This is a genomic window from Amycolatopsis sacchari (genome assembly GCF_900114035.1).
GTDB lineage: Bacteria > Actinomycetota > Actinomycetes > Mycobacteriales > Pseudonocardiaceae > Amycolatopsis_E > Amycolatopsis_E sacchari.
Map to the genome: position 1 here is coordinate 285,228 of NZ_FORP01000007.1, position 55,481 is coordinate 340,708.

59 protein-coding genes (2 of these 59 cut by a window edge) are annotated in these 55,481 nt (G+C 72.4%); 25 read left to right on the forward strand and 34 right to left on the reverse strand.

Annotation, left to right across the window (positions count from 1 at the left end; genetic code table 11):
• A protein-coding gene (locus tag BMZ92_RS15130) for a hypothetical protein (protein WP_091507616.1) crosses the window boundary here: on the reverse strand, positions 1–276 show its 5' portion. 111 nt of this gene lie to the left of the window's left edge; the window shows 276 of its 387 coding nt (coding positions 1–276); the start codon lies at positions 274–276; its stop codon lies beyond the left edge, outside the window.
• 115 nt (positions 277–391) lie between these two features.
• On the opposite strand from BMZ92_RS15130, the gene BMZ92_RS15135 reads away from it, so the two are divergent.
• A complete protein-coding gene (locus tag BMZ92_RS15135; protein WP_091507619.1) occupies positions 392–835 on the forward strand; it encodes a QcrA and Rieske domain-containing protein in 444 nt (147 codons plus the stop codon).
• On the opposite strand, the gene BMZ92_RS15140 is transcribed toward BMZ92_RS15135, so the two are convergent.
• Positions 832–1,284, reverse strand: a complete 453-nt coding sequence (locus BMZ92_RS15140; RefSeq protein ID WP_091507621.1) for a PTS sugar transporter subunit IIA — start codon at positions 1,282–1,284, stop codon at positions 832–834. The genes BMZ92_RS15135 and BMZ92_RS15140 overlap by 4 nt on opposite strands.
• Positions 1,281–1,517, reverse strand: coding sequence for a PTS sugar transporter subunit IIB (locus tag BMZ92_RS15145; RefSeq protein ID WP_091507623.1), 237 nt, complete (start codon positions 1,515–1,517; stop codon positions 1,281–1,283). Before BMZ92_RS15145 ends, BMZ92_RS15140 begins: the two co-directional genes overlap by 4 nt.
• 172 nt (positions 1,518–1,689) lie before the next feature.
• Between BMZ92_RS15145 and BMZ92_RS15150 the strand changes: the two genes are divergently transcribed.
• The 4 genes from BMZ92_RS15150 to BMZ92_RS15165 all read left to right on the forward strand — a co-directional run bounded on the left by BMZ92_RS15150 (position 1,690) and on the right by BMZ92_RS15165 (position 5,484).
• A complete protein-coding gene (locus tag BMZ92_RS15150) occupies positions 1,690–2,457 on the forward strand; it encodes a GntR family transcriptional regulator (protein ID WP_091507827.1) in 768 nt (255 codons plus the stop codon).
• Positions 2,454–3,680, forward strand: a complete 1,227-nt coding sequence (locus BMZ92_RS15155) for a PTS transporter subunit EIIC (protein ID WP_091507625.1) — start codon at positions 2,454–2,456, stop codon at positions 3,678–3,680. The genes BMZ92_RS15150 and BMZ92_RS15155 overlap by 4 nt, the downstream gene beginning before the upstream one ends.
• A 63-nt stretch (positions 3,681–3,743) precedes the next feature.
• Positions 3,744–4,559, forward strand: a complete 816-nt coding sequence (locus tag BMZ92_RS15160; RefSeq protein ID WP_091507627.1) for a serine hydrolase domain-containing protein — start codon at positions 3,744–3,746, stop codon at positions 4,557–4,559.
• Positions 4,560–4,689: 130 nt separating this feature from the next.
• The gene (locus tag BMZ92_RS15165; protein WP_091507629.1) at positions 4,690–5,484 is read left to right on the forward strand and encodes a S1 family peptidase; all 795 of its coding nucleotides are present in this window, start codon (positions 4,690–4,692) and stop codon (positions 5,482–5,484) included.
• Here BMZ92_RS15165 and BMZ92_RS15170 read toward each other — a convergent pair.
• The 17 genes from BMZ92_RS15170 to BMZ92_RS15250 all read right to left on the reverse strand — a co-directional run bounded on the left by BMZ92_RS15170 (position 5,477) and on the right by BMZ92_RS15250 (position 23,852).
• On the reverse strand, positions 5,477–6,424 hold the full coding sequence (locus tag BMZ92_RS15170) for a D-2-hydroxyacid dehydrogenase family protein (protein WP_091507631.1): 948 nt from the start codon (positions 6,422–6,424) through the stop codon (positions 5,477–5,479). The two genes, BMZ92_RS15165 and BMZ92_RS15170, sit on opposite strands and share 8 nt — an antisense overlap.
• On the reverse strand, positions 6,421–7,131 hold the full coding sequence (locus BMZ92_RS15175; RefSeq protein WP_091507829.1) for a class I SAM-dependent methyltransferase: 711 nt from the start codon (positions 7,129–7,131) through the stop codon (positions 6,421–6,423). The genes BMZ92_RS15170 and BMZ92_RS15175 overlap by 4 nt, the downstream gene beginning before the upstream one ends.
• On the reverse strand, positions 7,131–7,592 hold the full coding sequence (locus tag BMZ92_RS15180) for a GrpB family protein (protein WP_091507633.1): 462 nt from the start codon (positions 7,590–7,592) through the stop codon (positions 7,131–7,133). The genes BMZ92_RS15175 and BMZ92_RS15180 overlap by 1 nt, the downstream gene beginning before the upstream one ends.
• 36 nt (positions 7,593–7,628) lie before the next feature.
• Positions 7,629–8,477, reverse strand: a complete 849-nt coding sequence (locus BMZ92_RS15185) for a shikimate dehydrogenase (protein WP_091507635.1) — start codon at positions 8,475–8,477, stop codon at positions 7,629–7,631.
• Positions 8,467–10,011: an endolytic transglycosylase MltG gene (mltG, locus tag BMZ92_RS15190; RefSeq protein ID WP_245783069.1), complete on the reverse strand. Its 1,545-nt coding sequence runs from the start codon at positions 10,009–10,011 to the stop codon at positions 8,467–8,469. The genes BMZ92_RS15185 and mltG overlap by 11 nt, the downstream gene beginning before the upstream one ends.
• Positions 10,008–10,499 (reverse strand): Holliday junction resolvase RuvX, encoded by a 492-nt coding sequence (ruvX, locus tag BMZ92_RS15195; RefSeq protein ID WP_091507637.1) that lies wholly within the window; start codon positions 10,497–10,499, stop codon positions 10,008–10,010. The genes mltG and ruvX overlap by 4 nt, the downstream gene beginning before the upstream one ends.
• A complete protein-coding gene (gene alaS, locus BMZ92_RS15200; RefSeq protein WP_091507639.1) occupies positions 10,496–13,156 on the reverse strand; it encodes an alanine--tRNA ligase in 2,661 nt (886 codons plus the stop codon). Before alaS ends, ruvX begins: the two co-directional genes overlap by 4 nt.
• 93 nt (positions 13,157–13,249) lie before the next feature.
• Entirely contained in the window at positions 13,250–13,546 is a 297-nt protein-coding gene (locus BMZ92_RS15205; RefSeq protein WP_091507641.1) for a hypothetical protein, read from the reverse strand.
• Positions 13,543–13,953 (reverse strand): DUF948 domain-containing protein, encoded by a 411-nt coding sequence (locus BMZ92_RS15210; RefSeq protein ID WP_091507643.1) that lies wholly within the window; start codon positions 13,951–13,953, stop codon positions 13,543–13,545. The genes BMZ92_RS15205 and BMZ92_RS15210 overlap by 4 nt, the downstream gene beginning before the upstream one ends.
• 70 nt (positions 13,954–14,023) lie before the next feature.
• Positions 14,024–14,872 (reverse strand): NAD(P)-dependent oxidoreductase, encoded by an 849-nt coding sequence (locus tag BMZ92_RS15215; protein ID WP_091507646.1) that lies wholly within the window; start codon positions 14,870–14,872, stop codon positions 14,024–14,026.
• Positions 14,873–14,916: 44 nt separating this feature from the next.
• Positions 14,917–16,278: a replication-associated recombination protein A gene (locus BMZ92_RS15220; protein WP_091507648.1), complete on the reverse strand. Its 1,362-nt coding sequence runs from the start codon at positions 16,276–16,278 to the stop codon at positions 14,917–14,919.
• On the reverse strand, positions 16,254–17,066 hold the full coding sequence (locus BMZ92_RS15225; RefSeq protein ID WP_091507834.1) for an SGNH/GDSL hydrolase family protein: 813 nt from the start codon (positions 17,064–17,066) through the stop codon (positions 16,254–16,256). Before BMZ92_RS15225 ends, BMZ92_RS15220 begins: the two co-directional genes overlap by 25 nt.
• Before the next feature lie 131 nt (positions 17,067–17,197).
• Positions 17,198–18,361: a phosphotransferase gene (locus BMZ92_RS15230; RefSeq protein ID WP_091507650.1), complete on the reverse strand. Its 1,164-nt coding sequence runs from the start codon at positions 18,359–18,361 to the stop codon at positions 17,198–17,200.
• A 46-nt stretch (positions 18,362–18,407) separates the two neighbouring features.
• Entirely contained in the window at positions 18,408–19,355 is a 948-nt protein-coding gene (locus BMZ92_RS15235; RefSeq protein ID WP_091507653.1) for a DUF389 domain-containing protein, read from the reverse strand.
• Positions 19,356–19,359: 4 nt separating this feature from the next.
• Entirely contained in the window at positions 19,360–21,141 is a 1,782-nt protein-coding gene (gene aspS / locus BMZ92_RS15240) for an aspartate--tRNA ligase (protein WP_091507656.1), read from the reverse strand.
• 597 nt (positions 21,142–21,738) lie between these two features.
• Positions 21,739–22,755 (reverse strand): Rv2578c family radical SAM protein, encoded by a 1,017-nt coding sequence (locus tag BMZ92_RS15245; RefSeq protein WP_091507659.1) that lies wholly within the window; start codon positions 22,753–22,755, stop codon positions 21,739–21,741.
• A 38-nt stretch (positions 22,756–22,793) separates the two neighbouring features.
• Complete coding sequence (locus tag BMZ92_RS15250) at positions 22,794–23,852, reverse strand: threonine aldolase family protein (RefSeq protein WP_091507662.1); 1,059 nt, start codon at positions 23,850–23,852, stop codon at positions 22,794–22,796.
• 126 nt (positions 23,853–23,978) lie between these two features.
• Here BMZ92_RS15250 and BMZ92_RS15255 point away from each other — a divergent pair, with 126 nt between their 5' ends.
• Positions 23,979–25,439, forward strand: coding sequence for a benzaldehyde dehydrogenase (locus BMZ92_RS15255; protein ID WP_091507664.1), 1,461 nt, complete (start codon positions 23,979–23,981; stop codon positions 25,437–25,439).
• 18 nt (positions 25,440–25,457) lie between these two features.
• On the opposite strand, the gene BMZ92_RS15260 is transcribed toward BMZ92_RS15255, so the two are convergent.
• Positions 25,458–27,311: a Na+/H+ antiporter gene (locus BMZ92_RS15260; RefSeq protein ID WP_091507667.1), complete on the reverse strand. Its 1,854-nt coding sequence runs from the start codon at positions 27,309–27,311 to the stop codon at positions 25,458–25,460.
• A gap of 159 nt (positions 27,312–27,470) precedes the next feature.
• Between BMZ92_RS15260 and BMZ92_RS15265 the strand changes: the two genes are divergently transcribed.
• Complete coding sequence (locus BMZ92_RS15265; protein WP_091507836.1) at positions 27,471–28,595, forward strand: M20/M25/M40 family metallo-hydrolase; 1,125 nt, start codon at positions 27,471–27,473, stop codon at positions 28,593–28,595.
• Positions 28,592–29,131 (forward strand): MarR family winged helix-turn-helix transcriptional regulator, encoded by a 540-nt coding sequence (locus tag BMZ92_RS15270; protein ID WP_091507668.1) that lies wholly within the window; start codon positions 28,592–28,594, stop codon positions 29,129–29,131. Before BMZ92_RS15265 ends, BMZ92_RS15270 begins: the two co-directional genes overlap by 4 nt.
• A 5-nt stretch (positions 29,132–29,136) precedes the next feature.
• On the opposite strand, the gene BMZ92_RS15275 is transcribed toward BMZ92_RS15270, so the two are convergent.
• Positions 29,137–29,622 carry a glutathione peroxidase gene (locus BMZ92_RS15275; protein ID WP_091507671.1) on the reverse strand — a complete coding sequence of 162 codons (486 nt, stop codon included), beginning with the start codon at positions 29,620–29,622 and terminating at the stop codon, positions 29,137–29,139.
• A 4-nt stretch (positions 29,623–29,626) separates the two neighbouring features.
• Entirely contained in the window at positions 29,627–29,833 is a 207-nt protein-coding gene (locus tag BMZ92_RS15280; protein WP_091507673.1) for a hypothetical protein, read from the reverse strand.
• 80 nt (positions 29,834–29,913) lie between these two features.
• Here BMZ92_RS15280 and BMZ92_RS15285 point away from each other — a divergent pair, with 80 nt between their 5' ends.
• On the forward strand, positions 29,914–30,468 hold the full coding sequence (locus BMZ92_RS15285) for a hypothetical protein (RefSeq protein WP_091507676.1): 555 nt from the start codon (positions 29,914–29,916) through the stop codon (positions 30,466–30,468).
• Positions 30,469–30,489: 21 nt separating this feature from the next.
• Entirely contained in the window at positions 30,490–30,678 is a 189-nt protein-coding gene (locus tag BMZ92_RS15290; protein ID WP_091507679.1) for a hypothetical protein, read from the forward strand.
• A 21-nt stretch (positions 30,679–30,699) separates the two neighbouring features.
• On the opposite strand, the gene BMZ92_RS15295 is transcribed toward BMZ92_RS15290, so the two are convergent.
• Entirely contained in the window at positions 30,700–32,637 is a 1,938-nt protein-coding gene (locus BMZ92_RS15295) for a primary-amine oxidase (RefSeq protein WP_218153463.1), read from the reverse strand.
• A gap of 48 nt (positions 32,638–32,685) precedes the next feature.
• On the opposite strand from BMZ92_RS15295, the gene BMZ92_RS15300 reads away from it, so the two are divergent.
• Positions 32,686–33,939, forward strand: a complete 1,254-nt coding sequence (locus BMZ92_RS15300; RefSeq protein ID WP_091507683.1) for an amidohydrolase — start codon at positions 32,686–32,688, stop codon at positions 33,937–33,939.
• Here the strand turns inward: BMZ92_RS15300 and BMZ92_RS15305 are convergent.
• The gene (locus tag BMZ92_RS15305) at positions 33,908–34,825 is read right to left on the reverse strand and encodes a sugar kinase (RefSeq protein ID WP_218153464.1); all 918 of its coding nucleotides are present in this window, start codon (positions 34,823–34,825) and stop codon (positions 33,908–33,910) included. The two genes, BMZ92_RS15300 and BMZ92_RS15305, sit on opposite strands and share 32 nt — an antisense overlap.
• A 93-nt stretch (positions 34,826–34,918) precedes the next feature.
• On the opposite strand from BMZ92_RS15305, the gene BMZ92_RS15310 reads away from it, so the two are divergent.
• Entirely contained in the window at positions 34,919–35,659 is a 741-nt protein-coding gene (locus BMZ92_RS15310) for an IclR family transcriptional regulator (RefSeq protein ID WP_091507686.1), read from the forward strand.
• A 1-nt stretch (position 35,660) separates the two neighbouring features.
• On the opposite strand, the gene BMZ92_RS15315 is transcribed toward BMZ92_RS15310, so the two are convergent.
• A complete protein-coding gene (locus BMZ92_RS15315) occupies positions 35,661–36,122 on the reverse strand; it encodes a VOC family protein (RefSeq protein WP_091507688.1) in 462 nt (153 codons plus the stop codon).
• A gap of 50 nt (positions 36,123–36,172) precedes the next feature.
• Positions 36,173–36,439: an HPr family phosphocarrier protein gene (locus BMZ92_RS15320; protein ID WP_091507690.1), complete on the reverse strand. Its 267-nt coding sequence runs from the start codon at positions 36,437–36,439 to the stop codon at positions 36,173–36,175.
• A 105-nt stretch (positions 36,440–36,544) separates the two neighbouring features.
• On the opposite strand from BMZ92_RS15320, the gene BMZ92_RS15325 reads away from it, so the two are divergent.
• Entirely contained in the window at positions 36,545–37,315 is a 771-nt protein-coding gene (locus BMZ92_RS15325) for a DUF1932 domain-containing protein (protein WP_091507693.1), read from the forward strand.
• Between the two features lie 35 nt (positions 37,316–37,350).
• Here BMZ92_RS15325 and BMZ92_RS15330 read toward each other — a convergent pair whose 3' ends face one another.
• On the reverse strand, positions 37,351–38,694 hold the full coding sequence (locus tag BMZ92_RS15330) for an isocitrate lyase/PEP mutase family protein (protein WP_177228707.1): 1,344 nt from the start codon (positions 38,692–38,694) through the stop codon (positions 37,351–37,353).
• A 53-nt stretch (positions 38,695–38,747) separates the two neighbouring features.
• Between BMZ92_RS15330 and BMZ92_RS15335 the strand changes: the two genes are divergently transcribed.
• Positions 38,748–39,371 (forward strand): alpha/beta hydrolase, encoded by a 624-nt coding sequence (locus BMZ92_RS15335; protein ID WP_091507697.1) that lies wholly within the window; start codon positions 38,748–38,750, stop codon positions 39,369–39,371.
• Here the strand turns inward: BMZ92_RS15335 and BMZ92_RS15340 are convergent.
• From BMZ92_RS15340 to BMZ92_RS15360, 5 genes are read right to left on the reverse strand one after another with little or no spacing between them, the layout of a single operon-like run.
• Entirely contained in the window at positions 39,368–40,342 is a 975-nt protein-coding gene (locus BMZ92_RS15340; protein WP_091507699.1) for a PDR/VanB family oxidoreductase, read from the reverse strand. The genes BMZ92_RS15335 and BMZ92_RS15340 overlap by 4 nt on opposite strands.
• Before the next feature lie 59 nt (positions 40,343–40,401).
• A complete protein-coding gene (locus BMZ92_RS15345; protein WP_091507702.1) occupies positions 40,402–41,925 on the reverse strand; it encodes an AMP-binding protein in 1,524 nt (507 codons plus the stop codon).
• A 5-nt stretch (positions 41,926–41,930) separates the two neighbouring features.
• Entirely contained in the window at positions 41,931–42,380 is a 450-nt protein-coding gene (locus BMZ92_RS15350) for a MaoC family dehydratase (RefSeq protein WP_091507703.1), read from the reverse strand.
• Positions 42,377–43,249 carry an amidohydrolase family protein gene (locus tag BMZ92_RS15355; protein ID WP_091507706.1) on the reverse strand — a complete coding sequence of 291 codons (873 nt, stop codon included), beginning with the start codon at positions 43,247–43,249 and terminating at the stop codon, positions 42,377–42,379. The genes BMZ92_RS15350 and BMZ92_RS15355 overlap by 4 nt, the downstream gene beginning before the upstream one ends.
• Before the next feature lie 10 nt (positions 43,250–43,259).
• Positions 43,260–44,159: an SDR family NAD(P)-dependent oxidoreductase gene (locus BMZ92_RS15360; RefSeq protein ID WP_091507709.1), complete on the reverse strand. Its 900-nt coding sequence runs from the start codon at positions 44,157–44,159 to the stop codon at positions 43,260–43,262.
• Between the two features lie 228 nt (positions 44,160–44,387).
• Here BMZ92_RS15360 and BMZ92_RS15365 point away from each other — a divergent pair, with 228 nt between their 5' ends.
• The 8 genes from BMZ92_RS15365 to BMZ92_RS15400 all read left to right on the forward strand — a co-directional run bounded on the left by BMZ92_RS15365 (position 44,388) and on the right by BMZ92_RS15400 (position 52,355).
• Entirely contained in the window at positions 44,388–44,708 is a 321-nt protein-coding gene (locus BMZ92_RS15365) for a MarR family winged helix-turn-helix transcriptional regulator (RefSeq protein ID WP_281245174.1), read from the forward strand.
• 186 nt (positions 44,709–44,894) lie between these two features.
• The gene (locus BMZ92_RS15370; protein WP_177228708.1) at positions 44,895–47,510 is read left to right on the forward strand and encodes an MFS transporter; all 2,616 of its coding nucleotides are present in this window, start codon (positions 44,895–44,897) and stop codon (positions 47,508–47,510) included.
• Positions 47,511–47,521: 11 nt separating this feature from the next.
• The gene (locus BMZ92_RS15375) at positions 47,522–48,265 is read left to right on the forward strand and encodes an MSCRAMM family protein (protein WP_091507714.1); all 744 of its coding nucleotides are present in this window, start codon (positions 47,522–47,524) and stop codon (positions 48,263–48,265) included.
• Between the two features lie 168 nt (positions 48,266–48,433).
• Positions 48,434–49,699 (forward strand): sensor histidine kinase, encoded by a 1,266-nt coding sequence (locus BMZ92_RS15380; protein WP_091507716.1) that lies wholly within the window; start codon positions 48,434–48,436, stop codon positions 49,697–49,699.
• The gene (locus BMZ92_RS15385; RefSeq protein ID WP_091507718.1) at positions 49,696–50,139 is read left to right on the forward strand and encodes a roadblock/LC7 domain-containing protein; all 444 of its coding nucleotides are present in this window, start codon (positions 49,696–49,698) and stop codon (positions 50,137–50,139) included. The genes BMZ92_RS15380 and BMZ92_RS15385 overlap by 4 nt, the downstream gene beginning before the upstream one ends.
• A gap of 21 nt (positions 50,140–50,160) precedes the next feature.
• Positions 50,161–50,541 (forward strand): DUF742 domain-containing protein, encoded by a 381-nt coding sequence (locus tag BMZ92_RS15390; protein WP_091507720.1) that lies wholly within the window; start codon positions 50,161–50,163, stop codon positions 50,539–50,541.
• Positions 50,516–51,130: a GTP-binding protein gene (locus BMZ92_RS15395; RefSeq protein WP_091507722.1), complete on the forward strand. Its 615-nt coding sequence runs from the start codon at positions 50,516–50,518 to the stop codon at positions 51,128–51,130. The genes BMZ92_RS15390 and BMZ92_RS15395 overlap by 26 nt, the downstream gene beginning before the upstream one ends.
• Complete coding sequence (locus tag BMZ92_RS15400) at positions 51,123–52,355, forward strand: styrene monooxygenase/indole monooxygenase family protein (protein ID WP_091507724.1); 1,233 nt, start codon at positions 51,123–51,125, stop codon at positions 52,353–52,355. The genes BMZ92_RS15395 and BMZ92_RS15400 overlap by 8 nt, the downstream gene beginning before the upstream one ends.
• 4 nt (positions 52,356–52,359) lie before the next feature.
• Here the strand turns inward: BMZ92_RS15400 and BMZ92_RS15405 are convergent, their stop codons facing one another.
• Positions 52,360–52,689: a YnfA family protein gene (locus BMZ92_RS15405; RefSeq protein ID WP_177228715.1), complete on the reverse strand. Its 330-nt coding sequence runs from the start codon at positions 52,687–52,689 to the stop codon at positions 52,360–52,362.
• Between the two features lie 72 nt (positions 52,690–52,761).
• On the opposite strand from BMZ92_RS15405, the gene BMZ92_RS15410 reads away from it, so the two are divergent.
• From BMZ92_RS15410 to BMZ92_RS15420, 3 genes are all read left to right on the forward strand, one after another.
• A complete protein-coding gene (locus BMZ92_RS15410) occupies positions 52,762–53,922 on the forward strand; it encodes a S1C family serine protease (RefSeq protein WP_091507729.1) in 1,161 nt (386 codons plus the stop codon).
• Between the two features lie 29 nt (positions 53,923–53,951).
• A complete protein-coding gene (locus tag BMZ92_RS15415; protein WP_091507731.1) occupies positions 53,952–54,779 on the forward strand; it encodes an SDR family oxidoreductase in 828 nt (275 codons plus the stop codon).
• Positions 54,780–54,849: 70 nt separating this feature from the next.
• A protein-coding gene (locus BMZ92_RS15420) for a WD40/YVTN/BNR-like repeat-containing protein (protein ID WP_091507734.1) crosses the window boundary here: on the forward strand, positions 54,850–55,481 show its 5' portion. Its footprint extends 484 nt past the window's final position; the window shows 632 of its 1,116 coding nt (coding positions 1–632); it begins with the start codon at positions 54,850–54,852; its stop codon lies beyond the right edge, outside the window.

Consider the following 55,481-nt stretch of genomic DNA (forward strand, 5'->3'; position numbering starts at 1 on the left):
CTGCTCGTGCACCCCGAACAACCCGCCCGGCGTCAGCGAGACCAGGTACGCGGCCAGCGTGACCGCGCCGAAGCCGACCGCCGCCAGCACCGGCAGCCAGTGGTGCCAAAGCAGCACCGCGAGCGCGATCGCCACCCCCGCGATCACGTTCACCAGGAACAACGGGCCGATCGTGTCGATGTCGGCGAACCCCTCGTTCGCGTACAGGTCGTAGTGCACCCAGGCCGAGCCGAGCAGCCCCAGCACCACCAGGACCCGCAGCACCCACGCCACCATGGCCGCACCCCTTCCCTCGACGGCAAACCTATAACCGTTCCACGAGACGACCCCCGATCCGGTTCAATGTGCAACAACTTTGAACCGGATCGGCGGCTATCCCGTGAAAAAAGGCATGACTGCTGACACACCCACCCGTCGTACCGTCCTGACCACCGGAGTCGCCGTGGCCGGCGCTGCGGCCGGTGCGGTCGCGCTCGCGGCCTGCGGCACCGACTCGGGCTCGTCCGGCTCGTCCGGGGGCGCCGCACCCGCGCCCGCGCCGTCGGGCACGACCGTCGCGGCGCTCGCCGACATCCCGGTCGGGCAGTGCAAATCCGTGCAGGTCAACGGCCAGCAGGCCATCGTCGCCCGGCCGACCGAGACGACCGCGGCGTGCTTCAGCGCCATCTGCACGCACCAGGGCTGCACCGTCAACCCCGACGGCGGCAAGCTCAGCTGCCCCTGCCACGGCTCGGTGTTCAACGCGCTGACCGGCGCCGTCGAAAAGGGCCCGGCCTCGACGCCGCTGCCGTCCATCCCCGTGAAGGTCGACGGCAGCAACGTCGTGACCGCCTAGCCCCAGACGAACAGCTGCTCACCGGCGGCCACGGGGCCGTCGGTGAGCAGCTCCGAAAGCCCGTCCGCCGGTGCGTCGAGCGCGACCACCGGCACCACCGGCGAGTAGCCGGCGGCCCGCACCGCGTCCGGGTTCCACCGGATCAGCGGCTGCCCCGCCCGCACGGACTCGCCCTTCACCACGTGCAGGGTGAAGCCCTCACCCTTCTGCTTGACCGTGTCGATGCCCAGGTGCACCAGCACGCCCTTGCCGTCCTCCCCCGCGACGACGAACGCGTGCGGGTGCAGGGTGACCACGGTGCCGTCGATCGGCGCCACCGCCTCCTGCTCCCCGCCGCCGGGCTCCACGGCGACCCCCGGCCCGACCATCGCCTGCGCGAACACCGGGTCGGGCACCTCGCTCATCGGCACCGCCCGGCCTGGCACCGGGCTCGCGACGACCGTGCTCACAGCAGGTCCTGGATGTCCTCGGCGATCGTGTCGGCCTCCGGCCCCACCACGACCTGCACGACCGATCCCATCTTCATGACCCCGTGGGCACCGGCCTGCTTGAGCGCCGCCTCGTCCACCACGGAACCGTCCTGCAGTTCGCAGCGCAGCCGCGTGATGCACCCTTCGATGTCGATGACGTTCCCGGCGCCTCCGAGCGCCGCGAGAATCTTTTCCGGCCTGTCGTCGGCCACGGCGGCCTCCCTCTCCTAGTCGGCTGAACACGTTCCCGTAACGGTGGTTGACACCCCAACGGTAGGCGGAGCATTCTGCCCCATCAAGAAATGGTCTAGACCGGAACGTACCAATCTTCGGCGCCGGGAGCGAGCCCGGCAACGAAGCCGAAACAAAGGGAAGGTGGCGACGTTGGCTGGATCCGAAGTCGCCGCCGGCCGGGTGGTGGACGGCCCCACGCCGAAACACGCCCAGCTGCGGGAAATCCTGCGGCGCACGATCGAACGGGAGCTCCCGCCCGGCTCCCCCATCCCGTCGGAACGGGAGCTGGCGCAGCGCTACGGCGTCTCGCGGCTGACCGTCCGGTCGGCGATCGGGAAGCTGGTCGAGGAGGGCCTGCTGACCAGGGCGAGGGGCAAGGGCACCTTCACCGCGACCCGCCGGATGGACCTGCAGCTGTACCTGTCGTCGTTCACCAACGACATGCGGCGGCGCGGGCTCGTGCCCACCACGAAGGTGCTCGGCCTGGCGGCCGAGGTCCCGCCGGCGCCCACCGCGAACGCACTGGGTCTCGCCCCGGGCAGCAGCGCCTACCGGCTGACCCGGCTGCGGTGCGCCGACGGGGTACCGCTCGCGCTCGAGCGGGGCTGGTACCACCCAGGGCCGCTGCCCGGACTGCTCGACCAGGACCTCACGCAGTCCCTGTACGAGCTCCTCGCCCGGCACTACGACCTCCGCTTCGACCACGGCAGGCAGATCGTCTGGGCCGAGGCGGCGGACCGGGAAACCGCGCGGCTGCTGGGCATCCGCGCCGGCGACCCGCTTCTGGTCTTCCGCCGGATCTCCACCACCGCCGGAGATCCGGTCGAGGACATCACCTCCTGGTACCGGGGCGACCGGTACCAGGTGACCATGGATCTGGACCCGACACTCCCCGCCGAACACGGAGGTATGCCGTGAGTACCACCACCGCCGAAGGAACGAACAGAGGGAAGGGCAGGGGGGTCGCGGGGCTGCAGCGCTTCGGCCGCAGCCTCATGCTGCCCATCGCCACGCTGCCCGCCGCGGGTCTGCTCAGCCGGCTGGGCCAGGACGACCTGCTCGGCCGCTGGGACGCGACGAAGAAGGTCGCGGCCGTGCTCGCCGCGGCCGGCGGTGGGCTGTTCGACTGGCTCCCGCTGCTGTTCGCGGTGGGCATCGCCGTCGGCTTCGCCCGGCGCGGCGACGGTTCGACCGGCGTCGCCGCCGTCGTGGGCTTCGTCGTGTTCAACAAGGTCGTGCAGGTCTTCGCGCCGATCAGCGACCTGGAAGGGTTCAAGGAGGGCTGGTACCTCCAGCCGATCAAGTGGCCCTACAGCGTGCTGGGCGGTGTGATCGTCGGTCTCGTGACGGCGGTGCTGTGGCAGCGGTTCCACCGCATCAAGCTGCCCCCGTACCTGGCCTTCTTCGGCGGCCGCCGGTTCGTGCCGATCATCAACTCGCTCGCCCTGCTGGTCCTCGGCGTCATCTTCGGCCTGATCTTCCCCGCCGTGGACAACGTCATCCAGCACCTGGGCAACGCGGTCACCGGGGACGCGGTCATCGGTGGCGGGATCTACGGTCTGGTCAACCGGCTGCTCCTGCCGATCGGCCTGCACCAGCTGATCAACGTGCCGGTGTGGTTCATCTTCAAGGGCGGCGACATCAACAACTTCTTCGCCGGGGACCCGCACGCGGGCGCGTTCACGACCGGGTTCTTCCCGATCTTCATGTTCGCGCTGCCCGCCGCCGCGCTGGCCATCTGGCACACCGCCCGGCCGGAGCAGCGGAAGGTGGCGGGCGGCATCATGATCTCCGCCGCGCTGACCTCGTTCCTCACCGGCGTCACCGAGCCGATCGAGTTCGCGTTCATGTTCGTGGCGTGGCCGCTGTACCTCATCCACGCGGTGCTCACGGGCGTCTCGCTCGCGATCTGCAACGCGCTGGACATCCACCTCGGGTTCTCGTTCTCGGCGGGCGCGATCGACTACCTGCTGAACTTCAGCGCCCCGGCCGCGAACCGGGCGTGGCTGCTGATCCCGATCGGCCTGGTGTACGCGGTGATCTACTACTTCGTGTTCCGCTGGGTCATCACGAAGTGGAACCTGCGCACCCCGGGCCGCGAGGAGGAGGGCGCCGAGCTCAACGACACCACCAAGGTCTGACGACCGCACGACGAGGGCCCGGTGCGACGCGGTCGCGCCGGGCCCTCGTCGTAGGGTGGCGGGGTGGACAGCCTGCGCGCGATCGACGAGTGGCCGGTGGACAACGCGTCGGTGGCGGTGGTCGCCGCCGACGGGACCGTGCTAGGGCAGCACGGTGACCCGGAACGCACGTACCGCCTCGCGTCGGTGACGAAGCTGCTGACGGCCTACACGGCGCACATCGCGATCGAAGAGGGCGTCGTCGAGCTCGACACACCCGCGGGCCCGGAGGGTTCGACGGTGCGGCACCTGCTCGCCCACACGTCCGGCCTCGCCTTCAACGAACACCGGGCGATGGCCGCGCCCGGGACGCGGCGGCTGTACTCCAACGCCGGGTTCGAGGTCCTCGCCGACACGCTCGCGGAACACTCGGGCATCCCGTTCGCCGAGTACCAGTCGGAGGCGCTGTTCGTGCCGCTGGGCATGGCTGCCACGAAACTGGACGGCTCCCCCGCCTCCGGCGCCGTCTCGTGCGTCCGCGACCTGCTCGCGTTCGCGGCCGAGCTGCAACGGCCCACCCTCCTGGACCCGGCGACGCTGAGCACGGCGACGCAGGTCGCGTTCCCCGGGCTGACCGGGGTGCTGCCGGGGTTCGGGCACCAGAAACCGAACGACTGGGGCCTGGGGTTCGAGATCCGCGACTCGAAGAGTCCACATTGGACAGGTGCGGCGTCGTCGCCCCGGACGTTCGGGCATTTCGGGCAGTCCGGCACTTTCCTCTGGGTGGACCCCGACGCGGGGGCCGCGTGCGTCGCGCTCACCGACCGCGCGTTCGGCCCCTGGGCGGCCGAGGTGTGGCCCGCTTTCACCGATCGGGTACTGGCAGAACTCACGGCGTGACCCGATCGGGGTGTCTTTCCGCGAACTAGACTTTAGTCGGATTCGCACCCCCCTCCGCGGCGGTTAGTTTTTGTTTCGCTGCGCGGAATCCTCGCGCACGGTCCCCTCATCCTGCGGAGGTTTGTTCGTCATGCGCTTTTCCCGTCTTCGCCGCGGCCTCGTCGGCCTCGGCGTGCTCGCCACCGCCGTGGTCACGCTCGCCACCGGCACCGCACAGGCCGCCACACCGTTCGTCGTCGGCGGCCAGACCGCCGCACAGGGCCAGTTCCCGTGGATGGTGCGGCTGTCGATGGGCTGCGGCGGCGCGCTCGTCGCGTCGAAGGTGGTGCTCACCGCCGCGCACTGCGTCACGCGCACCGGCAGCAACTCGAGCATCACCGCCACGATCGGCAAGGTCGACCTGCAGGCCGGCGGCGGGCAGTCGATCCGCTCCACGTACGTCTACCGCAGCCCGCAGTACGCCAGCACGGGCGCGCAGGACTGGGCGCTGATCGAGCTGGCGTCGGCGCCGTCGGCCCCGCTGCTGCCGATCGCCGCCCAGGGCCAGACTTCGCTCAACAGCGGCGATTTCACGATCATGGGCTGGGGTGCCACCACCGAGGGCGGCGGCCAGTCCCGGTACCTGAGATACGCGACGGTCCCGTTCGTCTCCGACGCGTCGTGCCAGCAGTCCTACGGCAGTGAACTGCAGCCGGCGTACGAGCTGTGCGCCGGTTACCCGCAGGGCGGCGTGGACACGTGCCAGGGTGACTCGGGCGGTCCGATGGTGAAGCGGGATTCCGCGGGTGACTGGGTCGAGGTCGGCATCGTCAGCTGGGGCGAGGGCTGTGCCGAACCGGGCTACCCCGGGGTGTACGGGGAGGTGCAGTCCTTCTCGGACAACATCAAGGCCCGGATCAGCTCCAGCGGGACGGTCGTCAGGTAAGGCTCATCACCCGCACCGGGCTGCCCGCCCGCCAGGCGGCGATGTCCTCGACCGCGTCGCGGAAGAAGACGTCGTAGACGTCACGGGTCACGTAGCCGAGGTGCGGGGTGAGCACCGCGTTGTCCAGCGTCCGCAGGGGGTGGTCGGCGGGCAGCGGCTCGACGTCGAACACGTCGAGCGCGGCGCCGCCGATCGCCCGGCGGCGCAGGGCGTCGACGAGGGCCGCCTCGTCGACGATGGGTCCACGGGAGGTGTTGACCAGCAGCGAATCGGGTTTCATGAGCGCCAGCTCCGCCGCGCCCACCAGGCCGCGCGTGCGCTTGCTGAGCACCAGGTGCACCGACAGCACGTCGGAGCGGCGGAACAGCTCCTCCTTCGGCACCGCGGTGACACCGTGCTCGGCGGCGCGTTCGGGGGTGAGGTTCTGGCTCCAGGCGATCGTCTCCATGCCGAACGCCTGCCCCACCTTCGCCACGCGCGAGCCGAGCCTGCCCAGGCCCAGCAGGCCCAGGGTCCGGCCGTGCAGGGGGACGCCGACGGTGGTCTGCCAGCGGCCCTGGCGCATCGCGGGCAGCTCGACGCCGAGGTGCCGCTGGGCGGCCAGGATGAGCGCCCACGTGTGCTCGGCGGTGGGGTGCGGGAGGTAGCCCGTGCCACACACGAGGATGCCGTGTTCCTCGGCGGCCTTCAGGTCGATCGCGGCGTTGCGGTGGCCGGTGCTGACCAGGAGCTTCAGGTCGGTCAGCCGGGCCAGCAGCTCGGCGGGGAACCGGGTGCGCTCGCGCATCGCGACGACGACCTCGGCGCCGGCGAGGCGGGCGACCAGTTCGTCGGGGTCGTCGATGTGGGAGGTGAACACCTCGAGCTCGGCGTCGAGGGACTTCCAGTCGGCGAAGTCCTGTGCCACGTTCTGGTAGTCGTCGAGGATGGCGATCTTCACGTGCCCGACGGTACCTCCTCGCTGATCGCGCGGAAGTACAGGAAGCGCGGTGCCGTGGTCAGCAGCGGGTAGAAGTCCGGATCGGCCTGCTTCGCCCCGGGCAGCGGCATCGGCTCGACCAGCTGGTCGACGGCGAACCCGGCCTGCCGCAGCGCGCGGAAGCTCGCGCTGAGCGGGCGCCGGTAGAACCGCACCGGCATGGGTCGCCCGGCGACGGTGAACACTTCGTGCACCGGCTCGGTGCGGAAGTAGTCCGGACGGTCGAACCAGTGCCAGTCCTCCGGGTGGTGCACCGACAGCACGAGCACGCCACCGGGTTCGAGCACCCGCCGCAGCTCGGCGAGCGGCGGACCCCAGTCCTCGAGGTAGTGCAGCACCAGTGACGCGGTGACGAGGTCGAACGCGTCCGACGGCAGGAAGTCCAGCGGCCGCGCGAGGTCGGCCTGGTGGAACTCGGCCTCGGGGCAGCGTCTCCGCGCGAGCCCGATCATGGTGGCGCTGAGGTCGATCCCGGTGACCTTCGCACCCCGTTCGACCAACTGCCGGGCGAGGTGGCCGCCCGCGCAGCCGACGTCGAGCACCCGCTTGCCCGCGACGTCCCCGGCGAGTTCCAGGATGGCGGGGCGGTCGTAGTAGGCGTTGGTGGCGTTCGTGGCGGAATGCTCGTCGTAGAGGTGACCGAGCTCGTCGTACTGCGTCTCGGCCATCAGGCGCACCCCAGGATCTCGTCGATGACGTCGTTCTTCGCGTCGGCGTAGTTCTGGCTGTACTTCCAGGTGCGCGAATAGACGTGCAGGTTGACGTCGGTGTCCGGCCCCTTGAAGGCGCGGTGCTCGTCGTGGCCCGGTTCGCGGATGACCAAGCGGTAGCCCGCGGCTTCAAGCGCGGGCACGTAGGCGGGTTCGTCGGCAGAGTTGGGGACGACGAGGAGCACGTCGATGATCTGCTTGGCGCACAGGCCCGGCACCGACGTCGAACCGACGTGGTCCAGCGGCACGACCCGCTTCCCCAGGGCCGAGCGGATGCGGCTAGCCTTACGTTCGTAGAGTTGCGCCCAGCGGGGATCGTAGTCGGCGAGGGTGACGGTCGAGTTCAGGACCGGTGCCCCGGCGACCCAGATTTCCTGGATCTCACCCTCGGCATAGCTGACGCGTCCGGCGTTCGGCATGACTGTCCCTTCTGGAAGGCAGTCGGCCAACGTAGCTCAGGCGATCGGCAGCGGCAACACGTTTTCCGTCGCCGCGCGGAGGGCGTTCCGCATCGCCTCGCGGGGGGCCGGGCGGCCCGTGAAGTGCTCCACCTGGCCGAAAGCCTGGTGCAGCAACATGTCCAGCCCCGTCGCGATCCGGCCGCCGCGGGCCGCGACCGCCTCCGCCAGCGGGGTGGGCCACGGGTGGTAGACCACGTCGAGCACACACGGCGCCGCCGCCAGCGTGGCCGCGCTGCCCGCGACCGCCGCGGGCGGCACGGTGCTCACGAGCACCGACACGTCCGACACGACCTTCGCGAAGTCCACTTCGGACCACGCGAGCACCTCCGGCTCGACCCCGGCACGCTCCGCCGCCGCCACGGCTTCCGCCGCCCGTGCGGGATCCCGCACCACCAGCCGCACCCGGGCCACGCCCAGTTCGGCGAACGCCACCACCGTCGCCGCCGCCGTGCCGCCCGCGCCGAGGACCAGCCCCGTCGACCCGGGCTCCGCCGCGAACCCGCCCGCCACGCGCACCGCGCCTACGACGCCGTCGACGTCCGTGCTGTCCGCGAACCACCCGGAATCCCGGCGCACCAGCGTGTTCGCGGCACCCGCCGCGACCGCACGCGGGCTCGCCTCCGCCGCGAACTCCAGCGCGGCACGCTTGCCCGGCATCGTCACCGACAGCCCAGCCCACTCGGGCCCCAGTCCCGACACGAAACCGGGCAGCGCCTCGGCGTCCACCTCGATGCGCTCGTAGCTCCAGCCGGTCAGCCCGAGCGCCCGGTACGCGGCTTCGTGCAGCACCGGGGACAGCGAATGCGCGATCGGCTTGCCCAGTACGGCCGCCCTAGTACGCACCGCGCTGCCTCGCCAGGTCCTTGTTCCGGTTGTGCTCCGGCAGCGTCGCCGCGAAGCACGACAACCCGTTCTTCTCGCACTTGACGAAGAAGAACCAGTCGCCCTCCGTCGGGCGCAGCGCCGCCTGGATGGCGTCCGCGCTCGGCGAACCGATCGGGGTGGGAGGCAGCCCGTTCGTCGTGTAGGTGTTGTAGGCCCCGGGCCGCTGGCGATCCGCGTCCGTGGTGGTCACGACCGGCTTGTCGAGCAGGTAGTTCACCGTCGAGTCCAGCTGCAGCCGCTGGTTCTGCCCGAGCCGGTTGTAGATGACGCGGGAGATCTTGCCGAAGTCCGCGCTCACGCCCTCCCGTTCGACCAGCGAGGCGATCGTCAGCACCTGGTACGGGTTCTCCCCCTGCACCGAGGTCGACGCCGCCAGGCCCGCCGCCTGGACCTTGGTCGCCGAGCTCTTCAGCACGAACCCGAGCAGCTCCTGCGCGCTCCAGCCGGGCTTGACGTCGTACACGCCCGGCGCCACGAGACCTTCGATCCGGCGCGGATCGGTGCTCTTGCCCGCGACGCTCGCGGCCCAGTCCGGCACGCCCATCGCCGCGAGGTCGGCCGACGCCGCCGTCTTACGCAGGTCGTCGGTGGACACGCACGTGCTCTTCCCGTTGAGGTCCGCGCACGAAGCCTTGGACAGCAGGCTGAACACGCCCGGGGTCACAGTGCCGTCGGGCTGCGTGATGTCGTCGAGCTGGGTGCCGGCGCGGACCTGCAGCACACCCACGCGTGCGTCCGCCGACGTCAGCTTCGCGACGGCCGCCGCACCGGACATCTTCGTCTTCATCACGTAGTAGCCCGGCTGGAGGCTCAGCACCTTCGTGTTGTCCTCGCTGGCCTTCACGAACGCCTTCGCGCTCGCCACCACGCCCGCGTTCATCAGCTCGGCGCCGATCGCGTTCGTCGAGTCGCCCTGGCCGATCTCGATCACGACGTCGCCTTCGCCGCTGCCGTCGTAGTCGGCGTAGCCGAAGACCTTGTCGATGCCGTACCAGGCGCCCGCGCCGATCAACGCGATCACGGCCAGCGCGGCGACCCACCGGAACATCCGGCGGCCCCGGCCGGCCCGCTTCGGCCGCTCGTCCTCGTCGTCGGGCGGCTCGATGTACTCCGGCTCGGCCCGCTCGTCCTCCGGGTAGTCGTCGGCGTAATCGCCGTCGTAGTCGTCCTCGGCGTACTCCTCGGCTTCCTCGCCGTCGTAGTCGTCCTCGTAGTACTCGTAGTCCTGGACGGGGATGACGTCGGTCGGCGTGTCGTCCGGCGGGATCTGCCGCGGGCGCGGCCGCCGCGGGGGCACCGGGCGGTCGTCGAACAGGTCCAGCCCGTGGTCGGCCTGCGGAGGACGGCGCACCGGCGGCCGGCGCACGGGCGGCGGCTCCTGCGGCACCGGCCGGGCGTGCCGCGGCGGCAGGTTGCGGGGCAGGGGCGGAGGCGGCGGCCCCGGGCGGCGCCGGCGCCCGCCGGGCGGCAACGGCGGAAGCTCGGAGCTCACGATCGGCCCTCCCGCGCCAGGTGTGCGGCCCGGCCGTCGAGCCAGCCCTGCAGGATCTCCACCGCGGCGGCCTGGTCGACCACCGCGCGCTGCTTGCGTCCCTTGACGCCTCGCTGCGACAGCATGCGGGCCGCGCTGACCGTGGTCAAGCGCTCGTCGGCCAACCGTACCGGGACCGGGGCGATCCGCCCGGCGAGCTTTCCGGCGTAGGCAACGGCGATCTCGGCGGCCTGGCCGTGCCGGTCCGCGAGCGTCCTCGGCAGGCCCACGATCACCTCCACCACCTCGTGCTCGGAGACGAGGCCGGCCAGCTGGTCGAGGTCACTGTCACTGTGCGCATCACGCGACAGGGTAACGAGGGGGGACGCGAGCACCGGGGCGGGATCGCTCAGCGCGACCCCGACCCGGACGGACCCGACATCCACGGCGAGACGGCGGCCGGCCCCGGGATCGGACTCCCCGGGCCGGTCGGCGGTGCGGGCGGTCACCCCGCGGCGACCGCGGCCCGCAGCGCGGTGATGGCCTGCTCGATGCCGGCGGGGTTGCTGCCGCCACCCTGCGCCATGTCCGGCTTGCCGCCGCCGCGCCCGCCGATCTCGGGCGCGAACGAGGGCACGAGCTTGCCCGCCGCGAAGCCCTTGTCCCTGGCCTCGGCCGTGGTGGCCACGACGAAGCTCAGCTTGTCGCCCTGCGGCGCGAACAACGCCACGATCCCGGGCCGCGAACCGAGCCGCGTGCGCACCTCACCGGCGAGTGAGCGCAGCGCGCCCGCGTCGACGTCCCCGTCGAGCTTCTCCGCCACCAGCAGCACGCCGTTCACGTCCTGCGCCTTGTCCGCGAGCGCACCGGCCGAGCCGAGCACCTGCTGGGTGCGCAGCTGCTGGATCTCCTTCTCCGCGTTGCGCAGGCGCGTCAGCACGTCCTCGATGCGCGAGGGCAGCTGGTCGCTGGGCACCTTGAAGGTGCTCGCGAGCTGCGACACCAGCAGCTGCTCCTTGCGCACGTGGCGCAGCGCGTCGTTGCCCACCAGCGCCTCGACGCGGTGCACGCCGGAACCGATGGACGAGTCGCCGACGAGCTTGACCAGGCCCAGCTCACCGATGCGGCCCACGTGGGTGCCACCGCACAGCTCGCGCGAGTAGTCACCCATGTCGACCACGCGCACGTCGTTGCCGTACTTCTCGCCGAACAGCGCGACCGCGCCCAGCTCGAGCGCCTTGTCCTTGGTCGTGATGTAGCTCTGCACCTCGACGTCGCTCTGGAGGTAGTCGTTGACCTCCTCCTCGACCTCGGTGAGCACGTCGGCCGACACCGGGCCCGGCGTGGTGAAGTCGAACCGCATGCGGCCGGGCGAGTTCAGCGAACCCGCCTGCGCCGCGCGCTTGCCGTAGGCGCCGCGGACCGCGGCGTGCACGAGGTGCGTCGCCGAGTGCGAGCGCGCGATCGAGCCGCGGCGGGCGGCGTCGACCGAACCGGTCACCTCGGTGTCGAGGCCGATCTCGCCCTCGGTCACCTCGACCCGGTGCACCCACAGGCCCGGCACGATCTTCTGCACGTCGAGGACCTTCGCCTCGCCGCCGTCGCCGACCAGCACACCGGTGTCCGCGACCTGGCCACCGCTCTCGGCGTAGAACGGGGTCCGGTCGAGCACCAGCTCGGCCTTGTCCCCGGCCCGCACGCTGCGCACGCCCTGGCCGTCCTTGAGCAGGCCGATGACCTTCGCCGACGCCTGCAGGTCGGTGTAGCCGAGGAAGTCGGTCTCGCCGTGCCGCTCCAGCAGCTCCCGGTACACCGACAGGTCGCCGTGGCCCTTCTTGCGGGCCGCGGCGTCGGCCTTGGCGCGCTGCCGCTGCTCCTCCATCAGCGTGCGGAAGCCCGCCTCGTCGACCTCCAGGCCCTGCTCGGACGCCATTTCCAGGGTCAGGTCGATCGGGAAGCCGTAGGTGTCGTGCAGCTGGAAGGCGCGGTCGCCCGCCAGGACGTTGCCGCCGGCCTTCTTCGTCTCCTCCGCCGCGAGGTCGAAGATGCGCACCCCGCTGGTCAGCGTCGCGAGGAAGGCCTCCTCCTCCACGCGCATGACCTCGCTGATGCGGTCGAAGTCGCGGGCGATCTCCGGGTACGACGGCGCCATCGCGTCGCGCACCACGGCGGCGAACTCGGGCAGCACCGGCTCGTGCACGCCCAGCAGGCGCACCGAGCGCACGATGCGGCGCAGCAGGCGGCGCAGCACGTACCCGCGCGCCTCGTTGCCGGGGGTCACGCCGTCACCGATCAGCATCACGCCGGAGCGGGCGTGGTCGGCGATGACGCGGAAGCGCACGTCGTCGGCGTGGTCCGTGCCGTAGCGGCGGCCCGAGAACTCCTCGGCCTTCGCGATCACCGGGCGCACCAGGTCGGTCTCGTAGACGTTCTCCACGCCCTGCAGCAGGTACGCCACGCGCTCGACACCCATGCCGGTGTCGATGTTCTTCTTCGGCAGGGAACCGAGGACGGGGCCGCCCTTCTTCGGGCTCACGTCCCCGCGGACGTCCTGCATGAAGACGAGGTTCCAGATCTCCAGGTAGCGGTCCTCGTCCATGGCGGGACCACCGTCGCGGCCGTGCTCCGGGCCGCGGTCGTAGTAGATCTCCGAGCACGGGCCGCCGGGGCCGGGCACGCCCATGTCCCAGTAGTTGTCGTCCGCGCCGCGCAGCTGGATGCGGGACTCGGGGATGTCGGTGGCCTTGCGCCACAACGCGGTCGTCTCCGCGTCGTGCTCGTAGACGGTCGCCCAGATCCGGCTGGGGTCCAGCCCGAGGCCGCCGTCGGCCTGCGACTTCGTGATGAAGTCCCAGGCGAAGGAGATGGCGCCCTCCTTGAAGTAGTCCCCGAAGGAGAAGTTGCCCGCCATCTGGAAGAACGTGTTGTGCCGCGTGGTCTTGCCGACCTCGTCGATGTCGCCGGTGCGCACGCACTTCTGGATGCTCGTCGCCCGCGGGTACGGCGGCGGGGCCTCACCGAGGAAGTACGGCTTGAACTGCACCATGCCGGCGTTGACGAACAGCAGCGTGGGGTCGTCGAGGATGAGCGACGCGCTGGGCACCCTGGTGTGCCCGTTGCGCTCGAAGTGCTCGAGGAACCGCTTGTTGATCTCGTGTGTTTCCACTGTCTTTCCTACGAAGGCTGGGGCGGCGGGGCGGGACCCCGCCGGAGTTTCCGGGACGCGGCGACGGCGGAGAGCGGAAGTGCGGGAAAGCGCTCAGCCCTCCGCCCGGCGCGCTCGCGCCGGGCGCGCGGCGTGCCGGCCCGCCGCCGGCCGCGGGGCGGGCACACCCGACCGCTGCTCCACCATGTCCCGCAGCTCCTGTTCCCGTTCGCTCATCCCGGCGCGGATGTCGGCGCCGAACGAACCGATGGCGCCCGCCAGCTCCTGCACCGCGTCACCGAGGTTGGCGGCCAGCCCGGCGGGCGTGGCCTGGCGGGCCGTGCGGCCCGCCTTGCGGGTGACCGCGACACCCGCCGCGACACCCACTCCCAGCCAGAATAGCCGCTTCATGACCTGCCGCTCCCCCGGTTGCGGCGGCGCGAGTGCTTGCCGTCCACCTCGCCCTTGGCCTTGCGGCGGGCGCGGATGGCCTTGCTGACGCCGTAGGACAGCGCGGCGGTCTTCACCAGCGGGCCGCCGAGGGTCGCGGTGAACACCGACGACAGCGCCGAGACGTTGCCGCTGACCGCCTGCGCGTTCGCGGTGATCCCGTCCACGCGCTCCAGCTGCGTGTTCACGTGGGTGATGGTCTCGTTGGCCCCGACGAGGATCGGGTCCGAGTTCTCGTGCGCCTTGCGGATCGCGATGGTCGCCTCGTCCAGGGTGCGGCCGAGCTTGAGCAACGGGATCGCCAGCAGCAGCACCAACAGCACGAATGCACCAGCGGCGATCAGCGCGGCGATCTGCCCTGCCGACACAGGACCTCCTTCAAGGGGCGACGGCGTGAATGCCGGTCAGGCTACCGTGCTGCCGCGCTTCCGGCCCGGGCTACCCCTGGCGTGTCCCGTAGTAGAGGGTGGCCATGTCCTCGTCCGCGTGCCCGGCGTCCACCGCGGCCTCCAGGTGCGCCAGCGCCGCGCGCACGCTGCCGAGGTCGACCCCCTCGCCCGCGGCGTCGAGGACCAGCCGCGCGTCCTTCGCGGCGTGCCGGGCGGCGAACGACAGCGGGTACTCCCCCGAGATCATCGCGCCACCCTTGGCGTGGGCGTACGGGGAGTCGAGCGCGCCGCCGGAAATGGCGTCCAGGAACAGCTTCGGGTCCACCCCCAGCTCCCCGGCCAGTGCCACGCTCTCCGCGGTCGCGTTGGTCAGGGCGAGCACCCACGCGTTGGCGACGAGCTTGAGCCTGCTGCCCGCGCCCGCCGGGCCGAGCCACACGGTGCGGGAGCCGATGGCGTCGAAGACCGGCGCGCAACGCTCGCGCAGCTCCTCCGGACCTGAGGCGAGCACGACGAGCTTGCCCTGCTCGGCGGGCTGTTTCGTGCCCAGCACGGGCGCGTCGACGAAGGCGACCCCGGCCTTGTCGGCGAGCGCGGCGAGCCTTTCGGTCCACTCGACACCCACGGTGCTGGCCTGGATCCACACCGGGACGTCGGTCAGCGCGGCCTCGGCCACCTCGTGCACGACGGGCCCGTCGGCGAGCATGGTGAGCGCGAAGTCGGCTCCGGCCACCGCGTCCTGAGGGGTGTCCGCGATCTCGACGCCGTGCTCCGCGAGCGGTTCCGCCTTCTCGCGGCTGCGGTTCCAGGCACGCACGCGCAGCCCGGCGGCGGCGAGGTTCGCCGCCATCGGCGCGCCCATGATCCCGGTTCCCAGCACGGCCACGGTGTCGGTCATCCAGCGCCTCCTCAAGTCCTCGCGTATAGGTCGTTATACGGGGATCACTCCCCGCGAACGGTCCGGCGCAGCCGGGGTACCCGTTCCGCGAGCGTTCGCTCGGCCCCGCGCTGGGTCGGGTGGTAGTAGTCACGGCCGACGAGCTCGTCCGGCGGGTACTGCTGCGGCAGCACGCCCTCCGGCACGTCGTGCGGGTAGCGGTACCCCTGGGCGTTGCCGAGCTTGGCGGCGCCCGCGTAGTGCCCGTCGCGCAGGTGCGGCGGCACGGTCCCGATCCGGCCGGCGCGCACGTCCGCCAGCGCCGCGTCGATCCCCGTCACCACCGCGTTCGACTTCGGCGCGGTGGCCAGGTGGATGGTGGCCTGCGCCAGCGCGAGACGGCCCTCGGGCATGCCGATGAACTGCACCGCGTGCGCGGCGGCGACGGCCGCCTGCAGCGCGGTCGGGTCGGCGAGGCCGATGTCCTCGCTGGCGTGCACGACGAGGCGGCGCGCGAGGAACCGCGGGTCCTCCCCGGCCTCGATCATCCGCGCCAGGTAGTGCAGCGCGGCGTCCACATCGGACCCGCGGATCGACTTGATGAACGCGCTGATCACGTCGTAGTGCTGGTCGCCGTCGCGGTCGTAGCGCACCGCGGCCTTGTCCACGGTCGCCTCGACGGTGGCGAGGTCGATCGTGCGGTGCTCCGTGGCCGCCGCCGCGTCCGCCGCGGCCTCCAGCGCGGTGAGCGCCCGGCGCGCGTCCCCGGAGGCCAGCCGTACCAGGTGTTCCTCGGCCTCCTCGGTCAGCTCCAGCTCGCCGCCCAGGCCGCGTTCGTCGGCCAGTGCGCGGCGGATCAGCTCACGCACGTCGTCGTCGGTCAGCGGGCGCAGCTGCAGCACCAGCGAACGCGACAGCAGCGGCGAGACGACCGAGAACGACGGGTTCTCCGTGGTGGCGGCGACGAGCAGCACCGTGCGGTCCTCGACCGCGCCCAGCAGCGCGTCCTGCTGGGTCTTGGAAAACCGGTGCACCTCGTCGATGAACAGCACGGTGTTCTCGGCGTTGTACATCCGGCGGCGGCGGGCTTCCTCGATGACCCCGCGCACCTCCTTGACGCCCGCCGACAACGCCGAGAGCGCCACGAACCGGCGGCCCGTGGCGGTGGAGACCAGGTTCGCCAGCGTCGTCTTGCCCGTGCCGGGCGGGCCGTAGAGCAGGACCGACGCCGGTGCGGCACCCTCGACGAGCCGCCGCAGCGGCGCGCCCTCGCGCAGCAGGTGCTGCTGGCCCACCACCTCGTCCAGCGTCCGCGGCCGCATGCGCACCGCGAGCGGGGAACCCGGCGGCACGACCGGCTCCGGCGGCGCCCCGACCGGATCGGGGCGCTCCAGATCCGGGTTCACAGTGAAGAGTTCGTCCTGCACTCCTCCACGTTAACGGGGACCTCCGACACTGTTTGCGAGCGCCAGGTCAGGTACGACTGCTTGGCCGAGGCGGCCATGATGCCCGCGGCGTAGGGCAGCAGGTCGCGGCCCCGCCGCCACAGCCACGGCACCCCCTTCACCACGAGCCAGCCCACGTGGTCGATCGTGCGCGGCCGCACGCCGCCCGAGCACACCAGGCTGACCGGCTCCGGCACGGCGATCCCCGCGCCCGCCAGCAGCTCGGTGAGCCCGCGCGCGAGCAGGCGGTGCCCCAGCTCCGAGGGGTGCAGGCGGTCCACGCTCCACGCCGACAGGTCGTAGGCGCCCGGCACCGCCCCCAGGTCGAGGCACGGCACCCCGTGCCGGCGCACGACCCCGTCCACGGCGGCGTTCAGCTCGTCGATGCGGGACTTCAGCGCCCGGTGGAGCGGGCCGGGCAGCCGGAACACGCGGCCGTGGTCGTGGAAGCGCACGGGCACCACCACCGCCCCGGCCGCGGTCAGCGTCGTCACGACGTGGTCGAGGTCGGCGGCGACCGAGGCGGCGTCGAAGTCCGAGCGCAGGGTGTCGTTCATGCCGGCGATCACCACCGCCACGTCGGGCCGGTGCGCGGCCGCCGCGGGCACCTGTTCGTAGCGCACGCACCGCAGGCGCGCACCGGTGAAGGAGGTGTTGAGGTAGCCCTCGGGCGCCACGGCCAGCGCCTGCGCGACGAACGGGCCGACACCGCGCCAGCCGCGGCCGGGCACCGGGTCGCCGAGCCCCACGGCGGTCGAGTCACCGAGCACGGCCAGGCGCCGCACCCGTCGGGGCATCGCTTCGGTCGGGGGGATCTGCTCGCTCAGCGCGGTCACGCCTACAGAGGCTCGGACACGCAGGCTCACCGCGGGTGAGCGCCGGGTAACGAGGCCGGGATGTTCTACCGAAATGCTGGGTACAGCGGCAGCTCGAGCCCCGGCCCGTGCCGCGCGTCGAGCGCCGCGGCGACGGCGGTGGCGTGCCCGGCGACCTCGCGCCGCCCCAGCCGCTCCGCGTCCACCGCCAGGTTGCGCCACCAGGTGACCAGCGCGGCGGGCTTGTCGCCGCCGCCCGCGAGCACCGTCCAGGTGCTGACCCAGACCAGCAGCAGCTGGTGGTCCAGCAGGTGCGCGAACAACACGTCGTTGTCGGCCAGCCCCGGCCAGACCGCGATGACCTCCGACCGCCACGCGGCGACCATCGCCTCGCTCATGCCCGCGGGCAGCGCGAGCGGCTCGGGGCAGGTCGCGAAGGGCACCCGCAGGTGCGCGGCGTCGATCAGCGCGTTGCGCACGCGTCCGCGTTCGAAGTCGAGGAACCGCACTCCACCGCTGGTCACGAGGTTGTTGTCCGGGCTGAGGTCGACCGGGCTGAACGCGCGGTAGGCCAGCGACCTCGCGCGCTCCAGCGCCGCCGCGGCGAACTCCCGCACCTCCTCCGGCGTGTCCACGCCCAGGTGCTCGGACAGCAGCGCGGAGAGCTGGGCGGACGCCGCGCCGGGGGTGCTGTCCTCGTGCTTGACCGGGCCGCCGAGCCTGCGCAGCAGCGCGTCGAAATCCGCCTCGCGCCCGGCGGTCGTGGCGTGCATCCGGCCGAGGGAGCGCGCCCACGACAGCAGCGCCCGCTCAGCGGCACGGGCGTCGCGCCCCCGCAGCTTGTCCCGCAACGTCGGTGCGGCGCCGAGGTCGTCGATCACCAGGACCCGGCGGGCACCGTCGTGCGCCAGCAGCTCCGGGCACATCCGCTCCTCGGGCGGCAGCGCCGTGAACAGCTGGTAGCTCACCGCCTCCTGGGCGAACGGGTCGGGCGCGGCCTCCGGCTTCGCCTCGGGGTAGTGCTTGATGACCAGGGTGCGCGGCAGGCCGAAGGGCGAGGACGCGATCTTCGCCCTGACCACCGTCGCCGGGCCGCTGCCCGGCAGTGCCTCGGGGTCCACGAGGGCGATGGCACTGCCGAAGCGGTGTTCGAGCACCGCCTCCCCGGCCGCGACCGCCGCCGCGACGGCCGGGTCCACGGGAGTACCTGCTGTGCCTGCGGTGTTGTCTTCGGAAGTCTCCACGGTCATCGTCTTCGACCCTACTAGCGGCCCGAGGGCCAACTCCACCACCATTTCAGCCCGCGGACAGCGGGCGGCCACCCGTGCGCACCCGCTGTCCCCTGCGGCGCAGTGCCAGCACGACGGCGGCGGCCGCCACGATGCCGATGAGGTTCACCACGAGCTGCGCCACCGACTCCAACGAGCGGCGCCAGTCCCCGGTGACGGCCGCGACCGCGGCGTACCCGGCGGCGGGCACCGTGGTCACCGAGATGAACACGCCCACCAGCGCGGCGGACTTGGCGGAGGTCATCGCGAGCATGCCCGCGGCACCGGCGAGCAGCGCGACGATCAGCGAGTACCAGCCGACCTCGTAGACGAAGTCGACCTGCGGGTGCTCCCCCGAACGGAACGCCGACACGTCCAGCAGCCCCACGAGCTCGCTCAGCAGCGTCACCCCCGCGGTGACCGCCATCGCGACCGGGAAGCCGATGCCGAGCGCGGCGCCCGCGCGGCGCATCAGGTCACCGCGCCGCAGCACGAGCCCCACGGCGAGGGCCGCGAGCGGCCCGAACTCCGGCCCCACGACCATCGCCCCGACGATCGTCACCGGCGAGTCGGTGATCACGCCCACCGACGCCAGCAGGCACGCGATGGCCAGGAACGCCAGGAACGTCCCGTTGAGGCGGGACTCCTCGCCGGTGCGGCTGAGCAGCTCCTCCCACACCACCGCGTCGGCGCTCTCCCCCGGCGCGGCCTCCTCGGCCCGGTCGGCGGAGTCGGACAGCGCCGTGTCGAGCGACTCCAGCGTGATGCCGCCGTGGTGGTCGAGGTCCAGCCCGCACAGCAGGTCGAGGATCTCGTCCGCCGCCTCACGCGCGACGTCGGCCTCGATGAGGTCGCCCGCCGGCTCGAGCGCGGCGCCCCGGTGCACGACGATGTGTGCCGTGCCCGGGTGCGACCGCAGCCGCGCCAGCGCCTCGTCCGTGCTGCCCGCCGGGCTGATCACCCGCAGGTGCAGCACCGGCTCACGCCTTTTCGGCCGGCTTCACCGGTGGCTTGGCGTCGATGCCCGCCTCCTTGCGCTGCTGCGCGGTGATCGGCGCGGGCGCCCCGGTCAGCGGGTCGTAACCGCCGCCGGTCTTGGGGAACGCGATGACCTCGCGCAGCGACTCGGCCTTGGCCAGCAGCATCGTGATCCGGTCCCAGCCGAACGCGATCCCGCCGTGCGGCGGCGGGCCGAACTGGAAGGCGTCGAGCAGGAAGCCGAACTTCTCCTGCGCCTCCTCCTCGGACAGGCCCATCACCTCGAAGACGCGCTTCTGCACGTCGGCGCGGTGGATACGGATGGAGCCGCCGCCGATCTCGTTGCCGTTGCAGACGATGTCGTAGGCGTAGGCCAGCGCGTTGCCCGGGTCCTGCTCGAACTTGTCGATCCACTCCGGGGTGGGCGAGGTGAACGCGTGGTGCACCGCGGTCCACTTGCCGGAGCCGACCGCGACGTCGTCGCCGATCTCCTCGACCGGTGCGAACAGCGGCGCGTCGACGACCCACACGAACGACCACTCGTCCTCGTCGATCAGCCCGAGGCGGTGGCCGATCTCGACCCGCGCGGCGCCGAGCAGGGCGCGGGCGCCGTTCGGCGTGCCGGCGGCGAAGAACACGCAGTCACCGGGGTTGGCGCCGACCTTCTCGGCCAGGCCCTCGCGCTCGGCCTCGGAGATGTTCTTCGCGACCGGGCCGGACAGCGTGCCGTCCTCGCCGATGAGCACGTACGCGAGGCCCTTCGCGCCGCGCTGCTTGGCCCACTCCTGCCACGCGTCGAGCTGGCGGCGCGGCTGGCTGCCGCCGCCCGGCATCACCACGGCACCCACGTAGGGGGCCTGGAACACGCGGAACGGCGTGTCGGCGAAGTACTCGGTGAGGTCGGTGAGTTCGAGGCCGAAGCGCAGGTCGGGCTTGTCCGTGCCGTAGCGGGCCATGGCGTCGGCGTAGGTCATGCGCGTGATCGGCCGGGGCACGTCGTGCCCGATCAGCTTCCACAGCGCCGCGACGATGTCCTCGCCGACCTTGATCACGTCGTCCTGCTCGACGAAGCTCATCTCGATGTCGAGCTGGGTGAACTCGGGCTGCCGGTCGGCGCGGAAGTCCTCGTCGCGGTAGCAGCGGGCGATCTGGAAGTAGCGCTCCATGCCGCCGACCATCAGCAGCTGCTTGAACAGCTGGGGCGACTGCGGAAGGGCGTACCACGAGCCGGGCCTGAGCCGCGCCGGGACGACGAAGTCCCGCGCGCCCTCGGGCGTGGAGCGGGTCATCGTCGGGGTCTCGATCTCGACGAAGTTCTGCGCGTGCAGCACCTCGCGCGCGACGCGGTTGACCTCGCTGCGCAGGCGCAGGTTGAAGGCGGGGCCGCTGCGGCGCAGGTCCAGGTAGCGGTACTTGAGGCGCACCTCCTCGCCGACGTCCACGCGGTCGTCGATCGGGAAGGGCAGCACCGCCGACTCGGACAGCACGTCCAGCTCGGTGGCGAGCACCTCGATCGCGCCCGTGGCGATCTCGGCGTTCTCGTTGCCCTCGGGGCGGCGGGAGACCTCGCCGGTGACCTTGACGCAGTACTCGGAACGCAGCTGGTGCGCGCGCTCGGCCATCTCGCCCTCGCGGAAGACGACCTGGGCGACCCCGCTGGCGTCCCGCAGATCGATGAAGATCACCCCGCCGTGATCGCGCCGCCGGGCGACCCACCCGGTGAGCGTGACGATCTGGCCGGCGTGCTCGGCACGCAGGGTGCCGGCGTCGTGGGTGCGAAGCACTGCGGTTGCTCTCCTTGAAAAGGCACGGTGGCTAGCAGGGGATTTGCTGCCCGTCAAGGCTAACGAACGCACCCCGGGGCGGCGCGAGCAGGTTTCTCCTACCGGTTGGTGGGTGCGGGGTGGTGGCGCGGTGGGCGGGGGTGGCGCGGGGGCTGGCGTCTGCGGTGAGCGGGGGTGGCGCGGATGGCGCGCGGTGGCGCGGATGGCGCGCGGTGGCGCGGATGGCGCCGGGGGCGCGCGGGGTGTCGCGAGAGAGCGGGACGAGCGAGGCGCGAGTACGCGCGGGGTGGGACGGGACGGGCGCGGCAAGGCACGAGCACGCGCCGCGAGTGCGCACCGAGTGCTGGGCAGCGCGAGCGCACCGGGCCGTCGCGCAAGGCGGCGCAAGCGCGCAGGACGGGCCGAGTGCACACGGCGGCGCGAGCGAGCGGCGGCAGCTGGGCGGATGCTGGGCGAGCGCAGCGGACGGCTCGGCGGCGCGAGCGGTGCGAGCACGTGGGACTGGCGTGCAGTGGCGGCCAGGCGGCACGAGCGACCCGCCGCCCGCACAAAAACCTGACCCAGCGCCCGCGGAAAGCCCGCCACCGACCCCGGCCGTCACAGCAGCGTCATCTGCTCTGGGACCACCTCCGCTTCCCGGGGCGTGGGGATGCGGTGGGACGCCTCGCCGCGGTCGCGGGCGAAGCCGTGGCGACGGAGCAGTGGGCCGACCCTCGCGGCGAGGACCCGGCGGTAGCCCGCCGCCGCGTAGGAGCCTCTGCCGTAGATCTTCCGGTAGCCGTCCACCAGCTCCGGGTGTTCCCGCGCCAGCCACTGCGCGTACCACTCGCGCGCGCCCGGCCGCAGGTGCAGGGCGAGCACGGTCGCGCTCGTGGCTCCCGCTTCCGCGACCTCGGCCAGCAGCGCGTCCAGCTGCTCGGTCGAGTCCGTGAGGCCCGGCAGCACCGGCGCGATCATCACCCCGCACGGCAGCCCCGCGTCCCGCAGGCGGCGGACCAGCTCCAGGCGCGCCTGCGGGCTCGGGGTGCCCGGCTCGACGCGCCGCTGCAGCTCACGGTCCAGCAGCGCGATCGACACCCCGAGCCCCACCTCGACATCGCCCGCCACCGAGCGCAGCAGCGGGATGTCCCTGCTCATCGTGGTGCCCTTGGTCAGGATCGAGAACGGCGTACCCGACTCGGCGAACGCGCGGATGATGCCGGGCATCAGCCGGTACCGCCCCTCCGCCCGCTGGTACGGGTCGGTGTTGGTGCCCATCGCGACGTGCTCCCGCCGCCAGCTCGGCCGCTTCAGCTGCCGCGCCAGCACCTCCGGCGCGTTGATCTTGACCACGACCTGCGTGTCGAAATCCCGCCCCGCGTCGAACTCCAGGTACGTGTGGGTGTTGCGCGCGAAGCAGTAGGCACACGCGTGACTGCAGCCGCGGTACGGGTTGACGGTCCAGCTGAACGGCACGGCCGACTGGCCGGGCACGCGGTTGAGCACCGAGCGCGCCCGCACCTCGTGGAACGTCACCCCCGCGAACTCCGGCGACCGCACCGACCGCACGAGCCCGTCGAGCCCCAGCAGGGCCTGCTGCGGATCACTGTCCGCCCGTTGACTGTCCCACCTCATACCCTCAGTCGAACACGTGTTCGATCGACTGTCAACCCTCATCCGGCGCGCTTGACCAGCTCCCGCACCAGCTCGGCGACCTCGGCCGGGCTGAACTCCAGCGCGTTTTCCCCCACCGTGACCTCGAAACCGCACCTCGACAGGTCGGGCGAGGAGCGCACTCGGAGGAACAGCTGGATCCCCCGCTCCTCCACCATTCGCTCCCCCGCGAGCTGCGCCGCCGCGCGGGACACCGGCAGGTGGACGTGGAACAGCGGGGTCTGCGGCGGATCGGGGAACACGCGGGCGACGCCGTCGGCGTTCACGGCCGCCGCGATCGCCACGGCGTGGTCGCGGAACTCCGCCATCCGCGGGACCAGCCGGTCGAGCCCGGCGAGCGCGCCGAGCGCCAGCGGCCACGCGTCGGGGATCGCCCCGCCCAGCCGCCTCCGCCACACCCCGGCTTCGGCGACCACGTCCGCACCGCCCGCCAGCACCGCGCCGCGCGTGCCCTGGATCCCCTTGTACAGCGAGACGTACACCGAATCGAACAGCCCGGCGATCTCGGCGAACGGGCGGCCGTAGAACGGCTGCGCCTCCCACAGCCTGGCGCCGTCGAGGTGGGCCGCCGCCCCACGTGCGCGGGCCAGCCGCACCTGCTCGGTCAGCTCGTCCCACTCCGGCAGCACCCCGCCGAGATCACGCTGCGGCAGCTCCCAGACGACGGCCGCGAGCGGCTCGGCCACCGCCGCGAGGTCGTCCGTGCGCAGCAGCTCGTTGCGGTCACCCGCCGGGTGGAACCGCAGCCCGTGCACGGCGTTGTAGCCCTGCAGCTCCCACGCGTCCAGGTGCGACTGGGGGTGCGCGGCGAACGCGCGCCGCCCGCTGCGCTCGGCGTGCACGCGCAGCGCGGCCTGCTGAGCCATCGTGCCGCTCGGGAAGAACAGCGCGGCCTCGGCGCCCAGCAGCTCCGCGATCCGCTCCTCCAGGCGCGCCACCGGCTCCTCGGGCAGCGTGTCCTCGTCGACGAGTGCCGCCCACTCGCGCAGCAGGGCCGCGGGCCTGCGGCGGATCGGGGCGTGCAGGGCGAGCGAACGGCGGATGCGGGTGGGGTCCATACCGCGATCCTGCCAGTGCCGTCCGACGGCTTTCGGTCTCCCGCTCAGTGGAAGGCCCACTGGGCAGCGCCGCCCGCGGTTTCCCAGACTGTCCGCCGGACCGCACCCCCAGCCAGGAGAGACGACTTGAGCTTCCTCGACGACGAGAAGTGGACCGGCCGGATCTGGACCGGCAGCTGGACGCGCGCGGCCGGGGGTGACGCCCCCGTGGTCGAACCGGCCACCGGCGCCGAGCTGGGCCGCATCGGCGTCGCCACCCCCGAGGACCTGGCCGCGGCGGCCGCGCGGGCGGCGGTGGCGCAGCGAGAGTGGGCCGCGACGCCGTTCCAGGAACGCGCCGCGGTGCTGCGCCGCGCCGGGGACCTGTGGCGCAGGCACGCCGACGAGCTGCGGACCTGGCTGGTCCGCGAGGCCGGGAGCGTGCGCGGCAAGGCGGACTTCGAACTGCACGTCGCCGGGCAGGAGTGCTACGAGGCGGCGGCACTGCCCTCGCACTCGATGGGCGAGCTGCTGCCCAGCGAGGAGCCCCGGCTGAGCATGGTCCGGCGGGTGCCGGCGGGCGTGGTCGGGGTGATCTCGCCGTTCAACGCGCCGCTGATCCTGTCGATCCGCTCGGTGGCCCCCGCGCTCGCGCTGGGCAACGCCGTGATCCTCAAGCCGGACCCCCGTACCGCGGTGTGCGGCGGGGTGGCGCTGGCCCGCGTGTTCGAGGAGGCGGGGCTGCCCGCCGGGGTGCTGCAGGTCCTGCCCGGCGGCGCGGAGACGGGCGCGGCGCTGGTCACCGATCCGCACGTCCGGGTCATCTCGTTCACCGGGTCGACGGCCGCCGGCCGGTCGGTCGGCGAGCTCGCGGGGCGGCACCTGAAGCGGGCGCACCTGGAGCTGGGCGGCAACTCGGCGCTGGTCGTGCTGGAGGACGCCGACCTGGAGGAGGCGATGAGCGCCGCCGCGTGGGGCTCGTTCTTCCACCAGGGCCAGATCTGCATGACGACCGGCAGGCACCTGGTGCACGCGTCGCTGTACGACGAGTACGTCGAGCGGCTCGCGGCGAAGGCGGACTCACTGCGCGTGGGCGACCCGGCCACCGAGGACGTCGCGCTCGGCCCGATCATCGACGCCGGGCAGCGGGACAAGATCCACGCGCTGGTCACCGCCAGCGCCGACGCGGGCGCGAAGGTCGTGGCCGGGGGCACGTACGAGAACCTGTTCTACCGCGCCACCGTGCTCGCCGACGCGGGCCCGTCGGTGCCCGCCTACGAGCAGGAGGTGTTCGGCCCGGTCGCCCCGGTGACGAAGTTCTCCACTTTGGACGAAGCCGCGAAACTGGCCTCCGACAGCGAGTACGGGCTGTCGCTGGGCATCCTGACCGCGGACGTGCACCGCGGCCTGCGGCTGGCCGAGCGCATCCCGACGGGGATCGCGCACATCAACGACCAGACGGTGAACGACGAGGCGCTCGCCCCGTTCGGTGGCGTGGCCGCCTCGGGCACGGGCTCCCGCTTCGGCGGCCCGGCGGCGAACATCGAGGCGTTCACCGAGGCCCGCTGGATCACCGCCCGCGGTGACGTGGCGAGCTACCCGTTCTAGCCCAGCCGGCAACAGGTTCTAACCCACCAGGCGGTCGACGTAGCACCAGCGCCAGTCCTCGCCGGGCTCGTAGCTGCGGATCACCGGGTGGCCGGTTTCGTGGTAGTGCCGGGTGGCGTGGCGCCGCGGCGAGGAGTCGCAGCAGGCGACGTGGCCGCACGTCAGGCACAGCCGCAGGTGCACCCACGTCGTCCCCTCGCGCAGGCAGTCCTCGCAACCCTCCACAGTGGACTCCGCGTCGCCCGGGTCGGCGAGGTGGGCGCACTGGCCCGCGGTGTTCGCGGGGGTCCGCAGCTCGGCCGCGGTGGCGCGGGTGGGCTCGTCGTGGGGCTCCAGCATCGACTCCTCGATGTCGAGGGTGTCGAGCACGTGCCGCAGCACCTCGTCGTCGACCGTGCCGCGGTCGCGGGCCGTCAGCAGCACCTCACGCTCGGCCGCGAGCATCTCCGACCGCAGCCGCCGGTACGCCGCGCTCGGCGTCTCCTGCAGGCTGCTCGCGAACCCGAGCCGCTCCCACGCCGAATCCGACCGGTAGGCCTGCTTGTCCTCCAGGCGCGCGATGACGTCGGGCGGGTCGTCGTCGGTGCGGATCTCCTTGAGCCGCTCCAGCCCCGCCTGCGTCATGTCGTGCAGCAGCGCGGCCTGCTGCAGCGCGTCCTCGCCCGGATCGGGGGCGGGCAGGTCGAGGCGCCGCACGAGCCGCGGCAGCGTCGTGCCCTGCAGCGCCAGCGTCCCCGCCACGACGACGAACGCGGAGAGCACGAGCACCCCGCGTTCCGGGGTGTCGGCGGGCAGCACGAACGCGGCGGCCAGCGTGACCACCCCGCGCATCCCGGCCCACGCGATCGCGGCCGAAAACCGCCAGGGGTAGACCCAGGCGGGCAGCAGGTTGCGCGCCAGCGCCGAGGCGAACACCCACACGATGCGGCTGACGATCGTCGCGGCGAGCACCGCCGCGCAGATGCCCACGATCGCCCACGCGGAGAGGCTGCTGTCGGCGACCTCGCCGAGGATGCGGCGCAGCTGCAGGCCGATCAGCAGGAAGACCAGGTTCTCCAGCAGGAACTGCACGGTCCGCCAGTTGATGCGGCTCGCCAGCCGGGACGGGCCCGACAGCAGCCGCGGCGTCTGCTGCCCCAGCACGAGCCCGGAGACCACGACGGCGAGCACCCCGGAACCGTGGATCGCCTCGGCGGGCAGGTAGGCGACGAACGGCACGACGAACGACCAGGCGGTGTCGAGCACCGAGTCCAGCAGCCTCCGCCGCAGCAGGACCGCCGCCCAGCCGATGGCGAGCCCCACCGCGACGCCGCCGACCGCCGCGACGAGGAAGTCCAGCCCGACCTCCCACATCGCGACCGAACCGGCGATCGCCGCGATGGCGGTGCGCAGCGCGACCAGCGCGGCGGCGTCGTTGAGCAGGCTCTCGCCCTCCAGGACGCGCACGATCTGGCGGGGCATGCCCACGCGACGGGCGACCGCGGACGCGGCCACCGCGTCCGGCGGGGCGACGACGGCGCCGAGCGCGAACCCGGCGGCCAGCGGCAGCCCCGGGATGACGAGCCAGGTCACGAGCCCCACGGCGAAGGTGGTGAACACGACCAGGCCCACCGACAGCAGGGCGATCGGGGTGCGGTTGGCCCGGATCTCGACCAGCGACGTGCGCAGCGCGGAGGAGTACAGCAGCGGCGGCAGCAGCCCGACGAGCACGAGTTCGGGGTCGAGCTCGTAGGCGGGCACGCCCGGGACGAACGACGCGGCGACGCCGGCGATGATCAGGCACAGGGGCGGTGACCAGTCGAACCGCCGGGCGATCCCGGTGACCACCAGGACCGCCACGACCAGGCCGATGATCTGGGTGGCTAGCTGCATGAGCCCGTTTCAGGAAGTAGTGCGGAGGAAAAGGCCTCCGTGGTCAGGGGTGCTGCCGGGTCGTACATCCGGGTGGTGACGAGGATATCCGGCGCGGCGGCTGGAGAGCCCGTGGTGCCGCCGGCGCTGTTGGCGTGGGCGGTGCGCGCCCTGCCCGCGATGACCGCCGATCTCCGGCTGCTCGTGGAGCTGGAGACACCGAGCGACGACAAGACCCTGCTCGACACGGGGCTCACGGTGCTCGGCCGGTGGCTCGCCGGGAGGCTCGCGGGGGCGCGCTTCACCCGGCACGACGGCGGGCGGCACGGGGACGTCCTGGAGGTCACCCTTCCCGGAACAGCGCCCGGGCACGTGCTGTTCCTGTGCCACTACGACACGGTGTGGCCGCGCGGCACGCTGGAGACCTGGCCCTTCCGGGTGACGGACGGCCGGGCGAGCGGGCCGGGCACCTTCGACATGAAGCTCGGCATCGTGCAGGCGGTGTGGGCGCTGCGGGCGGTGCGCGCCTTCGGGCTGCGGGTGCCGTCGGTGCGGCTGCTGCTGACCGGGGACGAGGAGATCGGCAGTCCGGCGGGCAGGCCGCACATCGAGCGGTCGAGTGACGGAGCGCTGGCGACGCTGGTGTTCGAGGCCTCGCTCGACGGGGCGCTGAAGACGGGCCGCAAGGGTGTCGGGCTGTTCGACGTGACCGTGCGGGGCGTCGAGGCGCACGCCGGGCTCGACCCGGCGGCCGGGGTGAGTGCGATCCACCAGCTGGCCGAGCTGATCGGCATGATCTCCGCGTTCGGCGACGCGGGCAAGGGGACGACCGTCAACGTCGGGCTGGTCCGCGGGGGTACCGCGCTCAACGTCGTCGCGGGCGAGGCGAGCTGCGGGGTGGACGTCCGGGTCGCCCAGGCCGCCGAAACGGCCCGGCTCGACGCGGATTTCGCCGCGCTGCGGCCGTCCGACGCGCGGGCGCTGCTGAGCGTGCGCGGGGAGTGGAACCGGCCGCCGATGGTGCCCAACGCGCCCACCCGGCGGTTGTTCACGCTCGCCGCGCGGGTCGGCGAGCAGCTGGGCCTGCGGCTTTCCGACGTGTCCGTCGGCGGCGCCAGCGACGCGAACTTCGTGTCCGCGCTCGGCCGCGGGGTGCTCGACGGCCTCGGCGCGCTCGGCGGGGGTGCCCACGCGCGGCACGAGCACGTGCTGCTCGCCCCCGTCCCCGCCCGCACGGCGCTGGTCGCCGGGCTGCTGGTGGCGCTGGCGCCGGGCCCGGCGGGCGCGCCTACCCTGGGCGCATGACCGCCGAACCGACCACCACCGGGGACCTCGACTACCTGGGCTTCGTCGAGTACGCGGTCGCGAGGACGACCGAGGAGCTGCCCGACGTGGACCCCGTCGCGATGCGGCTGGGGCTCACCTTGCACCGGCTCACGAGCGCGCTGGTCTATGACTGGGAGTCGACCGTGCACCGGCCGCGGGGCTGGAGCTGGGGCGGCTTCCGCGTGCTGTTCGTGCTGTGGCTGGCGGGCCCGATGGAGGCCAAGCGCGTCGCGCAGCTGTCCGGGATGAGCCGGGCCGCCGTGTCGGCGCTGGTGAACACGCTCGAGCGGGACGGGCTCGTGTCGCGCACCCAGGCCGAGCACGACCGGCGGGCCGTGCTGCTGTCGCTCACCGAGGACGGGCACCGGGCGATCACCAGCGCCTACACCGCGCACAACGAGCGCGAGCAGGCGTGGGCGAACGCCCTCACCGAGTCCGAGCGCACCGTCCTCATCGGACTGCTGGAGAAGCTGGCCACCAGCTCCGCCGCGAACGAGGCCAAGCGCCGGTTCTGACCCGTTCAGCGGGTGAGCGCGGCCTCGATCGCGGCCACGACCTCCGGCGACTCCGGATCGGTCGCGGGCCGGAAGCGGGCGAGCACCTCGCCGTCGGCGGTGACCAGGAACTTCTCGAAGTTCCACTGCACGTCGCCCGCCTGGCCGTCCGCGTCCGGCGTGCGCACCAGCTCCTCGTACAGCGGGTGCCGCCCCGGCCCGTTCACCTCGATCTTGGCGAACATCGGGAACGTGACCCCGTAGGTGGCCGAGCAGAACTCCGCGATCTCCTCCGCGCTGCCCGGCTCCTGGCCGGCGAACTGGTTGCACGGGAACCCGGCGACCGAGAAACCCTTGTCCCCGTAACGCCGTTGCAACCGCTCCAGCCCTTCGTACTGCGGCGTCAGGCCACAGCGTGAAGCCACGTTGACCACCAGCAACACGTCTGCGCCGAGTTCGCGCAGCGTCGCCGGTTCCCCGGACAGCGTGCGCAGCGGCAGAGTGGCGAACACCCGGTCAGTCCGCGGTGCGCGGGCCGGGGACCGTGGTCAGGCCTTCCGCGGGTTTGAGGCCCAGCGCGTCGAGCAGCAGCGCGCAGTCGTCCGCGTCGGCGGCCGCCGACGCGACCGCCCGTACCGCGCGGCGCCGCTGGTCGAGCACCGCCGCGGAGTCGTCGAGGACGTCGTGCGGCTGGGCGATCACCGAAAAACCGTTCTCTCGCATGCGTTCCCCTCCACCTGGTCGCGAAACCGTGTAACGGCCGGGCACCCGGGGTAGCCGGTCACCGGAGAAAGGAGCGGTAAATGAGCTACTCCCCCGATCCGGTGCGGGCCGACGGCCCCGCCGTCGTCACCGAAGGTACCCCTGACGGGCCGATCGTGCTGGTGCTCGACCCCGCGGGTGAGGCCAAGCACGACGGGCTGCCCGCGACGTGGCGCGACCAGCTCGGCAGCTGGCGCGTGGTGTGGTGCCGGGTGCCCGCCGACGGCGCGCTGACCGGGGCGGACGAACTCCTCAGCGACCCGCCCGGCACCGGGAAGGTGCACGTGGTGACCAGTGGTCCCTGCACGGACGAAGCGCTGCGGCTGGCGGAGGCGCACTCCGGGACGGTGCGCTCGGTGCTGCTCGTCGACCCGGGCGCCTCCGGGTACGTGGAGGCCGGGGACGGCGAGGCCGCCGACGAGCACTGGGAGGAGCAGACCGAACAGCGGCGCTGGGCGCTCACCCGGTCGGGGGTGGACGTCCGGGTCGTCGCGCACAGCACGGGCGGTCCGCGGGACCGGATCCCCGCCCCGCTGCCGCTCGGGCACCCCGACGTGGTCGCCGCCGTCCAGCAGTCCATCGCCGACCTGGGCTGAACGCCCCGGAAAGGAGTTCCCGTGAGCGATCCCCTCGGCACCGAGCAGCCGGTGGAGGACGTGCTGGAGCAGCGCCAGGAGGTCAGCGACCCGGCGGTGGACGTCGACCCCGCGCTGCCCGCCGAAGCCGATCCCGCGGACTACGCCGAGCAGCAGCGCCCGGTCGCGGACCCCGACGTGCTCGACGAGGAGGACCGGGAGTACGGCTGAGCCGACGGCCGGCGGGCGCCCTCAGCCGTGGCAATGATCTCCGGCGGCATCCGGTGGCAGGTCGAGCATCGGGTTGCCGTCGAAGAAACCTGACGGCTTGAGGTGCACGCTCACGCGCGTCACGGGCATCACCGGCCAGTCCTCCGGGCGGACGACGTGGTGCGCGCCGAGCGTGTACCACAGCACGAGGTCCGCGTCGCGCAGCGAGCGGTTTCCCGCCGTGTAGCGGACGAGGCCGTCTCCGCCCGGGTTCTGCGCCACGTAGTCCCCGCACGCGAAGCGCTCCTCAGCCGCGTACGCCGTGGCCCACAGGTGCTTGGTCGCGAACTGCCCGCGCGCGTACTGCTGCGAGCCCTCCTGGAAGAAGGGCAGCACGTTCGCCCCCGGTTCCAGTTTGTACGCGACCTCCTGCCCCAGCGCGTTCCGCTTGTCGGCACTGGTGATCAGCCACGCGCGGCCCGCCAGCGGGTCGATCACGCGCTGCGCCTCCGCCTCGCTCGTCAGCTGCCGCTTCACCTGCCGCCACGCGTTGCCGTACGGGTTTCCCTCCCCCGCCGGCACCGCGACGGACTCCACCTCGTACAGGTTGTTGCGGTCGCCGTCCACGCGCATGTCCAGCCGCACGCTGAAGAAGTGCTGGTGGTGCGGCCCGTACAGGCCGGGCGCGACGAGCGTGCCGTGCTCCGGCGCGGTGCCGGGCGGCAGCGCGCCGGTGGAGATGACGCCGGTCAGCTTGACCTCGAACTCGATCGAGCCGTCCAGGTACAGGTTCCAGTAGAACCCGTAGTCGTAGTTGCCGACGGTCGCGAAGAACGACACCACCAGCCGCCGGTTGCGCCGCACCTCGCCCTTGCCGGTGCGGAAGTCCGTGTGCTTCCAGCCGATCGAGAAGTCCTCCTCGTGCAGGCAGATCGCGTTCGGCAGATGCAGCGCACCGCCGTCCTGGTCGTTGACCCACGCGTCGAAGTAGTGGATCTCGCCGAGGCAGTCGCAACCCAGCCGCAGCGAGTTCGCGAGCACGCCGAGCCCGTACTCGCCCATGTCGAACACGTTCTTGTTCCAGTGCGTCGCACCGGGATCGCCGTAGGGCACGTACATCTCCGACAGCGACGCGCGGTGGATCACCGGCCGCAGCGTCCCGCGGTCGACGTAGCCGATCTCGTGCAGCACCAGCCCTTCGCGCGGGGTGAAGCCGACGCGCAGCCGCCACGGGCCCCACGACACGGCATGCCCGTCGACGGTGAAGCCGCGCCCTTCCGGTTGCGTGATGCTGACCGGCTTCAGCGCCTCCCGTGCGTGTGGGAACGCCGGCACGTTGCCGTCCTCGAACGCGAGCTCCGGGTCGTAGTTCCCCGGCTGCGGCGGCAGGGGTACGACGCCGTGGTCCTCGACGTCGAGCACCTCCATCGCGTCGAGGTCGACGGTGACGATCACGTTCTCGACCGGCCGCGCGTAGCCGTTGTCGTCCGGTTTCGCCCGCACGAAGGTCAGCGGGCGCGCGAGCCGCCGCCGCGCCGGATCGTCCTCGGCGCCCCGGTAACCCGACGCCCACGGATCGATCATGGTCAGCGAGAAGTCGGTGATCCCGCGCCGCGCCATCGCCTCCCGCCAGCGCGGGTCCGCCCGGACCAGCTCCTCGCACGCGAGGAACTCCTCCAGCGTGATCGGCGGCTGCACGCCGGGGACCTCGCGCCAGGACACGACCTCCGCGCGGCTGAGCGAAACCACCGCCTCGTAGGTGCGCCGCTCGGCGCGTTCGCGCAGCACGACCGCCGCGCACCGGTCCCATTCCCGTCCGGGCGCGAACCCGGTTACGAACTCCTTGTCCGGTTCCCGCGCCTCGATGTAGACGAAGCGCGCGCTGGGCGCGAGGCCCTTGTCGCGCCGCAGGATCGCGCTCGCTTCGGCGATCTCCTCCGGCGACAGCGGGTCGAGCGGGTGCGTCGCGGTCTCTGCCATCTTCCGACAATCCCACGCCCGCATTACCACCGTGTTAGCGTCGATCGAGTGGATCTGATCAACCTGCGCCGCGACGTGCACGCCCACCCCGAGCCCGCGTTCTGCGAACTGCGCACGGCCGCGCTCGTGCTGTCCCACCTGCGTGAACTCCCGGTGACCGTCCGCACCGGCGCGATGCGCCTGGAGGGCATCCCCGCGTACCCGGATGCCGTCACACTGGAGCACTTCGCCGGGCTGGCGGTCGGCAGCGGAGCGGACGAGGCGGACGTCGCGAAGCTGGCCGCCGAGGGCACGGCGATCGTCGCCGAGCTGAGCGGTGACCGGCCGGGGCCGACGTGGGCACTCCGGTTCGACATGGACGCGCTGCCCGTCACGGAGGCCTCCGACGGCACGCATTTCCCGGCGGCACAAGGGTTCCGCTCCTCCTACGAGGGGTTCATGCACGCGTGCGGGCACGACGGGCACGTGGCGATCGGCCTCGCGCTCGCGCGGCGGCTCGCGGACCGGGACTTCCCCGGCACCGTCCGGTTCCTGTTCCAGCCCGCCGAGGAGGGCGGCCGCGGCGCGCGGGCGATGCTCGGCGCGGACGTCGTCGAGGGCGTGGACCGCTTCGCCGCCGTGCACCTGGGCCTCGACCTGCCCACCGGGGTGGTCGCGGCGGGCATCACGGGGATCTTCGCCACCACCAAGATGCGTGCGCGGTTCACCGGCACCGCCTCGCACGCGGCGGCCGCGCCGCAGGACGGCCGCAACGCGCTGCTCGCCGCGGCGACCGCGGTGCTCGGGATCCACGGCCTGCCGAGGTTTTCCACCGCCGACACGCGCGTCAACGTGGGGACGCTGCGCGCGGACGGGAACGTGAACATCGTGCCCGCGCTCGCGGAGCTGACGTGCGAGGCGCGGTCGAAGGACGGCGCGGTGAACGCCGACCTCACCGAGCGGGTCAAGCAGGTGCTGCGCGGGGCGGCGCTGGCGCAGGGCGTCGAGGTGGACATCGAGGAGACCGGCGGCTCGACGTCGCTGGACTGCGACGGCGAACTGCTCGACGCGGTGCTCGCCGCGGCCGGGGCGACCGGGCACGAAGCGGTGCGGCTGCACGAGATGGGTGGCAGCGACGACGCGAGCCTGTTCGCCGAGGCGGTCCAGCGCGCGGGCGGGCAGGCCACCTACATGGTGGTCGGCGGCGGCAACCCGGCGCCGCACCACAACCCGCACTTCGACGTGGACGAGGCCGCGCTGCCGGTGGCCGTGGACGTCCTCGAAGCGCTGGTCAGGCGCGGGGCGGCAGCGACGGATCGGTGATGATCGCGCCCGGGTGCGCGATCACCTTCGCGGCGACCGCGTGCCCGGCGCCCGCGGCCTCGACCGGGTCCTGCCCCGAGAGCCTCGCGGCGAGGTACCCGGCGTTGAAGGCGTCCCCGGCCGCCGTCGTGTCCATTGTGGACTCAACGGGCAGCGCGGGGACGAGCCGTGCCGCGGTGCCGTCCCACACCACGCACCCGTTGCCCCCGTCCTTGACGACCACGTCGGGCACGCCGACGTCCCGCAGGCGTGCGAGCGCCGCCTCCGGGGAGGTGTCGCCGAACAGCGCGTGCTCGTCGGAGAACGTCGGCGCGGCGATCGTGGTCAACTCCCACGTCCGGCGCACCGCGTCCCTGGCCACGTCCTCCGAAGGCCAGCCCATCGGGCGGTAGTTGCTGTCGAACACGACGTGGGCCCCGCGCGCCCGCGCGGCGGACAGCGTGTCCCAGAGGCGTTCCCGCGCGGCGGGCGTGAGCAGCTGCAAGGTGATGGCCGACAGGTAGAGGACGTCGTAACCGGTCACGTCCGGCGCGTGCTCGCCGTCGAACAGGCGGCGGGCCGGCGATTCCGAGCGGTAGTAGGTGAAACTGCGCTCGCCGCGCTCGTCGGTCCGCACGAGGTAGAGGCCGGGGTGCGCGCCCGGCACCTGGTCGATCAACCCGGTGCCGATGCCCTCCGCCCGCATCGCGGCGAGGATCCCGGCGCTGTACTCGTCGTCGCCGAGGCGCGTCAGGTAGTCCACCTCGACGTCCTCGGGGCGCGTGAGCCTGGCCAGGTAGACCGCGGTGTTGAAGGTGTCCCCCGCGTACCCGAGCGAAAGCGTCCGGCTGCCGGTGTGCGTGAGTTCGATCATGCACTCGCCGACGGCGAGCACGCGGGTCGTCACCTTGCCTGCCCCTGTTCCTGGACGTTCCGGAGAACGGAATAGTATTTCGCTGAACCGAATGGCCAGCCTAGGACCCGGGCGGAAGGGGCGTCAATGCCGGTCAGTGCGGAGGGCAGCGCGCTCCGGGCGCTCCGCGTGCTCGAAGCCGTCGGCGCGCCGGGCGGGCCGCACCGGCTCGGCCGGATCGCGCGGGAGGCGGGCGTGACGAAGCCCAGCACACACCGCATCCTGCAAGGGCTCGCGGAAGCGGGTTACGTGGTCAGCGACGGCGACGGCACCTACGGCCCCGGTCCGCGCGCGTACGCCCTGTCGGCCCAGTTCTCCCCCACGCAGCACGGCGAACCGGTGTTGCGGCGGCTCCGCGACGAGACGGGTCAGACCGTGCACGTCGCGCTGCGCAGCGGCACGCGCGCGGTCTACGTGCGGAAGCTGGACAGCGACCGGCCGTACCGGATGGCCTCCCGCGTCGGTGGCCAGATCCCGTTGCACTGCACCGCGATCGGCAAGGCGGTTCTCGCGCACCTGGCGCCTGCCGAGCGCGCCGCGCTGCTCGCCGAGACTGGTTTGCCGCCGCGGACCGCCCGCACCCGCACCGATCCGGCCTTGCTGGAGGCGGAACTGGCGGAGATCCGGTCGCTCGGCTACGCGGTGGACGACGAGGAGAACGAGGAGACGGTCCGGTGTGTCGCCGCGCCGCTGCTGGACCCCGGCGGGCGCCCGGTCGGCGGGGTGAGCGTTTCGGCGCTGACCTTCCAGCTGCCGGAGGACGAGCTGCTCGCGCACGTCCCGCGGCTGCTCGAAGCGGCGCGGCTGCTCGCGCCGGCCTACACCTGACCTACAGGTGCAGCGGCTTGACCGGGGAGCCGATCGCTTCCGGCGTCTCCCAGTCGACGCCGGGCACGTCCACGTACAGCTCGATCTCGTTCCCGTCGGGGTCCGCGATGTACAGGCTGTGCGTGGCGGTGTGGTCGCTCATGCCGAGCACGGGAGTGCCGGTTTCACGCAGCTTCGCCAGCGCCTCGCGCAGCTCGTCGTCGCTCGTGCCGATCTTGAGACCGAAGTGGTAGAGGCCGACGCGCCGCCCCTCGGGCAGCGCCGCCGCGTCCTCGCCGACCTCGATCAGCAGCAGTTCGTGGTGCGTGCGGCCGGAGGGGGCGTTGAACACGGCGAAGGCGTTGCTGTCGGCTCCCGGCGCGGGCAGGATCTGCCGCCAGCCGAGCACGTCCCGGTAGAAGCGGGCGGACCGCTCGATGTCCCGGACGTAGAGCACGAGGTGCCCCAGCTCCTTGACCTCCACCAGGACCTCCGGCTGGAATTTGAATCTTCAACCGGAGAGCATACGCGACGTCAGGCGTCGTGGTCGGCTTCGATGACGGAGGCGAGTTCACTCAGCGCGGCCTCGGCCTCGGGCCCCTCCGCGCGCAGCACGACCTCGTCGCCGCCCTTGGCGCCCAGGCCCATCACGGACAGCAGGCTGCGGGCGTCGACCGGCGCCCCGTCCCCGACCCCGATCGTCACCGGCATCGGCTGCGCGGCGGCGGCCTTGACGAACAGGGCGGCCGGGCGGGCGTGCAGCCCCACCGACGAACCGACGATCACCCGGCGTTCGAGCATGACGACACTCCTTGAGGAAGAACGGCGATGCGAGCACGATACCCGGGAGCGCCGCAAAGGTCTAGACCATGACCGTCCGCGGGGGCGGACCGGTACTGTCGCCGCATGATCGGTGTGGTGCACCCCGGCGAGATGGGCGCGGCCGTCGCGCGGCTGCTCGACGACGCGGCATGGGCCTCCGACGGCCGGAGCGAGGCGACGCGGCGGCGAGCCGAGGGACTGGTGGACCTGGGCTCGGTGGCGCGGCTCAAGGAGGAGTGCGCCGTGGTGCTGTCGGTGTGCCCGCCGCACGCCGCGGTGGAGACGGCGCGGGCGTTCTCCGACTACGAGGGGCTGTACGCCGACCTGAACGCGGTGAGCCCGGCGACGGCAGGCGAGATCGCGCGGATCGTGCCCCGGTTCGTCGACGGCGGGATCGTCGGCCCTCCCCCGCGTGAGCCGGGAACGACGCGGCTGTACCTGTCGGGCGCGGAAGCCCCGGCGGTGGCGGCGCTGTTCGAGGGCTCCGCACTCGGCACCCGGGTGGTCGACGACGCGTCGGCGGTGAAGATGACGTACGCGGCCTGGACGAAGGGCACGACCGCGTTGCTGCTGGCCGTCCGGGCGGCGGCGCGTTCGCTGGGGGTGGAGGACGAGCTTGTCGAGGAGTGGCGGCTGAGCCGGCCCGAGCTGCCGTCGCGCTCCGAGGCGGCGGCGCGGGTGGGGCTCGACCGGGGCTGGCGCTGGGCGTTCGAGCTGGAGGAGATCGGCCGGACGTTCGCCGCCGCCGGCCTGCCGGACGGCTTCGCGGCGGCAGCGGCGGAGGTCTACCGGCGGCTCCCCCGCGTCACCGAGGGCGGACTCTCGGAAGCGCTGGCCCACCTCATCGAGGAGTGAGCCCGCCCGCACGCCCAAGGAGGCGCTGGCCTGCCTCATCGAGGAGCCGCCCCGCTGCGGGCCACCACCTCCGCGTAGCTGACCGCGCCGCCGGGGACCGGACGGCCCGCCGCGACCGCCTCCACCGTGGCCACCGCCGCGCCCAGCGCCACCCGGAACGGCAGCGAACCGCAGCTCACCCTCGCCACGCCCAGCTCCCCCAACCGCCGGTAGCCGGGACCGTCCGGCGAGTACAGCACGTTCACCGCCGCGTCCACCGCCGCGACGAGCGCGGAGATCGAGCGCTCGTCCCTCATCCCCGGCACGAACACCGCGTGTGCCCCGGCGTCCACATAGGACTGGCACCGGCCGATCGCCTCGCGGTCGTCGCCGGTGCGGAGCCAGTGCGTATCGGTGCGGGCGTTGACGAACAGACCGCTCGACCGCGCGGCGGCGATCAGCTCCCGCTGCCGGTCCACGTCTCCGACCGCGTCTTCGAGGTTCACGCCCGCCACGCCCAGCGCGGCGAGTTCCGCGGTCAGCGCGGCGACCTCCCGCGGGTCGGTGCTGAACCCCGTTTCGATGTCGACGCTGAGCAGGCACGGCAGCCCCGCCAGCCGTCGTGCCAGGTCGAGGGTCTCGTGGCGGGTCGCGCCCGTGCCGTCCGGCAGGCCCGCCGAGGCGGCGACGCCGAGACTCGTCGTGCCGACGGCCGGGAACCCCATCGCGACGAAGGCGGCCGCCGAGGCGTGGTCCCACGCGTTCGGCAGCAGCAGCGGCCGTGCACCCCGGTGCAGCGCCGCGAACTCCGCGCGGCGCAGGGCGATGGCCGCGCCCTGCGCCATGGCGAGCGCGTGCTCCCGGCCGGGGCAGGCGTGCGGTCCGGCCCCGAACGGGTGCTCGGCCAGGTCAACGGTGATCACCGTCCCGTCGCCGGCCACCCGGCGGGTCGTGGGTACCGGTGGGTCATCGCCGCGGATCAACGCGGCCGTCGCGTCGCACGCCTGGACCAGCAGGCTGATCCGGTTGGCCGCCGCCTCGTCCGTGCCCCACTGGCGCGCCAGCAGCGCGACGGCGTCCTCCGCGCCGGGTGACGGCTCGCCGGTCCGGTAGCCGCCCGCGACCGTGAGCACCGCGTCGACCACGTCGTCGCGTGCGCCGAGCGCCTCGGCGAGCGCCGCCACCAGGGCCCGCCGCGCGAAGTCCGGGCCGACGTCGGCGGTGGCCACGAGCGTGCGCAGCCCGGCGGGATCGACGGCGGCCAGCTGCTCGTCGACCAGCTTCCGGCGGCGGGCGTGCTCGGCGCCGCTGCTGAACCGGGCGGCCGAGGCACGCAACCACGCGAGCGTGCCCACCTCGCCGGCCGGCGGGGCCGGCGGCGGATCCAGGAAAAGACTCATACCCGAACGGTAGGAGCGGGACGTGTCGGCGGCGGCCGACATACGATCGCGGCGTGCGCAATCCCCACCTCGCCCAGCAGCCCGTCACCGCCGGCCCCGCGCTCGCCGGGGCGAGCCGCGCGGCGCTCGTCGTGCACGGGCGTGGCCAGACCCCGGACTACATGGAGGCCGTCCTCGACCGCGTCGCGGTGCCGGACCTGGCGTGCCTGCTGCCCGCGGCCGCGGGGAACACCTGGTACCCGCTCGGTTTCCTGCAGCCGGTCGAGGCCAACCAGCCCCGGCTGAACCAGGCGCTGGAGACCGTGGACGCGATGCTGGGCCGCATCGCCGAGGCCGGGGTGCCGCCGGAGCGCACTTACCTGATCGGCTTCTCGCAGGGCGCTTGCCTGCTGTCGGAGCACCTCGTCCGCAACCCCCGCCGATACGGGGGCGCGGCGCTGCTCACGGGCGGGTACCTCGGTCCCGATCGCCGCTCCCCCAACGGTTCCTTCGACGGCATGTCGGTGTTCCTGGGCACCAGCCGGTACGACGAGTGGGTGCCGCTGTCGCGGGCGGAGGAGACGGCGGACCTGCTGCGCGCGATGGGCGCCGACGTGACCTTCGAGGTCTACGACGACCGCGAGCACCTCGTCAACGACGACGAGATCGCCCACGTCCGCCGCCTCGTCACGGCTTAGAGGTCCAGCACCAGCCGGGGCGTGCGGGAGCGCGAAACGCAGATCATCATCGTCTCGTTCTCGGCCTGTTCCTCCTCGGTGAGGATCGAATCGCGGTGGTCGGGGACGCCCTCCAGCACCACGGTCTCGCACGTGCCGCACGTGCCCTCCTGGCAGGACGACGCCACCGCGATCCCGGCGGCCTCGACGGCGTGCAGGATCGACGTGTCCGCAGGCACCGTGACCGTCACACCCGACTGGGCCAGCTCGACCTCGAACTCCGCGTGCGGCCCGGCGTCCGGGTCCGCCTTGGGCGCGAACCGTTCCACGTGCAGCGCGCCGGACGGCCACGCGGCGCACCGCTCCTCCACGGCCTTCAGCAGCGGCTCCGGACCGCAGCAGTAGACCGCGGTGTCGTCGCGGGGTTCGCCGAGCAGCGCGTTCAGGTCGAGCAGCCCGGTCTCGTCCTGCGGGCACACGCTCACCCGGTCGCCGTACCGCTCGACGAGCTCCTCGCGAAACGCCATCGACGCGCGGGTCCGGCCGCCGTAGACCAGCCGCCACGGCACGCCCCGCGCCTGGACCTCGGCGAGCATCGGCACGATAGGGGTGATCCCGATGCCACCCGCGATGAACAGGTACCGCGGCGCCTCGACGAGCGGGAAGTGGTTGCGGGGACCGCGGACGAGCACGCAGTCCCCTTCGGACAGTGCATCGTGGACGTGCCGCGAGCCGCCCCGGCCCTCGGGTTCGCGCAGCACGGCGACCCGCAGCACGGACCGGTCGGCGGGATCGCCGCACAACGAGTACTGCCGCACGAGGCCGGGACCCAGCACCAGGTCGAGGTGCGCGCCGGGCTGCCATTCGGGCATCGGCCCGCCGCCGGGGTGGCGCAGGGTCAGCCGCACCACCCCGTCCGCCAGGACCTCCTTGGCGGCCAGCACGGCGTCGATCTCGACCTCGGTGTGCGGCAACGTCTTCAGTGCGTTCATGCACTGCAACGTGACATCCCGCGCCCGGCCCGCGCACGGCCGCCCGGCCGAAGTTTTCGTCAGCCGGAAGTGCCCTTCAGCACCCGCCGGAGGATCTTGCCGGTGGGCGACTTCGGGATCTCCGAGACGAACTCCACCGACCTGACCTTCTTGTACGGCGCTACCTGACCCGCCACGAACGCCATCAGGTCCTCCGCCGCGACCGGCCGGGACGCGACCACGTACGCCTTGGGCGCCTCGCCGCCCTCCGCGTGGGGCACCCCCACCACGGCCGCGTCGGTCACGTCCGGGTGGGTCAGCAGCACGGCTTCCAGTTCGGCGGGCGCGACCTGGTAGCCCTTGTACTTGATGAGCTCCTTGAGCCGGTCGACGATCCAGAAGTTCCCGTCCTCGTCGACCCGCACCAGGTCACCGGTGTGCAGCCACCCGTCGGTGATCGCCGACGCGGTGGCCTCCGCGTTGCCCAGGTAGCCGAGCATCACCTGGGGGCCGCGGACGAGCAGCTCCCCCGGCTCACCGGGCGGCACGTCCTCGTCCGTGCCGGGCCGCACCAGCCGCGCTTCGGTGTTCGGGGACAGCTTGCCCACGCACCCCGGCGGGGTGGTGGTGAACGCGTCGTCGAACACCTGGTGCGTGCCGGGGCTCGCCTCCGTCATCCCGTAGCCCTGCCGGATCAGGCAGCCCAGCCGCCGCTCCGCGCGCTCGGTCACGTCGATGTCCAGCGGCGCGGCGCCGCAGAGCGCGTACCGCAGCGACGACAGGTCGTGGTCCTCGACGCCCTCGGCGGTGGCCAGCGCGAGCACCATCGGCGGGGCGAAGTAGGCCCTGGTGACGCGGTGCCGTTCCAGCGTCCGCAGGTACTCCCGCAGTTCGAACCGCGGCAGCGTGACGACCGTGGCACCGCCCAGCAGGCCCGAGTTGAGGATGATCGTGAACCCGTAGATGTGGAAGAACGGCAGCACGGCCGCCTGCACGTCGTCCGGGCCGATGCGCCACCCCGCCCGCTGCTGGGCGAGGTTCGCGACGAGGTTGCGGTGGGTCAGCTGCACCCCCTTCGCCGTGCCCGTCGTCCCGCTGGAGAACGGCAGCACGGCGACGGTGGTCGCAGGGTCGAGTCGCGGCCGGGGCGGGGTGTCCCCGGCGGGCAGCTCGCTCAGCGGCAGGACGTGCTGGATCCCGGTCGCCGTGGCGGCTTCGCGGGCCTTGTCCACGACCTCGTCGGCCGTGATCAGGGCCTTCGCCCCCGAGGCCAGCAGCTGCTTGGTGATCTCCGGCAGGGTCAGCACCGGGTTGACCGGGGTGATCGCGGCGCCCGTCGAAAGCACGGCGTGCACCGCGACGGCGTAGCGGGGCTGGTTGCCCGCCAGCAGCGCCACCACGTCGCCGGGCCCGACCCCCAGGGAGGCGAGCCCGGCGGCGTGGGCGTCGACGGCCGCGCGCAGCCCGGCGTAGGTGAGGCTTTCGCCGGTGCGCCCGTCGACCAGTGCGGTCTTGTCCCCGTACCGCTCCGCGCCGCCGAGCACGTACTCGGTCAGCGTGGCGTCCGGGACCTCGATGTCCGGCAAGGGACTGGAGTAGATCATGGCCGTTACCGGTAGAAGCGGGCGACCTGCTGCGCGACGCAGGCCGGCTTGGTCCCGCCCTCGATCTCCACGACGAGGTCCGCCGTGACCTGCAGCCCGTCCCCGGCGACCTCCTCGACCCCGGCGAGCGTGCCGCGGGCGCGGATCCGCGCGCCGGAGGGCACCGGCGCGGGGAAGCGCACCTTGTTGAGGCCGTAGTTCACCTTCGTCGTCACGTCGTCGACGTCGAGCAGCTCCGTCCACAGTGGAATGAGCAGCGACAGCGTGAGGTAGCCGTGGGCGATCGGGCCACCGAACGGCCCGGTCTTGGCGCGCTCCACGTCGACGTGGATCCACTGGTGGTCGTCGGTCGCGTCGGCGAAGGTGTTGATCCGGTCCTGCGTCACCGTCTTCCACTCGCTGACGCCGAGGTCGGTCCCCGCCAAGCCCTTCAGATCGTCGAAACGCACCTTCATGCCTTGTCCTCCAGCTTCAGCACGCGCACCGCGTTGTCCTTGAGGATCTTCGGGCGCACTTGGGGTTTCATGTCGAGCTTCTCGAAGTCCGCCAGCCACCGGCCCGGGGTGATCAGCGGGTAGTCCGAGCCGAACAGCACCTTGTCCTGCAGCAACGAGTTCGCGTAGCGCACCAGCTGCGGCGGGAAGTACTTGGGCGACCAGCCGGACAGGTCGATGTAGACGTTCGGCTTGTGCGTCGCCACGGCGAGCGCCTCGTCCTGCCACGGGAAGGACGGGTGCGCCATGATGATCGTCAGGTCGGGGAACTTCACGGCCACGTCGTCGAGCAGGATCGGGTTCGACAGGCCGAGGCGGATTCCCCCGCCCCCGCGCATGTTCGCGCCGATCCCCGTCTGTCCCGTGTGGAACAACGCGGGAATGCCGTACTCCTGCGCGACCTCCAGCAGCGCGTCGGCCGTGCCGTCGTTGGGCGCGAAGTCCTGGATGCTGGGGTGGAACTTCAGGCCGCGCACGCCGTGGTCCTCGACGAGCCGCCGCAGCCGCCGCGCGCCGACCCGGCCCTTGTGCGGGTCGATGCTGGCGAACGGGATCAGCACGTCGGGGTGCTTCGCCGCACCTTCCGCGATCTCCTCGTTGGACAGCGCGGGGTGCCCGCTGAAGTACTCGATGTCGACGGAGAACACCACGGCGGCGAGCCGCCGCTGCCGGTAGTACTCGGCGATCTCGTCCAGCGTGGGCCGTTTCGCGTCGGCCCCGAAGTGCTCCGACGCGGCTTCCACGAACTCGTCGGGCAGCGACAGGTGCCCGTGCGTGTCGATCTCGACGTGGACGTGCACGTCGATCGCTTCGAGCTGTTCGATGTCCACGGTTTTCCCCTTATTCCGTCGGCAGGTTCTCGCCGACGGACTGCGGCTCGGCACCGACGGTGGTGGCCCAGGCCTCGGCGATCGCGTCGGCGCTCCAGCCCCCGTCGGCGTAGGCGGCGGCGACCTGCTGCGGGTGCGACCACAGCGAAAGCCGGTCCCCGCCGATGCCGATGGCCTGCCCGGTGATGCCGGCGGCGGCGTCGGAGGCGAGGAACGCGACGAGCCCGGCGGCGTCCTCCGGCGCGCCGAAAGCCAGCGCCCGCCGGGCGAACGGCGGCATCGGCTCGCCGGCGCGCAACGCGTCCACGTACTTCTTCAGCGCGGGCATGGTTTCGGTCATCGCGGTCGCGGCGACCGGGATGACGGCGTTGACGGTGATGTTCGCCCGCGCCAGCTCCATCGACCAGGTGCGCGCGAAGCCCACGATGCCGGCCTTCGCGGCGGAGTAGTTGGTCTGGCCGAAGCTGCCGCGCTGCCCCGCCGGGGAGCCGATCAGGATCAGGCGGCCGCCCTCGCCCTGTTCCCGCATGTGCTGCACGGCGGCGCGGGCACACGTGAAGGTGCCCCGCAGGTGCACGTTGATCACCGTGTCGAAGTCGTCGTCCGACATCTTCCACAGCACCCGGTCCCGCAGCACGCCCGCGTTCGTGACGAGCACGTCGAGCCTGCCGAACTCGCTCACCGCCCGCCGCACGAGCGCCTCGGCCACCTCGGTGCTGCCGACGGCGCCGACCTCGGCGACCGCGGTGCCGCCCGCGTCGGTGATCTCCTTGACGGCCGCTTCCGCCGTCCCCGCGTCGACGTCGTTGACCACGACCTTCGCGCCGCCCGCGGCGAGCGCCTTGGCGTAGGCGAGGCCGAGGCCCCGCCCGCTGCCCGTCACGATCGCGACCTTCCCGGTCAAGTCCATGTCGCCGGTCCTCCTCCTCGAGTGCCTGTGCGGAATAGATGTAGTCCTCAATGGTTGGAGTTGTCAATGATTGGTGCTGTCATGGGGTGGGCTGGCACAATGGGCGCGAGCTGAGGAGGAGCCATTCCCGACCACGAGCCCACGCTGGACAGCGACACCGGTTTCCTGCTGGCCCGCGCCGGCGGCCGCGCGATCCGCGCGCTGAACCGGGCGCTGGAGCCGTTCGGCCTGCGCAGCAGGCACTACACGGTGCTGATGGCGGCGGCCGAGCGCGGCGGGCTGTCCCAGCGTGAGCTGGGCGAGTTGCTCGGCATCGACCCGAGCGCGGTGGTCTCCCTCGTCGACGACCTGCAGCGCGCGGACCTCGTCCGGCGCGACCCCCACCCCGAGGACCGGCGCACGAGGCTGGTCGTGCTCACCGAAACGGGCGTGAAAGCGTTCCGCCAGGCCTCGGACCTGGGCGCGAAGGTCGAGGACGAGGTGCTGGCCCCGCTGGACGCCGGGGAACGGGACACCCTCCGGGACCTGCTCCGCCGCGTCGCCCGCTGATCGGGCAAACACCCCAGAACACCCATTTCCCCTGCTCAGCCCTGACGCTGCGTACGGGGTGCGATACGGATCACGCGGTCCCAGTGCGTGAGCCGGATCGCCTTTTCGGGCGAAAATCAGTTAGCATAGGTCAACTAATTTTCCCCTCGCAGTCAACGGCGACGTGACCTTCCCCTGGTTGGAGTGATGGAAGTGCAGTCTGCCCGGCAGACGGTGGACGCACCGGTGGAACCGCACCGGCACAAGCGCACCTGGTCGGTCGACGAACTCGGCCCGCGGTACAAGTGGATCGCGCTGTCCAACACCACGCTCGGCATGCTCATGGCGACGATCAACTCGTCGATCGTGCTGATCGCGCTGCCGGACATCTTCCGCGGGATCCACATCAACCCGCTCGAATCGAGCAACACCAGCTACCTGCTGTGGATGATGATGGGCTTCCTCGTCGTCACCGCCGTGCTGGTCGTCGGCTTCGGGCGGCTGGGCGACATGTACGGCCGCGTCCGCATGTACAACCTCGGCTTCGCCGTCTTCGCCGTTTCCTCGGTCCTGCTCGCGGTCACCTGGATGGACGGCAGCGCGGCCGCGATCTGGCTCATCGGCTGGCGCGTGATCCAGGGCATCGGCGGCGCGTTCCTGATGGCCAACTCCAGCGCGATCCTCACCGACGCGTTCCCGGTGCGCCAGCGCGGTCTCGCGCTGGGCATCAACGGTGTCGCCGCGATCGCCGGGTCCTTCCTCGGCCTGGTCATCGGCGGTCTGCTCGGCCCGGTCGAGTGGCGGCTGGTGTTCCTCGTGTCCGTGCCGTTCGGCGTCTTCGGCACCATCTGGGCCTACCTCAAGCTGCACGACACCAGCGAGCGCCACCGCGCCAAGATGGACTGGTGGGGCAACATCACGTTCGCCATCGGGCTGATCGCCCTGCTCGTCGGCATCACCTACGGCATCCAGCCCTACGGCGGCCACACGATGGGCTGGACGAGCCCGTTCGTGCTCAGCTGCCTCATCGGCGGCGCGGTCGTGCTGATCGTCTTCGGGATCATCGAGACCAAGGTCGCCAACCCGCTGTTCAACCTGTCGCTGTTCAAGATCCGCGCGTACAGCTTCGGCAACGCGGCGAACCTGCTCGCCTCGCTCGGCCGCGGTGGCCTGCAGTTCGTGCTGATCATCTGGCTGCAGGGCATCTGGCTGCCGCAGCACGGCTACAGCTTCGAGCAGACCCCGCTGTGGGCCGGCATCTACATGCTGCCCATGACGATCGGCTTCCTGGTCGCGGCACCGATCTCCGGCGTGATCACCGACCGCATCGGCGGCCGGGCACTGGCGACCACCGGCATGGTCGCGACCGCGGTCAGCTTCCTGCTGCTGGAGGTGCTGCCGGTCAACTTCAACTACTGGGCCTTCGCGGCGATCCTGCTGCTCAACGGTCTCGGCATGGGCCTGTTCGCCTCGCCGAACCGGGCCGACGTGATGAACAGCCTGCCGCCCAACGCCCGCGGCGCCGGCGCCGGCATGACCGCGACCTTCCAGAACTCGGCGATGGTGCTGTCGATCGGCTTCTTCTTCAGCCTGATGATCGCGGGCCTGTCCGACCACCTGCCCACCGCGATGGCGCAGGGCCTGACCGCGCACGGCGTGCCGGCGGACTCCGCGAACGGCATCGCGCAGCTGCCGCCGGTCGGCGTGCTGTTCGCCGCGTTCCTCGGCTACAACCCGATCCAGCAGCTGCTGGGCCCGGTGCTCAACCAGCTGCCCGCCGACCAGGCCTCGTTCCTGACCGGCCGCAGCTTCTTCCCCAACCTGATCTCCCAGCCGTTCTCCGACGGTCTGACCGCGGCCTTCTGGTTCGCGATCGTCGTGTGCGTCGTCGCCGCCGTCGCGTCGTGGCTCGTCGGGAAGCCGAAGCCCGCCACCGCGGGCGCGCCGCGCGAGTCGGTGGGCTCGGAGCTGGCGGCCGAAGGCGGTGAGCTGGTCGACATCGCCGGTGAGACCCCGGCGGCACAGCGGCCGCGCCGGGCCGTGGGCAGGCCGGGCGAGATCAGCGGGCGGCTGCGCACCCCCGGTGGCGCCGGGGTGGCCGGCGCGGTCGTCACGGTGACCGGGATCGACGGCACGCAGGTGGGCCGTGCCCGCTCCGACGAAAGCGGCGCGTACGCGCTCGACGGCGTCTCCTCCGGTACCTACACGCTGATCGTGACCGCACCCGGGTTCCAGCCCGCGGCAGCTTCGGTGACGGTCAACGGCCTCGGTGTGGTGCACGACTTCGTGGTGCTCGGCGGCGGTGTCGTCGCCGGGACCGTGCTGCGCTCCGGCGGCGCGCCGGTCGCGGACACCGCGGTGCTCGCGACCGACGGCACCGGCCAGGTCGTCGGCCAGACGACCACGGCGCACGACGGCAAGTTCCTGCTCACCGGCCTGCCCGCGGGCGAGGTCACGATCACCGCGAACGTCGACAACCACCGGCCGCACGCGGTCACCGTGCTGGCGGGCGCGGCCGAACCCGCCGAGGTCGAGCTGGTCGTCGAGGCCGTCGGCGTGCTGCACGGCACGGTCACCGGCCCGGACGGGCGGGGACTGGCCAACGCGACGGTGACGATCAGCGACTCGCAGGGACAGCCCGCCGGGACCACGCTCACCGACGACGAGGGCCACTACGAGCTGCACGACCTGGAACCCGGCGAGTACACCGTCGTCACGAGCCTGTACGAACCCGCGGTCCGGCAGGTGGACCTGAACCCGGGCGAGACCACCACGGTGGACGTGGACCTCGCCTCCGGCGCACGGGCGGACGCGGCGTCGTGACCGGAGCCGTCATGGAGATTTCGGGACGGATCTCGGGCGAGGACGGCGCGCCGGTGCCGGGCGCCGCCCTCACGCTCGTGGACACGGCGGGGCGGCAGACCGGGCGCACCACCGCAGGCCAGGACGGGCGGTTCCGGCTGCCCGCGCCCGGCCCCGGCACGTACGTGCTCATCACCTCCGCGCCGACGCACCAGCCCGAGGCCGCGACGGTCACCGTCGCCACCTCCCCCGTGCACCTGGAGATCACGTTGCGCGGCTCCGGCGGGCTGCGCGGCGTGGTGCGGGCGGCCGTGACCGGCGTGCCGATTCTGGGTGCCGCGGTCACGCTCACGGATTCCCGTGGCGAGGTGGTGGATTCCCGGCTGTCCGGGCAGAGCGGCGAGTACGCCTTCACCGCGCTGCCGCCCGGGTCCTACGTCCTCGCGGTCAACGCGCCCGGGTACCGGCCCGCGGCGTTCGCCGTGACCACCGCGGAAGGCGGCACGGCGCAGCAGGACGTGGAACTGGACGACGGCGCGGTCATCCAGGGCTCGGTGCGCCTGCCGGAGGGCCCGCGCCCGGCCGTGACCGTGACGCTGCTCGACGAGGGCGGCCACGTCGTGCGCACGACCTTCGCCGACGAGGCCGGCCGGTACGCCTTCCACGACCTCGATCCCGGCACGTACACCGTCGTCGCGACCAGTTACTCCCCGGTCCGGTCGACGGTGCGGATCGGCGACGGCGGCCGGACGCGGCACGACGTGCAGTTGGTGTAAGCGCTTGCTCCGTGTGCCGTAAGTAATTTCGGCCCACACGCTGCGTCGAGATCCGGTCACTGGGTGGACACGGCGGCCACTCTCTGATTGCATGATGCAGCCCGGAGCGGACGGGGGCCGTGGCCCGGGTGTCAGAGACCCGTATGCGACAGAAAGCAGTGGGAGTACATGGCTACGCGGGCTCGGGAACTGCTCAACCGGTCGAGGGCGCTGCTGGAACGCTCACGGGAGGCCGCCGCGCAGTTCCTCAACACCCCCCACCCACCTCCGTCCCACCCGCCCCGCGCGCTCGAGGCCGCGCCGGCGCCCGAACCGCCGGTGCGGCCCGATCCCGGCGCGAGCAGTGAAACGCTCGCCGCGATCTGCGCCAACGTGGCGCTGCGCGACCTCAACCTCGTCGACTCGCTGCTGTCGCAGCTGGAGGAGATGGAGGCCAAGGAGGAGGACACCGACCGCCTCGCCGAGCTGTACAGCCTCGACCATCTGGCCACCCGGCTGCGGCGCAACGCCGAGAACCTGCGGGTGCTCGCCGGGCGCGACGCGAGCGATTCGACGTCGGACACCTCGTCGCTCGTCGACGTCGTCCGCGCCGGCATGTCCTCGATCGACCACTACTCGCGCGTCACCATCGGCAGGGTGGTCTCGCTCGGTGTCGTCGGGTTCGCGGCCGAAGACCTCAGCCGCCTGCTGGCCGAGCTCCTCGACAACGCCACGAAGTCCTCGCCGCCCAACGCTCCGGTGCGCGTGAGCGCGCACCTGACCGAGCAGGGCAGCGTGCTGCTGCGCATCGAGGACGAGGGCATCGGCCTGCCGCCGGAACGGCTGCGCGAGCTCAACGACCGGCTGTCGGCCGCGCCGGTGCTCGACGACTCCGCGGTGCGCCACATGGGGCTGGCCGTCGTGCGGCGCCTGGCCGCGCGGCACGAGCTGCGCGTCTGGCTGGACCGCCGCGTCCCGCACGGCACCACCGCGTCCGTGCTGCTGCCCGCCGCGCTCGTCAGCGAACTGCCCGAGGCCAGCTGGTCCGGCGCGCAGACGGTGATCTTCCCGTCGGCGGGCTCCGACGGGGCCTCGTCGTTCGCGCCGGGGGCGCCCGCCAGGGCGGCGACCTCCGTGCTGCCGCAGCGTTCCAGCGCCCCGGAGGTGCCCGCGCCGCCGTCGCCCCGCCCCCGCCCGCCCGCGGAGCCCACCGTCGGCGGGACCACGGCGAGCGGCCTGCCGCGCCGGGTCTCGCACAGCATCAAGGCACCCAACGGGCACGAGGCCAAACCGCCCGCGCCGTCGGCCGATCCCGGCGCCGACCGCCAGGCGGGGCACGACAAGCTGCTCGCCGACCTCGGCGCGTTCTCCGACGGGGAACGCGCCGCGCGGGAGGAGCGGCGGGACACCGACGGCACAGGCGAAACGGACGCAGGCGAGGGAAAGCAGCAGTGACGGAAGCCAACCACCGGCAGCGCGGCCAGGACTTCACCTGGCTGATCAACGACTTCGTCCGCAAGGTGCACGGCGTCAGCCACGCGCTGATCATGTCCTCCGACGGGTTCCCGCTCACGGCTTCGGACGCGATGAGCACCACCGAGGCCGAGCAGCTCGCCGCGATCGCCAGCGGCCTGCTCAGCCTGGCGGGCAACAGCGCCGCCCTGTTCGACAAGGGCACGTGCGAGCAGATCATCATCCGGCTCTCGCACGGCTACTTCCTGTTCATGGGCATCGACACCGGTGCCGGGCTGGCCGTGCTCACCGGTCCCGACTGCGACATGAAGGTCGTCGCCTACGAGATGACCCAGTTCGTGACCAGCGCGGGGCACGCGCTGACGCCCGAGACGCGCGCCGACCTGCGGCGCGTGCTCACCGCCCGCCGCCCGATCGGCTGACCCGGCAAGGAAGTGATCACGATGTCCCAAGATCCGGGGCGGGGCCAGGCGGTGAAGAAGCCGCGCAGCAAGCGGATCCGCCCGTACACGCTGACCGGCGGCCGCACGCGGGGGCGCCACCAGCTCCTGGTCGAGACGCTGATCTCGGTGCCGCGGTACGACCCCGCGCTCGCCGACCGGCTGATGCCCGAGTCGAAGGCGCTGTACGAGCGGGCCCGCTCGCAGGTCTCGATCGCGGAGCTGTCGTCGCTGCTGACCATCCCGCTGGGCGTGGTGCGGGTGCTCGTCAGCGACCTCGCGGCCCAGGGCGCGGTCTTCATCCACCCCACCGCCCACGCCTACCACCACGACCGGAACGTGCTCGAGAGGATCCTCAATGGACTCAAGCAGCTCCCCGTCTGACCCCGGCCTGCTCACGATCTCGGCGAAGATCGTGGTGGCCGGTGGTTTCGGCGTCGGGAAGACGACCTTCGTCGGGTCGGTGTCCGAGGTTCCCCCGCTCAACACCGAGGCCTGGATGACCGAAGCCGGTGAGGGCGTCGACGACCTGCCGCCGGACGGCAGCAAGACCACCACGACGGTCGCGATGGACTTCGGCCGGATCTCGCTGTACCCGGACCTGATGCTGTACCTGTTCGGCACGCCGGGCCAGGCGCGGTTCTGGTTCCTCTGGGACGACCTCTCGCGCGGCGCGCTCGGCGCGATCGTGCTGGTGGACACGCGGCGCCTGGACCAGTCCTTCGCCGCCATCAACTACTTCGAGAACGACTCCGAGCTGCCGTTCATCGTCGCGGTCAACCTCTTCGACGGCGAGCTCACCCACGACCTCGAGGAGGTCAGGGAGGCGCTGGCGCTGCGCCCGGAGATCCCGCTGATCACGTGCGACGCGCGCAAGCCCGCCTCCGCGGTGGCCACCCTGCAGGAGCTGGTTTCGCACACGCTGGCGCTGGCGGAGGTTTCGGAGTCCGGGAGGGTACGCGCGAATGCCTAAGATCCTGATCGTCGGTGCCGGGCAGTCCGGTCTCCAGCTGGCGCTGACGCTGCGGGACCACGACTACGACGTGACGCTCATGTCGGCGAAGACCCCGGACGAGATCCGGGCCGGGTGGGTCACCTCGACGCAGTGCATGTTCGCGAACTCGCTGAGCATCGAGCGCAAGCACGGGCTGAACCTGTGGGACGACGTGGCGCCGCGCGCCGGTGGCCAGGGCGTCAGCCTCGGCGAGCCGGACGGCACCCGGGTGCTGAACTGGATGGGCAAGTGGGAGGCGGGGCCCGCGCAGTCGATCGACCAGCGGGTGAAGATGGCCACCTGGCTGGAGCTGCTGGAGGAGCGCGGCGGCAACGTCATCATCCACGGCGTGACCACCGCCGACCTGAACTCGCTGGCGCACATGTACGACCTCGTGATCGTCGCCGCCGGCAAGGGCGAGCTGGTGCAGCTGTTCGACCGCGACCCGTCGCGCTCCCCGTTCACCAAGCCGCAGCGGGCGTTGTCGGTGTCCTACGTGCACGGTGTGGAGTCGCGGCCGGAGACGCCCGGCGCCGTGGACGTGTGGGTCAACTTCGTGCCGGGGATCGCCGAGCACATCAGCATTCCCGGGTACACCCTGTCCGGGCCGTGCCAGATCCTGTACGTGTCGGGCATCCCCGGCGGGCCGTTCGACGTGTTCGGCGACCGGCCCCCGGCCGACGAGCAGCTGCGGCGGCACCTGGAGCTGTTCAAGCAGTACATGCCGTGGGAGTACGAGCGCTACCGCGACGCGGAGATCACCGACCCCAAGGGCGTGCTCGTCGGCGGTTACCCGCCCGTGGTGCGGCACCCGGTGGGCGAGCTGCCTTCGGGCGGGCTCGTGCTCGGCATGGCCGACGTGGTGGTGGCGAACGACCCGATCACCGGCCAGGGCGCGAACAACGCCGCCAAGTGCGCCGAGTCCTACCTCGGCAGCATCCTGGAGCACGGCGACCGGCCGTTCGACCGGGCGTGGATGCAGGCTACCTTCGACCGGTACTGGGAGTACGCCCAGCACGTGGTGCGGCTGACCAACACCATGCTGATGCCGCCCGCCCCGCACGTCCAGAAGATCCTCGGCGTGGCGCAGGAGAACGAGCGCGTCGCCAACCGGTTCGCCAACGGCTTCAACGACCCGCCGGACATGGCGGACTGGTTCTTCGAGCCGGAGAAGGCCGAGGCGTACCTGGCGAGCGTGTCCTGACGGCTCAGCGCGGCGCGTACATGATCACGGCGACCCCGGCGAGGCACAGCAGCGCGCCGAGGACGTCGAAGCGGTCCGGCCGGTAGCCGTCGGCGACCACGCCCCAGGCGAGCGAGCCCGCGACGAACACCCCGCCGTACGCGGCGAGGATGCGGCCGAAGTGCGCGTCGGGCTGCAGCGTCGCGACGAACCCGTACACGCCGAGCGCGAGCACCCCGGCGCCGATCCAGGCCCAGCCGCGGTGCTCGCGCACGCCCTGCCACACCAGCCACGCCCCGCCGATCTCCAGCACCGCCGCGAGCACGAACAACACCACCGAGCGCACCACCGTCACGCGTCGCATGTTCTCAGGGTTTTCACGGACGCGGCGAAGCCGGTTCTCAGCCCGCGGGCGTTCCCTGGGGGCATGAGCTTCTCCCCGCAGCCGCGGCGGCCGTCACCCGGGCCGCTGGCCACGCTCGGTCTCGTGCTGGGTGCCGTCGTCCTCACCGTGCTCGTCGGCACCGGCTTCCTCGTGGGCACCCTGCACCACGACGTCACGGCCCGTTCGCTGGGTCTCGCCCCGGAGACGGGGACGAACCAGAACCAGGACCAGGACACCGGCGGCAACCTGCAGTCGCTCGACCCCGGCGCCATCGCCGAGAAGGTCGACCCGGGGCTCGTGGACGTCAACACGACGCTGGGGTACCAGAACGCACAGGCGGCGGGCACCGGGATGGTGCTGACATCCGACGGGCTCGTGCTCACCAACAACCACGTCGTCGAGGGCGCCACCAGCATCTCGGTGACCGACATCGGCAACGGGAAGACCTACCGGGCCTCCGTCGTGGGCTACGACCGGAGCGACGACGTGGCGGTGCTGAAGCTGAAGAACGCCTCGGGCCTGGCCACCGTCACCGTCGGCGACTCGTCGAAGGTCGCGGTCGGCGAGGCGGTCGTGGGCATCGGCAACGCGGGCGGCACCGGCGGCACGCCGAGCGTCGCGCCCGGCACCGTGACGGCGCTGGACCGGTCGATCACCGCGAGCGACGAGTCGAGCGGCAGCTCGGAGCAGCTGCGAGGGCTCATCGAGGTCAACGCGAACATCCAGTCCGGCGATTCGGGCGGCGCGCTGGTGAACAGCAGCGGGCAGGTCATCGGCATGAACACCGCCGCGTCGACCGGGTACCGGTTCGGCGGGCCGGAAGGCCAGGCGCAGACGGGCGGCGGGACCGGTTACGCCATCCCGGTCAACCAGGCGCTCAGCATCGCCAGGCAGATCCAGGCGGGCACCGCGTCCGGCACGGTGCACATCGGTGCCTCGGCGTTCCTCGGCGTCTCCGTCGCGGACTCGCAGTCCGGCGCCCTCGTGCGGCAGGTGGTGTCCGGCGCCCCGGCCGACGACGCGGGGATCGTCGCCGGTGACACGCTGACCGGCGTCGACGGCAAGGCCGTCGACTCGGCGACCACCCTCACCACGCTGATGGACGGCCTGCACCCCGGCGACAAGGTGACCCTGACCTGGACCGGCCCGACCGGCGAGGAGCACAACGCCACCGTGACCCTCGTCGAGGGACCGGTCGGATAGGCGGCCCGGTCCCGGGGTATGCGGGAGCCATGACGCACACCGCACCACTTCCCCAGGACCAGGCAGGCAGGCCCCGCACGGCGATCGTCACCGGGTCGGACTCCGGCATCGGGCGGGCGATCGCCGTCGCGCTGGGCGGGGGCGGCGTCGACGTGGGCATCACGTACCACTCGGACGCCGAGGGCGCGAACGAGACCGCCGAGGAGGTCCGGCGGCTCGGTGCCCGCGCCGAGGTCGCCCACCTCGACCTGACCGACCTGCCCACCTCCACCGCCGCGATCGACGAGCTGGCGGCCGCGCTCGGCGGTGTCGACGTGCTCGTCAACTGCGCGGGTACCGGCACCGGCACGCCCGCGGTGGAGATGGACTTCGACACGTGGCGGCAGGTGATCGACGTGGACCTGCACGGCGCTTTCCTGTGCACGCAACGCGCGGCGCGCCGGATGATCGAGGCGGGCACCGGCGGCCGGATCGTCAACATCACCAGCGTGCACGAGCACGCGCCCAAGGTCGGCGCCGCGCCCTACTGCGCGGCGAAGGCCGGGCTCGGCATGCTCACCAAGGTGCTCGCGCTCGAACTCGCCGAACACGGCATCACCGTCAACTCCGTGGCGCCGGGCGAGATCTCGACGCCGATGACCGGGCAGACCGACGCCGACCCGCGTGAGCAGAAGCGGCCGGGCGTGCCGCTGGGCCGCACCGGTGACGCCCGCGAGGTCGCGGCCGTGGTCGCGTTCCTGACCACGCCGGCCGCGAGTTACGTGACCGGCGCGTCCTACGTCGTCGACGGCGGGATGCTGCTGATGGGGCCGCAGGGCGCCAGCGGGCTGCCCGACGACTCGTGGCGCCGGGTCTGAGCAAGATTGGAGAAGACCCCGGCCGGACCAGCCGCCTACGGTGAACGCACCAGTGGCGGAAGGAGCACCCATGACCGGCGTACGGGTTCTGGTCGGCACGCGCAAAGGCGCCTTCGTGCTGACCTCGGACGGCACGCGGCGGCAGTGGCAGGTCGAGGGACCGCACTTCGGCGGCTGGGAGATCTACCACTTCACCGGTTCCCCCGCGGAGCCGGACCGGTTGTTCGCCTCGCAGTCCACCGGGTGGTTCGGCCAGCTGATCCAGCGTTCCGACGACGGCGGCCGCACGTGGACGGCGATGGGCAACGAGTTCACCTACGAGGGCACCCCCGGTACCCACCAGTGGTACGACGGCACTCCCCACCCGTGGGAGTTCGCCCGCGTGTGGCACCTCGAACCGTCGCCCACCGATCCGGACCTGGTCTACGCCGGCGTGGAGGACGCCGCGCTGTTCCGGTCCGTCGACGGTGCGCGGTCCTGGCAGGAGCTGCCGGGACTGCGCACCCACGGTTCCGGCCCGGGCTGGCAGCCGGGTGCGGGCGGGATGTGCCTGCACACCATCAAACTCGACCCGGGCAACCCGGAGCGGATCTACGCCGCGATCTCCGCGGCGGGCGCGTTCCGCAGTGACGACACGGGCAAGACGTGGCAGCCGATCAACCACGGCCTGCACTCGGAGGGCATCCCGGACCCGGACGCCGA

Coding starts and splice junctions, on each gene's coding strand:
- BMZ92_RS15310 (WP_091507686.1), top strand. CDS start 34,919: ATGCCGGTCAGTGCGGAGGGCAGCGCGCTCCGGGCGCTCCGCGTGCTC.
- BMZ92_RS15260 (WP_091507667.1), bottom strand. CDS start 27,311: ATGCAGCTAGCCACCCAGATCATCGGCCTGGTCGTGGCGGTCCTGGTG.
- BMZ92_RS15135 (WP_091507619.1), top strand. CDS start 392: ATGACTGCTGACACACCCACCCGTCGTACCGTCCTGACCACCGGAGTC.
- BMZ92_RS15410 (WP_091507729.1), top strand. CDS start 52,762: ATGAGCTTCTCCCCGCAGCCGCGGCGGCCGTCACCCGGGCCGCTGGCC.
- BMZ92_RS15245 (WP_091507659.1), bottom strand. CDS start 22,755: ATGAGGTGGGACAGTCAACGGGCGGACAGTGATCCGCAGCAGGCCCTG.
- BMZ92_RS15180 (WP_091507633.1), bottom strand. CDS start 7,592: ATGCCGAACGCCGGACGCGTCAGCTATGCCGAGGGTGAGATCCAGGAA.
- BMZ92_RS15175 (WP_091507829.1), bottom strand. CDS start 7,131: ATGGCCGAGACGCAGTACGACGAGCTCGGTCACCTCTACGACGAGCAT.
- BMZ92_RS15400 (WP_091507724.1), top strand. CDS start 51,123: ATGCCTAAGATCCTGATCGTCGGTGCCGGGCAGTCCGGTCTCCAGCTG.
- BMZ92_RS15350 (WP_091507703.1), bottom strand. CDS start 42,380: ATGAAGGTGCGTTTCGACGATCTGAAGGGCTTGGCGGGGACCGACCTC.
- BMZ92_RS15205 (WP_091507641.1), bottom strand. CDS start 13,546: ATGAAGCGGCTATTCTGGCTGGGAGTGGGTGTCGCGGCGGGTGTCGCG.
- BMZ92_RS15390 (WP_091507720.1), top strand. CDS start 50,161: ATGTCCCAAGATCCGGGGCGGGGCCAGGCGGTGAAGAAGCCGCGCAGC.
- BMZ92_RS15330 (WP_177228707.1), bottom strand. CDS start 38,694: ATGAGTCTTTTCCTGGATCCGCCGCCGGCCCCGCCGGCCGGCGAGGTG.
- BMZ92_RS15265 (WP_091507836.1), top strand. CDS start 27,471: ATGACCGCCGATCTCCGGCTGCTCGTGGAGCTGGAGACACCGAGCGAC.
- BMZ92_RS15345 (WP_091507702.1), bottom strand. CDS start 41,925: ATGATCTACTCCAGTCCCTTGCCGGACATCGAGGTCCCGGACGCCACG.
- BMZ92_RS15380 (WP_091507716.1), top strand. CDS start 48,434: ATGGCTACGCGGGCTCGGGAACTGCTCAACCGGTCGAGGGCGCTGCTG.
- BMZ92_RS15230 (WP_091507650.1), bottom strand. CDS start 18,361: ATGACCGTGGAGACTTCCGAAGACAACACCGCAGGCACAGCAGGTACT.
- BMZ92_RS15360 (WP_091507709.1), bottom strand. CDS start 44,159: ATGGACTTGACCGGGAAGGTCGCGATCGTGACGGGCAGCGGGCGGGGC.
- BMZ92_RS15320 (WP_091507690.1), bottom strand. CDS start 36,439: ATGCTCGAACGCCGGGTGATCGTCGGTTCGTCGGTGGGGCTGCACGCC.
- BMZ92_RS15250 (WP_091507662.1), bottom strand. CDS start 23,852: ATGGACCCCACCCGCATCCGCCGTTCGCTCGCCCTGCACGCCCCGATC.
- BMZ92_RS15165 (WP_091507629.1), top strand. CDS start 4,690: ATGCGCTTTTCCCGTCTTCGCCGCGGCCTCGTCGGCCTCGGCGTGCTC.
- BMZ92_RS15270 (WP_091507668.1), top strand. CDS start 28,592: ATGACCGCCGAACCGACCACCACCGGGGACCTCGACTACCTGGGCTTC.
- BMZ92_RS15215 (WP_091507646.1), bottom strand. CDS start 14,872: ATGACCGACACCGTGGCCGTGCTGGGAACCGGGATCATGGGCGCGCCG.
- BMZ92_RS15340 (WP_091507699.1), bottom strand. CDS start 40,342: ATGAACGCACTGAAGACGTTGCCGCACACCGAGGTCGAGATCGACGCC.
- BMZ92_RS15415 (WP_091507731.1), top strand. CDS start 53,952: ATGACGCACACCGCACCACTTCCCCAGGACCAGGCAGGCAGGCCCCGC.
- BMZ92_RS15280 (WP_091507673.1), bottom strand. CDS start 29,833: ATGCGAGAGAACGGTTTTTCGGTGATCGCCCAGCCGCACGACGTCCTC.
- BMZ92_RS15295 (WP_218153463.1), bottom strand. CDS start 32,637: ATGGCAGAGACCGCGACGCACCCGCTCGACCCGCTGTCGCCGGAGGAG.
- BMZ92_RS15395 (WP_091507722.1), top strand. CDS start 50,516: ATGGACTCAAGCAGCTCCCCGTCTGACCCCGGCCTGCTCACGATCTCG.
- BMZ92_RS15285 (WP_091507676.1), top strand. CDS start 29,914: ATGAGCTACTCCCCCGATCCGGTGCGGGCCGACGGCCCCGCCGTCGTC.
- BMZ92_RS15325 (WP_091507693.1), top strand. CDS start 36,545: ATGATCGGTGTGGTGCACCCCGGCGAGATGGGCGCGGCCGTCGCGCGG.
- BMZ92_RS15370 (WP_177228708.1), top strand. CDS start 44,895: ATGGAAGTGCAGTCTGCCCGGCAGACGGTGGACGCACCGGTGGAACCG.
- BMZ92_RS15375 (WP_091507714.1), top strand. CDS start 47,522: ATGGAGATTTCGGGACGGATCTCGGGCGAGGACGGCGCGCCGGTGCCG.